This is a genomic window from Ruegeria sp. K11 (genome assembly GCF_056531905.1).
Map to the genome: position 1 here is coordinate 57,672 of NZ_JBQFMP010000012.1, position 57,671 is coordinate 115,342.

Sequence of the window (57,671 nt, forward strand, 5' to 3'; positions counted from 1 at the left end):
CGCAAGCACTTGAGCGCGCGGATACCTGGCGTGCATCTTGATGCAGAACTCTCCTTTTAAATGGTTGAACTTCGCAGCAAACCAATAGTTCCGAGAGATACGACGCCCCAATAAATCGGATAATCTCCCACCTACAGACCCGTCGCTTCGAACTCTCGTTGCGATCACTCAATTCGAGCAAAATCGAACTTTCAGTCCCCGGATCAACGAGTTATTGGCAATTTCCACAGGTCTTTGACCACATACTGAATGGCTTCCGGATGCCTTTGCAACGTCTTTGCGGGTTTCAAAGCGCGTACAGGGAGCGAATTGGACCTATCGAGCTTTGAGGCCGCTCCTGTCGCTCTCTTTGGCAGCCATTCTTTCGCAGGCAAGGGTCTTTTCCAACCGAAAGGTGAATGCCCGCGTCGTGGATTTTAGAACCCATTGATGTGTTCGAATATGGCAACCCTCAGAGCCTCGCACGCGCTACCTCCGACACGACAAGAGGCTGGTCGGGGGCCTGTGTTACCGACGGATCATATGGCTTGCGGGCAAAAACTTCGTGGACCATGGGCGCGAAGAAAGACAAGGGCAACGTGTCATAATCGGGGTCGAAACTGGCCTGGTCCCACCGTTCGCAAAACTCGGCGCAATCGTCGAAATATTTATGACCACGATGACGCTCGCGTTTGTTCTGGTCGAAACCCTCCAGGTGATGACCGTAATAGAGCATCTGGAAGTCGCCATGTGTTTCCACACACCAGCGGCATTGCTCTCGAACGAACGGTTTCAGGATGGTGGCTGCATATTCATCGTGGTTATAGGGCGCGAAGATGTCACCAATGTCGTGCAACAGTGCGGACACAACCCAGTCGATATCTGCGCCGTCGCGCCACGCTCGGGTCGCGGATTGCACCGAATGGCCAAGCCGCGTGATCTGGTAGCCCGAAAGGCTTTCATCGAGATGTTCCAACGCATGCAAAAGCCGATCCGCAGTGCCTTTCGTATACTCAATTTCATGCGTGTTCAGGAATTCATATTCTTCCTTAGTGCCGTCTTTCATCTGAGTGAAATTCACACGCTCCATCTCGGGCCTTCCCTTTTTCACTGAGTCATCTTCACGTTAGCAACACAGGTGTCCTGACGCCAATAGGGCGATCGGATCAGTGCCGGTCAAGAACCCGGTATTGCAACTTCGTACACATTTGAGTGGCATAGTTTGCCTTTAAAGGAGTTGCGCGCGACCAAAACGGGTCTGCGTATATCATCGCAACTCAGCCTCGGTATTGCCTCCATCGACTGTCACCACATGACCCGTCGTCCGTTCCATGCGTGCCAGATTGACAAAACCGTCAGCGACATGGCGCGCCTCGACCTCGCGACCCAGAAGGTTGCCGCCCATATAGGTATCCGTGCTGACCCCACGCGCAGCGGCACGTTCCTTGATAAAGTCGTCAGTCAACAGGCCGGACCGGATACGGTCGGCGTTCATGCCATTAACTCGGATGCCTGAGCCCGCAAGCTCTAGCGTCAATTGCCGCATCAGGAACATGGTCGCCGCCTTGGGCGTCCCGTAGGCCCCAAAATTCTTGCCCGGGTTCACCGCCTGTTTCGAGATATTGAACAGAATCTGCCCGCCACGCCCCTGCGCTTGCATCAATCGAGCGGCAGCAGAGGCAAAACTCTTGTGAGCGAAAAAATTTAACTCGAACGCCTGCCGAAAGGCAGCGTCGTCCAAATCCAGCAACGCACCGCTGGTGGCCGCGCCCGCGTTCGAGATCAGTATGTCCAGCCCGCCAAACGCAAGGATAGCCGCGTTCATCGCCCGATCAGCCGCACCCTCAGAGGTGATGTCATCGGCATGTGTTGCATGCCACCGGCCCAAACTGTCCTGCGCCTTGTTCAGCGCGTCTTGATTCATGTCTACCAGCAGCACGTTTGCACCCCCGGCTGCAAACGCTTGTGCCGTGGCCAGGCCGATGGCGCCTGCGCCGCCGGTGACCATGACAACCTTGCCCTGAAACGACGGCGGTGAACCTTTTCCAAGTTTTGCCTGTTCCAGCGACCAGTATTCGCAGTCGAACATGTCCTTTTCGCTGATCGGGTAAAAGCCGCCCGCGTCCTCACCAACCGCGCGCACGCGGATGTTCTGTTCGGCCAGATCGGCGGCGGCGGCGGCCGCTTTGGCGTTGCCGCCCATGCCAACAATTCCAATCCCTTCGATCCAGGCGTGTTTCGGGTCGGGCCTCAGCAACGTTTTAGGCTCTTTGGCATGCGGGGCCTGACGTTGGAAATACGCTCGGTAATCATCAGCGAAAGCTTCAACCTTGGCCTTGATGGACGCGCGGCTGACCAGATCCGAGCGACGCAGCACAAGCGGACGGCCCTTGGTGCGGATAACGTGATCGGGCGACGCCATCCCGCGTGTTGCCAACGCATCCAAATCCGACCGCGCCATGAAGGCATGGGTGTGATCACCATTGCGAAGATCAAAAACAGGCATCGCGCCGTCACGATCCGCGTTCACCTCGGCAATCACGCCACGCAGGACAGGCAATACCCCAAGCCCTTCTGCAGCACGGCGACCTCCGATCGGAGTGGGTTGGGTCAGGCCCAGATAAGCGGCAACCTCGTTCGTGTGGCTGACAATCTTGTCGTAGCTTTCCCGGGCTGTGTCACCAAACGCGAAATGACCGTGCTGCAGCAGCAACAGGCCTTCGACATCCGGATTTGCATCGTAGACATCCGCCGCCGCCTTAGCCAGATCGAACCCGGGCATGATGTAAGGCACAATCCCAAGACGTTCACCGAAGATTTCGCGGCAGACCTCGGCGGCGTTGGGCAAATCAGCCAGGATCAGAAAGGGTGTGGCATGGGTATGATCCACGTATTTGTGCGGCAGGAACGCATGTAGCAGCGTTTCAACCGACGGGTTCGGCGATGCCGAACTCAGCAGGTTCGAGCGCTGGTAATCGACCATATCCTCGTCGGACAACGTGTCGAGGACCCGTGCCTTCAACAAGGGATCGAGCCAAACACCCGGCAGCCCCGGTGCCTCAATCGTATCCAGATCCCATCCCGAGCCCTTGACATGCAAGACCCGTTGCATTTGCCCAAAGAGATCAGAGCGTTCCAGTTTGACCGAGGTATTGCCGCCGCCATGCATCAACAGATCGGGGTTTTGGCCAATGAGGCGCGACGTATAAACCCGCTCGGCCAATTCCTGATCGGCCGGGTCGTCACCCGCCGCCGCACGCCATTCTGCGGCCTTCGCTGCGTCATACCGGTTTTCGATCATGCCAAAATATCCTTGTTCTGCCCGACGTCGGTCGGGATACATGCAAAACGACAAAAGAGCGCCCGTTTGCTTGGATTTCAGCACGTTTACACATGCAGCAAAGCCCTCGGGTTTGAAACGATTGTTAGTGCATGTTTTCACATTGATCCATCAGCAAGATCATCTGGGGTGCGTCGGGGCAGAGAGAGATTGCATTGATCCATCTCCGCCCCGCGCAAGACGAGCTATTCAGCCGCGATTGCTTGCAGGTCAGCTGTTTCGTCGCCGAACCGCTCCCAATTCAGGTTGCCCCGATAGCGCCAGGCCAGTTTGCCCTGATCGTTCATGGCAATCAGATGAAGCCAGCCGTTGTCGAACAGATCACGTACATCCGGATGTCGTCTCAATATGTCAGACATGGCCTGCCGCGGGGCTTCGATGATCACCGACAGACGCAAGGGATCGTGCTGGAAGGAGATGCCGTCATGCACGGACTGCCATGGCAAGCCGGGACGCGGCGCACCGTTGTTGCCTTCCAGAACACCGATGCCACCAACAACATTGTGCAACAGTTTGTTGCCCCCGCCGAACAACGAAGGCGCAACGGTCGAGCCATAATATTGAAGGCTGATCCAACTCGCGACGACCACGGGGGCAGTCATGATCAGTTCCAGAGTGCCAAACCCATCATCCTGCCGCCAGTCATAGCTGTGCAGAAACGCCTGCCCAGAAAGGTCGGATCCGTCCGTACGGTTGCGTGGTGCGGCGACGAACGCGCGGCATCCGGCCAAGCCCCATTCGGGACGGGTTTCGGCCCAATCCCTTGCACGCCGATAGACTGTTGACTCTTGGGCCGCGCGCGGCAAGCGCTTTACACGTTCCGATCGGGCGAGCTTTCCGGCAGCGGCCAACCACACTTTCAACTGCGCAAGCCCCTCCTCACGGATGTGCCCGGACACATCCTGATCGAAAACCGTCACCTCGTCCGTTGTTGTGTGATGCAAAGCCGGAACGAAAACTGTGTCCGAGGGGATGTCGATTCCTTCAATGCGCAACTCCCGCCGGATTTCATCGTCGTTCAACAGACCAGCCAAAAGCCGGGCGTTTACGTCACCCGCGTAGCCGCCACAAGCACCACATTGCAGCGCGCTTTCATGGGGGTTGTTGGTCACATCGGCCCCATGACCAGCCAGCAATACGATCCGCGCGAAGTTGTCCGTAAGAGACATGGCCGTCAGCACCGACTTAGCCGTTTCAGTATGCGTTTTCAGATCAACCGAACCCGTCAGGCTTGGTGCGGGGTCAGCCGATGCCTTGCCTTTCACACCCAGTGCATCCCGCATCAGTTTCGCGGCGTACAAAGGACCAGTCGCCTCGACAAAGGCAAAGGAAGACACAGCCGCCAACTTGAATCTGCCCCAGGCGCGCTTGGCCCGGGCCCCGTAGCGCCGGCTTAGGTCCACCTCCTCGGGTTCATTGACCCGAGATGTCACACCTGTTTGCAAGAGAACCGGTCCTCGCCGCTCCACAACATCCGAACCTGCCGCATTATGTGCGCTCGCCAAGCCAAAGAACCCTGCAAAGCCAAGGGTCTGTATGCCCACATCCTGAGCTTCCAATGCGCGCCGAAACACTTCGGACCGCACGTCGATGCAAAACGCGGCCTGAATATCGGCTTGGCCCTGCGGAACGCGAGACTTCCCCTTATGCAGTTTGCCCCCCAATATCCGCTGTTGCGAGCGTTCCGCCGCACTTTGTAACACCGCATCAATGACATGCTGCATAGACGCTGTAACCGGGGATTGATGTTCGACAATCACCTCAGCCCAGCGATCCACGATTTGATTTTCGTAGGCCTCGAACAACGCCTCATCAAACACCATGCGAATGGCCAAAAGTTCGGTCACCGTGCTGTCTTGTAGGCTGTCTAGTTCCGCCTGCCACAGAAGATAGCGCCCATACTGCGCCCAGCCTCCCAATGTCACCAACCAGCGGTGGAAAGCCGTTGTCGCAGCACCAGGATCAATGCCCAGGCGTTCCGAGGCCCGCCCCAATGCGCGCCAATGGGACCTGTTGGTTTCGCTCACAAAGGCACAGAAACCATTCAGGCCATGTATCTCGGGCGTCAGGTCGCGCGATGCAAACTCGCGCCACGACCGGAATGCGCCGCCTGTGCCAGCTTGCTGCCACAGCGCCTGCCCCTGATCGAAATGGCTGGCGGCCCACGTGCCAATACGGTCTTCGATCAGACCGAGCCAGTCTATGCCTGAAACGTCCGCCGCAAGTTCCGCTACTGTAGGCAAAGCATCAGGCCAAGGTGTTTCACCCTCCAATGCAGCCAAAACATCTGACAATTCAGGTCGGCCAAACGGCCCCTCCACCGCTGACAAAGCACCCATAAGATCGGATTGCGAGATTTCACCGGATTCAATTCTGGGCTTCCAATATGCACACGGCGGTGTGATCCGAACGCCTCCGGTTCGGGCCAAGCGCGCGGCGGTGACTGCCAATGGCTCGCCGGTCTGACCCAGAAACGGGTTCACAGCAACATTGGCGGATAGCGGGAAAAGCGGAGGAATGGCCTTTGCGGCGGAGTTGGCCTCGGCAACAAGTTCCAGCAGCGGCGCGGGGTAGGATTCGAGTTTTGCATACATGGGATATGGTCCTTTCAGACAGTCGACCGCCTGGACCAACCGTCCAGAAACCTGTCGAAAATGGCGTTGGCATACAGGCCGTTTGTCAGGTGAACCCGAAGACCGACCGCCGCCGGGTGAGACGCCCACAGCGGGAACGTCGCCTGCGCGAGGGCAACACACCCAAAACTGACAAGCGCCAGAACGATAAGCGCCCATTCAAGCGGGCCCGGCGCCGGTGTGGGTGGCAACGCCCCGACCGTGAGCGTCTGGGCCACGACCTGAAGGGCGAAATAGCTGACTGACGTCGCTAGCGCATAAACCACTGTGCGTCGCATCAAAGCGCGTGGAGCGGCGTCGGCAAATCCCTGCGCCAGTAAATAAGCAACACCAAAGATCAGGATCACTCCTAAAGCAATCGCCTGTACCGATTTCCCATCAAAGCCGACAAGGGTTCCGACAAGGCCGTAGATTCCGATCGAAACAGCAAACGCCAGCAAAACGTTGCGAGCGCTTGGCACCGCGATTGGGCCGGGCCGCCGGATCGCCGCAACGTTGCGCACAGCTTCACCCGCACTCAGAAACGCGTGCGCCTTGTAAAGCGAGTGTGCCACGATATGCAGAAGGGCCAGCGGGAACAGGGCCAACCCGCATTGCATGACCATAAAGCCCATCTGCGCAATTGTGGACCACGCCAGAGACGTTTTCACGGCCGGCTGAGTTAACATCACCAGACCTCCGAAGAGCGCCGTGAACCCTCCAAGCATAACAAGAAACGCCAGAACGCCCGGCGCAAGCAGCATCACATCCGCAAACCGGATCAACAGAAACCCGCCCGCATTGATGACGCCCGCATGCAGCAGGGCAGATACGGGCGTTGGGGCCTCCATCACTTCGGTCAGCCACCCATGCAGCGGGAATTGCGCCGATGCCAGCACAGCCGAAACTGCGATCAGAAACGCCGCAATCATGGTCGGCCAGTTTGCGGTGGCCGAGGCAAAGACAGTTTCGATATCCGTCGTTCCGTAGACTGCAATCAGCAGAACCAGCGCGCCCGCAAGAGCACCCTCGCTCAGCCGCGCGACAACGGCTTTCTTTCGTGCAGCGCGGAGGGCAGTGGCACGTTCGGGATAATACAGAAGCAACCGGTTCAGGGATATGCTGGCAAACGTCCAGGCTACAAAAAGCTGAATGAGGTTGCCCGAGATGGTGAGCAGCAAAACAGCGGCCAAAGTTGCCGACATCCATCCGGTGAACATGCCCTGACCAGCTTCGCCATCCATATAGGTTCGGGAAAAGCGTAGCACGATCCAACCGATAAAGCTGACAAGGGTCAGCATCACCGCGCTCACGGCATCCAGCCGTACCGAAAAGCCAATGCCGAAAAACCCGATCAGGGAAGATGTACCCGGTCCGTGGACGATCAGAACGATGGTCGACACTACGGCAACCACAAGAGCGGAAAGCGCCGCCGCTTCCGTCCACATCAGCACTTTGCCGGGGCGGATCCCGGGATATCGCGCGGCCAGACACGCCGCCAAAACAAGCATCAGTGGACCAAGAAGAGGTAGGAACAAGTAAATCACGGTTGATATCCTTCAGTTTCACGGCATCTGCGTAACCGGGCAGATATGGCGAAAATCGAAGTAATAAAAATTCATTGTTCTTACTCTTTCCTTCTATTAATTAGAACGATATGCCGTTGAACTATCACCACCTCAGATATTTCTGGGCCGTTGCGCATGATGGAAACCTGACGCGCACGGCGCAGCGTCTGAACCTGTCGCAATCCGCGCTGTCGGTTCAGATCAAGCAACTGGAAGAGCGCTTGGGCCATGCTCTGTTTGACCGACGCGGGCGGCAACTTCATCTGACCGAAGCCGGGCGCATTGCACTGGATCATGCCGACGCGATTTTCTCGACCGGTCAGGAGCTTGTTGCAACGCTGTCCGGCACTGTGCAAAACCGAAAGGCACTTCGCGTGGGCGCGCTGGCGACACTGTCCCGCAACTTTCAGATCGGATTTCTGAGGCCGATATTGTCTCGTCGGGACGTCGAAGTGATCCTGCGATCCGGCAGTCCGACCGAACTGCTCGAGGGGCTTGAGGCACTGAACCTCGACGTGGTTTTAATGAACCGTCCCCCTCCTGACGATAGCCTGACACCCTACGAGACGCATCGCATTGCGGAACAGGACGTCAGCATTGTGGGAACGCCCGCCCGTTTGCAGCAAGACCAGCCCTTGCAAGACCTTCTTGCCGGGCAACCTTTCATTCTGCCGACGACGGACAGCAGCGTGCGCACGGCATTCGACGCGCTGGCCAGCCGGTTTTCAATCAGCCCCCAGGTCGCGGCCGAAGTGGACGATATGGCCATGATGCGGCTTCTGGCACGCGAAGACATCGGGCTTGCGCTGGTGGCTCCGATCGTTGTCACCGACGAGTTGACTTCCGGTCGCCTCAAGGAAGCCAATGCGCATCCTCGCATCAAGGAAACCTTCTATGCAATCACTCTGCGACGCCGGTTCCCCAACCCGCTTGTCCAAGAGATCATTGAACACAATTCCGGGTCTGCTTTCCTGTCCTGAGCTTAATGTCCCGTTGTTCTGGTCCGAAGCGCCGCCGTCGCGCGCCATTTTGCGCAATTCACTGTTGGTATTCCGCACCAAAGCAACTCATATTCAGGTGAAGAAACCTAAACCGTAGCCACACAGCAGAACCACCTCAATGTCGAGACGCCATTACAACCTGCCGCCGCTGACAACCCTCTCTGCTTTTGAAGCCGCCGCGCGGCATCTGAGCTTCAAGAATGCTGCGTCCGAGTTATCGGTTACACCGGGGGCCGTCAGTCACCAGATAAAAGCGCTTGAGGGCGATCTGGGCACGCCGCTTTTTCAGCGCAAGCACCGGGGCGTTGATCTGACCGACGAAGGGAAAGCACTGTATGACTCACTGTGGTCATCGTTTGATCGCATCTCAAAAACTCTGACCACCATCCGCGAACGCGCGTCGGCAGCGAAGGTCACAGTCGGGTCCACTACAGCAGTAGCCGCTCTGTGGCTTTCTCCGACGATCATCCGGTTCTGGCGTGAAAGACCCGATCTGAGCGTCAATCAGGTTTCTCAGGATCGACCCTTTCACGACAGGCGGGATATTGATTTCTTCATTCGCTATGGGCGGGATCGGGATTCTTCGCTGAATCACACGCCCTTGTATCGGGATCATCTGATCCCGGTAGCCAGCCCTGAACTGGCTAAAAAACTGATCGGCACCGAGCTGCAAGATTTGGCGAGACAAAGACTTATCCATATGGACAGTGAAGATCACACTTGGACAAACTGGGCAAACTGGTTCCACCAACTTGGGTATGCGGGCGACCTGCCCGTCGAAAGCAGGGTCAACAGCTATTCCGTCGCACTGCAGTTGGCACGGCAGGGTGTGGGCATAGTACTTGGCTGGCAAAGGCTTATCCGGCCCATGCTGGCGTCGGGGAAACTGGTGGCGATCGGGTCACATCATTTGATCGCACCTAATCAGTTTTATCTGGTTGGGCGACCAGACAATGAATTGTCCGACAGCGCCCGGGCTTTGAAACAGTGGATTATCGCAGAAGTCACCAACAAGTCGGTTTAGTTCAGATCATCTGTTGATGAAGTTTTCTGATATTGAACCGGCCTGGTCCGGGTCGCTACCCTGCTTATGCATAGAAACCCATCCTTCAAGTCCATTTCAGGAGCACCTGATGAACCAGCAAACCCTGCTTTCGTCCGTCCTGTCTGACGTGAACGTGGCCAACGGCCTGCCGAACGCACATTACATCGATCCAGACATCTTTGCCGAGGAAAAACGTTCGGTAATTTACGCAAACTGGTCGGGGATCGGGTTCGGCAAGGATGTTCCTGAGGTCGGCGATGCCAAGCCCGTCGATTTTCTGGGACAGCCGTTACTGATTGTCCGCGACCACGACGGATCCATCCGGGTTTTTCAGAATACGTGCCGTCATCGCGGGATGATCCTGGTGGACAAACCTCAAAAAATCCGGGGCGCGATCCGGTGCCCGTATCACAGCTGGTGCTACGCCCTGAACGGAGACCTGCGCGCAACACCGCATGTCGGCGGCCCGGGGCAGAACACCCACGCAGATGTCGACATGAGCACACTGGGGCTGCTGCAAATCCGTTCATATGTTTGGCGCGATGTGATCTTTGTGAATGTCGATGGCACCGCACCTGAGTTCGAGGACGCCCACAGCGAATTGCTGGAACGCTGGGCAGAGCACGAAAAGCCCGTTTTTCATGGCGGCGAAGGGTCTTCGCTTCGGCTTGAAGTTAAATGCAACTGGAAACTGGCAGTGGAAAACTATTGCGAAAGCTACCACCTGCCCTGGGTTCATCCGGGCCTGAACAGCTATTCCCGATTGGAAGATCACTACAATATCGAAAACCGCGGCCATTACTCCGGTCAAGGCACATTGGTATATCGCCAGTTGACCGATCAGGGCGGCAACCGACTTCCCGACTTTGATGGTCTCAGCAACAAATGGGACGAAGGGGCCGAGTATATTGCCATCTACCCGAACGTGTTGCTGGGGGTACAACGCGACCACTCCTTTGCCATCGTGCTAGAAGCCGTCGATCACGAAAACACAATTGAACATATCGAGCTGTATTACGCCAAAAGCGAGCGCGAGACCCCCGAGCTTGACGGTTTGCGCGCATTAAATGCGCAACAGTGGAAGATCGTGTTCGAAGAAGACGTCTTTGTTGTCGAAGGCATGCAAAAAGGCCGCCATGGTGAGCTATTTGATGGCGGTCGCTTTTCGCCGGTGATGGATGGGCCGACACATAACTTCCACCATTGGGTTGCCAGCCAGGTCGAAAAGGGCCGGTCTGGCTGAGCGAGCATGATTTAGATGGAACGCCAAGAGTTGGACCGCGCGCTGCTGGATGCGCATGCCAGAAAAGATCATCCGGCTCTGGTGCGTCTCTACACAATCGCCGCCAATGGCCGAGAACAGGCTGAGGACATTGACGCTGCGTGTTTCTACCTGACCCAGGCGTTTGTCTATGCGTTGGAATCCGGCGCACCCGAGGCGGATGAACTGAATCAACGGCTGGCGGATCGCGGGCGCGCACAGAGGTTGAGTTTCTGATCCGATGCGCGCCCGGAACAATCCGGGCAGATGATATCCGGCGCGGTCAAAACAACGAGTTTTGTGACGCGTTCTGAACATTTTTGATCCCCGGCGTGCCTAAAGTGAAAGGGGTCGAGGGTCTGATAGAAGACCGAAAATCGGGGACAAAAGATGCGCACAGAAGCACAGGTGGTAGTGATCGGCGGCGGGGTGATCGGGTGTTCGATCCTGTATCACCTTGCCAAACTAGGATGGTCGGATGTCGTCCTGCTGGAGCGGGACGAGCTGACAAGCGGTTCGACCTGGCACGCGGCGGCGAATATCCACGGTTTGCACGACAGCACCAATATCAGCCGCATCCAGCACTATACGATGACCCTGTATAACGCGCTGGAAAAGGAAACAGGCCAAAGCTGCGGCGTGTTCCAGCCCGGGTCGCTGTATCTTGCGCAAACCGAAGAGCGCGAGCATCAGCTTAGGCTACAGGCGGCCAAGGCCAAGCTCTATGGCATGAACTTCTATGAGATCAGCATTGAAGAGGCGAAAAAGCTGAACCCGCTGGTCAATTATGAGGGCATCCGCTGCGTGATGTTCGAACCCGATGGCGGCAATGTGGACCCTTCGGGGGTGACCAACGCCTATGCGGTGGGCGCGCGCCAGCGCGGGGCCGAGATCCACCGCTTTACCCCCGTCACCGCGACCGAGCAACAGGAGGACGGCAGCTGGATCGTGCGCACGCCGAAGGGCGATATCAAAACCCCCTGGGTGGTGAATGCTGCCGGGTTGTGGGGTCGTGAGGTCGCGAAACTGGCCGGGATCGAACTGCCGCTGCAACCGACCGAGCACCAGTATTTCGTCACTGAGGCCATGTCGGATGTTCAGGCGCACGGCACGCGTTTGCCCTCGGTCTCGGACCGCGACGGTGAGTACTACCTGCGCCAGGAAGGCAACGGCCTGCTGGTCGGCGCCTATGAGAAAGATATGAAGTTCTGGGCTGAAGAAGGCACGCCGCTGGACTTCGCCCATGACCTGTTCCCAGATGATCTGGAACGGATCGAAGAGAACATGATGAACGCCATCGAACGTCTGCCCGCCGTGGGTAAGGCGGGGATCAAGCGCGTCATCAACGGCCCGATGATCTGGTCGCCCGACGCCAACGTTCTGATGGGTCCGGTTCCCGAGGTGGATGGTTACTTCTGCTGCAACGGCATCATCCCCGGCTTCTCACAATCGGGCGGCATGGGCCTGATGGCGGCGCAGTGGATCATCGAAGGCGAAACCGAATATGACATGTTCGCCTGGGACTTGGCGCGCTTCGACACCTGGGCCACGAGAGAGTTCACCAAAGCCAAGGTGCAGGATCAATACGCCCACCGCTTTGCGATCCACTTCCCGAACGAGGAACGCAGCGCAGGCCGCCCGGCCCGTGTGCGCCCGATCTATGAGACACAGAAAGCCATGGGCGCGGTGTTCGGCCTGAACACCGGCTGGGAACACCCGCTGTGGTTCGCGGATGAGCCCGACACGGTGGATACCAACGGCTTTACCCGCCAGAACTGGTGGGGGCCTGTGGGCGAGGAATGCAAGATGCTGCGCGACCGGGCGGGCATCATCGATATCTCGAATTTTGCCAAATACATCTGCAAAGGCCCCGGCGCTGCGGATTGGCTGAACGCGGTCTTCGCCAACACCATGCTCAAGGCGGTGGGCCGGTCCTGCCTGACGCCGCTGATCTCGAAACGGGGCGGTATTGCCGGGGACTTCACCGTCACCCGCGTGGCCGAGGATGAGTTCTGGATCATCGGTTCCGGCATGGCCGAGCGCTATCACAAGCGCTTCTTCAAGCAGGTCCCGCTGCCCGACAGCACCACCTTTGAGAGCCATACCGAGGCGATGTGCGGCTTCAACGTCGCCGGCCCCAAATCGCGCGAGATCCTGCAGCGCCTGACCAACACGTCGCTGACGACCGAGGATTTCCCGTTCATGCGGTCAGCCAGGATCGAATTGGCGGGGGTCGAAGTGCTGGCCCTGCGCGTCTCGTTCACCGGCGATCTGGGATGGGAGCTGCACTGCAAGACCGAAGATCAGGCGCGTCTGTATGAGGCGTTGCTGGAAGCTGGCAAAGCCTTCGACGCAGGCCCTGTGGGCAGCCGCGCACTGATGTCGCTGCGGGTGGAAAAGGGCTATGGCTCGTGGAGCCGCGAATTCAGCCCCGAATATTGGCCGCAGGAGGTCGGGCTGGACCGTCTGTGCAAGTTCGAGAAAGATTTCCTGAACAAAGAGGCCGCGCTGAAGGTGCTGGACAACCCCGCGCGCGAACAGCTGGTCCTGCTGCATCTGGACGAGGGCGACGTCACCGCCTCGAACGCCGACGCCACCGGCGGCGAGCCGATCTTCAAAGACGGCGAAGGCATCGGCCGCGTCACCTCGGGCACCTATGGCTACACCGTCGGCATGTCACTGGCGCTGGGATACGTCAAAAACGCCCAGCCCGGCGACAGGGTCGAGGTCATGGTCCTCGGCCAGCCCCACAAAGCCACCATCCTGCACGAACCACCCTTTGACCCAGAAGGCACCAGACTACGGCGATGACGCATACAGCACTCTGACCTACCAAACTTGGTCGGGCCTGCAACTGGCACGTCGATTTCAAACTCGCAGAGAACCGGTCCGGCGTCCACCGCTGTTCACTCGTCGCCTTTGTAATATCCAATCACATCGTTTTCTGTGGTCGCCCCAAGGCCATTCAACAAACGGTTGGAGTAGTTGAAATATGCACAGACCTGGTTGACCTCCAGAATCTCACCGTCGTCGCAGCCTGCCAGTTTCAGTGCTTCGAAATCCGATTTCACCATTTTGCCCACATCCGTCGTCAGTTTGGCAGCGTAGCGCAACAAAGCCAGTTCTTTACCTGCAAATTCATCCTCGGGGCGATGCGCTTTCAGGGCGACAAATATCCTGTCACTGCGGGGTTGGTCTTTAAGCAGATTACGCACGTTCATAAAATGGTGCGTCAGCGAATACGTGCAGTCGTTCAGGATTGATGTATAGCTCGCCACCACCTCCAGAAACCAGAACGGTAACCGGTTGTCGTCCGAATGCAGGACCGAGCGGTACAGAACCACATGCCCGTTCATCGTTTCGGGACGCAGCGAATGCACTCGCATCACTGTATCCACCGTTCCATGCGGTGTTCTGGCGTTATCCAGAAGTTCTTTCAGACGGCCATCCGCCTGCTCGTCAGAGATCATTTCGATCCAGGCGCTCATGCCCAATCCTCCTGTCAGATGTCGAGCCAGCATATGAACAAAGCCGCGGAAAGTGTCAGCAGAAATTTCTGCGTCAGGTCGTTTTTAGACAGTAACGGAAATGTGAAACTGGTGTAATCTTCGTCTGATTCTGCTATTTAGGGGGCCAGTGTTATGCGCAACTCGGATCTGCGTGCCGGCGCGGAGAATCTGCTGATCCGATGTGGCGGGCTGACAGCAGGTGACCGGTTGCTGGTGCTATGCGAAGCGCCGGAAAACACCTATTACGACGCCGAAATCGTGCAGGCGGTACTGGACTGCGCACAGGCACTGGGGATTCGAGCCACTTTGCAGACCATCCCCTTTGACCCGATGGGGCCACACCTGTCCGGACAGACCATTGCCGCGATGAAAGCTGCCGACCGAACGTTGTTTCTGTCGCGGACGGGGGATCAGATTCGGTTCGATGCGGATTTGGCGGATGTGCATCCGATCATGTCTTATGCGCTGGACAAGGATGCGTTAGCGTCGGGCTTTGGACGGGCGAATTACTTCGGCTTTGTTGCGCTGAAGAACGCGGTAAATGCGTTGCTGGCCAAGGCCTCGCATATTCTCGTAACCTGCCCCTTAGGCACTGACTTTAGTGGTCCCGGCGCAGCGTTTCCCCAAAGTGGCGCCTCTGATGTCTTTGTCGCCCGCTTCCCCATGTCAGTCTTCGCCCCTGTTCCAGCGCAAGGATTTTCAGGCACCGTGATGCAAGATGGGTTTCTGGTCGGAACCGGCTCGAAATTCTACGAACCCTATGGCTGCGATCTGCGTGAACCGCTTGCCGTACAGTTTGAAAACAGCCGCCTTCTGGGTTTTTCCGGCCACCCGATGGACGTGCATTGCGCACAGATGCATTACGAGAAAGTCGGACAAATGTTCGATCTCGACCCGCTGACCATGCATTCCTGGCACGCGGGCATTCATCCAGGCTGTGCCTACACCGCACCCGCTTTCCAGAATTTCGAGAGATGGAGCGGCTCCGCCTTCGGCAATCCGCGTCTGCTGCATTTCCACACCTGTGGGCACTACGCTCCGGGTGAGATTTCACTGAATGTGCTGGACCCGACCATTCGCGTCGATGGCGTTGCCGTTTGGGAAAACGGCGTCCTGCATCCTGATCGCATTCCCGGTGGTGCGCAGATTCTTGAGGATTATCCTTGCGTCAAAGCCCTGTTCGATGCCCCGGAACAGGCCGTAGGTCAGGGCATCAACGGCAGGCTCAGCGCGTCCTGATCATCCCGTTTCTTCAGCAATTCTGCGCGAAACCCGCGAGCGGAAACGCATCGCGCCTGCGTCCAGCGCAAGGTTGATATAGCCACTCTTGCGCCTCGCCATCCCGGTCTGGACGTGCTCCAAGACCTCTTTATCCTCGTTGAACGCCATCACTGCACCTTCGAACATGCGCTGGGACATCGCCGTATCGTCCGCGTGCATGTTTCGATGCTGGAACCAGAAATAGCGCGAGGTTTCGGCATCAACCGGCGTGATGAAGTTGTATGAGATATTGATGAAGGCGTTGGGCGAGACGGGCCGATCCGCGCCGCCCTCCCCCGCCGGTGTATAGACCGACATATTGATTGCGGTCGACGGCAGTCGGCACTCGTAATGCTGCTTGCGATCGCAAGCGGGGCCAAAGGGCAAGATTGGCGCATAATAAGGCGGTGCGGGCTCGTCCGCGATCCAGCGGGAAACGATGACACCATCCCCGGTTTCCTCAAGATCCAGCGGGCGATTGTCCGTTCCGGCCCCGGCGAACGAAGTCAGATGCACCCAGGCCACATGGCTGGGGTCCAGCAGATTATCGATGATGTAGAGGTAGTGACACGCCATCTCCATCGCGCCCTTCTGGGTCTTGCCCCAGTCCGGGTTGTCGAAATTGGGAATGTCGATGATGTCTTCTATGCTGGCCTGTTCCGGATCGCCCATCCACAGCCACAGGAACCCCCAACGATCCTCGGCGGGATAGGCGTGGACGGCGGCGCGGCGCGGCGGGTTGTCCAACTGTGTCGGCGCGCTGACGCATTCGCCGCCACAGCCGAAGGTCAGACCGTGATAGCCGCAGACCACATGATCACCTTCGATGGTTCCGCGTGACAGAGGCAGTTTTCGGTGCGGGCAGGCATCCTCCAGCGCGATGGCTGCGCCCTTGGTGTCGCGATAGATCACGATCTCTTCGTCCAGCATCCGCACAGCGCTCAGTTCGCGGCCAAAATCCTCGGACCGGCCCGCGACGTACCAGCTGTTTCGGATGAACCCTTCGGCTCCGGCCAGATCAGGACGCATGAAGTTTACTCCGAAAACACATCATAGGCCTTCAAGGCCTTGGCGCTATAGGCATAAGACGGCCCGCCGCCCATATAGGTCGCCATGGCCAAAGCCTCGCACATCTCCTCGCGTGTGGCGCCCAGCCGGACCAGAGACTTGACGTGAAACCCGATGCAGCTGTCGCAGCGAGTGGCGATGGCAATGCCGAGCGCCATGAATTCCTTGGTCTTTTCGCTCAGCGCGCCCTCGGTCTTGGCGGCCTTGCCCATGATGCCAAAGCCACGCACGGTTTCGGGCACCTCTTTTGAGAAGCTGCCAATATTGGCCTCTGTCTCGGCCATGAAGTCTTTCCAGTCCATGCTTGCTCCTTATCCGCGCTCGTCCGCGCCCATGCGACGTTCCAGCCAGCGCACGCCTGCGCTGATGATCAGGACCAGTATCAGGTATTCGAAGATCAAAAGCGTGTAGATTTCCAATGGGCGGTATTCGGTCACCACCAGCTCGTTTGCGCGGCGGGTCAGTTCCTGCATGCCGATGACGCTGGCAAAGGCGCTCATCTTGACGATGTAGATGAACTGGTTCGCCAAGGGGGGCAGAATGCGCCGGATCGCCTGCGGCAGGATCACATAGCGCATTGTCTGGAAATAGTTCAGCCCGATGGTCTGCGCTGCCTCGCGCTGACCGCGGGCGATGGATTGAATGCCTGCGCGGTAGATCTCGGCGGTAAACGCACTGTCGGAGATGGCCAGCGTGATGATCGCACCCCAGAACGGATCAATGGGCACGTTCATCCCCATCGACTGGAACACGATGGGCAGGCCGTAAAACACCCAGAACAGCATCGGCAGCAGGGGAATGGCGCGAATGAATTCGACATAGACCCGATTGACCAGCCGCCAGCCGCGTTTATCGGACAGACCCGGCAGCGCCACCAGCAGGCCGATGACAATCGACATCACCGCCGCGATCAGGGAAATCTGGATGGTCGCGCCCATGCCTGAGATCAGGAACTTGACGTTCGTCCAGCCCGAGGCAGTGGTCGGATTGATCACATACCAGCCCCAGGTCGACGAAGACGAACACCCGGCCAGCAAAAGAAGTGGCGATATCAGAAGAAGTTTTTTCATCGGCCCCACCTAGTGCTGCAGAATCTGAGACAGGAATTTACGGCATCGCTCGGATTGCGGGTTGGTGAAGAAATGCTCGGGGTGGCCTTCTTCGACGATCTCGCCTGCATCCATAAAGATCATCTTGTCGGCCACCTTGCGGGCAAATCCCATCTCGTGGGTGACGACAACCATGGTCATCCCGTCCTGCGCCAGCTCGACCATCACATCCAGAACCTCGGAAATCATCTCGGGGTCCAGCGCCGAGGTCGGTTCATCAAACAGCAACACCCGAGGCTCCATGCACAGCGACCGGGCGATGGCGACGCGCTGCTGCTGACCGCCCGACAGCTGGATGGGCCGCTTGTCGGCCTGATCAGGGATATGCACGCGTTCCAGATAGTGCCGCGCCTTCTCCTCGGCGTCTTTCCGGCTGAGGCCACGCGCCTTGATTGGGCCCAACGTCAGGTTTTCAAGAACCGTCAGATGCGGGAACAGGTTGAACTGCTGAAACACCATCCCGACCTCGGAACTGATCGCCGCCACGGATTTGGGATCACTCGTCAGCTCGACCCCATCCACCCGGATCGTGCCCTTCTGATGTTTCTCAAGCTGGTTGATACAACGTACCACGGTCGATTTCCCGGACCCCGAAGGCCCGCATATTACGACCTTTTCGCCGCTGTTCACCGTCAGATTGATGTCTTTGAGTACGTGAAACGTGTCGAACCACTTGTTCACACCGACAAGCTCGATCGCGGCGTCTTGCATCTGCTGGCCTGCCTTTGTTTTCTGGTCAATTATTTGCTTGAGGTTATCTTTGTCTTTACGCTTAGATCAAGAAACAATGTAGCGGCAATCGCCTAACGCCACCAACGGGAGAAATACATGAAACGGTTTTTCAAAACTGCCGCCGCCGCGGCACTTGGATTAGTGCTTGGGACCGCCGCGCAAGCGCAGTCAGCCCTGAACGAGGTTCTGGATTCCGGGGTGCTGAAAGTGGGCACAACCGGTGACTGGAACCCGATGTCGCTGCGCGATCCGGCGACCAACAGCTATAAGGGCTATGATATCGACATCATGAACGCGCTGGCCGCTGATCTGGGGGTCGAGGTCGAATATGTGCCCACCGACTGGAAAACGCTGGTCAATGGTGTGGTGGCGGGCAAATACCATTTGACTGGGTCAGCCTCGATCTCGCCGCCGCGCATGAAAGTTGCGGGTTTCTCGGACAGCTACATCGCGGTCGAGCTGTTTCCCTATACAACCAAGGACAAGTCCGACAAGTTCGACGGCTATGATTCGATCAACCAGCCGGGCGTGACGGTTGCAACCACGCTGGGCACCACGTTTGAAAAGCGCGTGCGCGAATGGTTCCCGAATGCCGAAATCAAAGTGGTCGAGGCTCCGGCCCGCGGGTTTCAGGAAGTGATCGCCGGCCGCGCGGACGTGTTTATCACCTCGAACATCGAGGGATCGACACTGGAAGAGAAATTCCCCATTGAGCGCGTGAAAAATGCAGGCCCCCGCTCGCCCTCGCCCATCGCAATGCTGTTGCCCCAAAACGATCAGGTCTGGATCAACTACGTGAACAATTGGATCGAGGTGAAAAAGGCGCAAGGGTTCTTCGAAGAGAACCGCGCAAAATGGGGCCTCTGATCTGACCTGACGCCCGGTGCACTGCCGGGCGTCACCTGATCCGCAACATGAGCCTGGATCATAGACAGGGTATGCGGCTGGCGCCCGTATCAGCGAAGGGGCCGCCGATATGCTACCGGTTGGTTCAACGGAACAGCACGCCCTGTGGTTCGGAACGGTGCCCATACGATCTGCGCCCCCATGCGGGCGACCGCCACGGATCACCGGGCAAACATCGCGGCGTTTCCAGATAGGCATGCGGAATCTCATCCCGCATCGTCATCGATCGGGGCGTGGCCCGTCCGCTAACGGTGGAGGCGGAAGGGATTGCTGCCGAGTTCCTGTCTTTTTAGCGAGCGTGGCCTTCTACACAGAATTGTGTCATTGACCCGCCCGCTGCTAACACACACTTAACACTTGCGTGAATTTTCAGTGCATTAACAAAGAAGTCTTTGCCCTTCGGGTTCTCTCATATCAATACTGCGTCATCTGTTATTTTTTCGGAGCATTCATGCGATTTAGCGTAGGCGTCGCTGTCTCGATTCTGGTTGCCCTTTCCATCGGTGTATCGACGTTCCTTGTCCATTCGCTGTGGTGGACGACAGCGCGCGACAACAGCCGTATGCTTGCGGCCGAGATCAACACACAGATCGCCAATACCGTCCGCATCGAGGTCGGAGCCACGCTCAGGTCAGCCGAGGCCGCGTGGGCAGCGGTGCGAACCATCTTTGTTCAGAACGTGATCGCGACTCGTCAGGCCGACAAGCGCGAGTTTGTCTTTCTGTCGCAATTGCAGGCGCAACCCAATATCTCGTGGATTTTCTTTGGCTGGCCCGACGGCAATTTCTTCGGGTCGCACCGTCTGGGCGATGGTGGTCTTGAGATGATCGAGATCGACAAGAACATTCGCGACGGCATGTTGCGCACTGATCGCTATATTTTCATTCCCGGCGACATTCAGTTCGAAGAACGGAATTTCACAGAAACGACCTACGACCCGCGCGATCATGCTTGGTTTGGGAATTTCATGGGTCTGAACTCTCAGGGATGGATCGAAGCCCGGGATTTGCCGGACAGCGACAAGACCGTCTATGCTTTCGCTGGTCCGGTAGATGTCAATCGGACGCGTCAGGGCGTTTTGGCCGTTGCAATCGAAACGGATCGCTTGTCCCGGTTCCTGGCCACCCTGCATCCCGGAGAATTTGGTGCCGCCTATATTCTGGACGCGGACGGCAAGGTGATTGCCGTGCCAGACGCCGAGGCGGACGAGATCACCCCGGCGCGTATGGGCGAAGGTGAGCTGTATGAAGTTGCCATGATCTCGGGCGAACAATTGTTGGGCGACCCGGACAACAACGCGCCCGGAAGCCAGACAACCCGGGTCGTGATCGATGGTGTCCCCTATGCGGTTGCTCTGACGCCCTTGGGGTTCTATGGCTGGCGCGTTGCCACGGTCATTCCCGAAGCCGCGTTTTTGTCAGGGATCGACAGAACCCTGATCAACCTGCTTTACATTCTGATCGGCGTGGTTGTTTTTGCCACCGGACTGGCAATCTGGCTGGTCCGCAAAGTGGTTGCCAACCCGTTGGCGCGCATCGCCGAGGACCTCAGTAAGATCGAGCGCTTTGATGTCGAGCGCATCTCGCGCAGGCCCTCTCGGTTATCCGAACTTGCAAACCTGTCCGCCGCCACCGCCAGCATGGCCGCCGGCCTGTCGGCTTTCCGAAAATACGTACCCACCGATCTGGTTCGGATGCTGGTTGCAGAAGGTATCAAGACGCAGCCGGGTGGTGATATGAAACAGATTTCAGTGCTGTTTTGCGATGTCACCGGGTTTACCGGACTGTCTGAAAAGCTGGGCCCCAGCATCGTCAAGCTTATGGAGCCGTTCTTCAGCGCGGCCTCGGCAGCGATTGCACAGCATAACGGTACCATCGACAAATTCATGGGGGATGCTGTGATGGCATTCTGGGGCGCCCCACGGCAAGATACCGACCACGCCATCAATGCCTGCCGCGCGGCGCTTGATCTGGTCGAAGCCGTAGAACAGGCGGGGATCAAGGACGATGCCGGAAACCCGTTACATGTCAGGATCGGTTTGAACAGCGGCGAGGCTCTCGTCGGCAACATCGGATCCGAACAACGTCTGAACTATACCGCCATCGGGGATGTCGTGAATGTTGCCAGCCGCCTTGAGGGGGCAAACAAGGATTATGGCACGCTTATCCTGATCGGCCCGGAGACCCGTTGGGAAGCCGGCGATGCCATTGTCGCCCGCGAGCTGGATACCCTGACGGTCTTTGGCCGCACCAAAGAACTTGTGGTATATGAGCTGATCGCCATGGCGGATCAGTTTGATGGCTCGCACGCTTGGATAAAAATGTATGAAGACGGGCTTGCCGCTTACCGGGCAGGCCGGTTTGAGCAGGCCCTCTCGGCATTTGACGCCGCAGATCAGGCCCGTGGCGGAGATCCGGCCTCGACGGCGATGAAAGCCCGCGCTGCGGCATTGCTGGCAAGCCCACCACCGCAGGACTGGCGCGCGGTAACCAGCACCGACAAAAAGTGACAGACAAGCTGCAGACCCCGCAGCTATCCTGACCTGCAGTCTCCTCTCGACCGCTGTGAACGCTGTTTACACGACCTCAGTGTCGAGCATACGATCTGATAGGAATTCCCTTTTCTTATTAACCAAAGGCTTGAAGCCATGTCAGACACATTGGACCTGCACAAGTTTGAGAACCTAAGCCCGTTCCAGATCAAGGATGAACTCATCAAGCTGGCTCAGGTCGAAGCGCGCCAGATGGCGTGGCCTTACCTCAATGCGGGGCGCGGAAACCCCAACTGGATCGCCACCAAGGCGCGCGAGGCATTTTTCCTTCTGGGCCAGTTTGCGATGACCGAAGCACAACGGCACCGCAATGAACCTCATGTCGGTTTGGCCGGTATGCCGATGGGTCCCGGTTGCTACGACCGGCTCAAGGCGTATTGCGCCAGATCTGATGACAAAGAAGGCCCGCCGGGTGCGGATACGCTGGCCGCAGCTGTGGATTTTGCAATCGACAAGTTTGGCTTTACCCCCGACGCGTTTGTATTGGAGCTGACCGACGGCATCGTCGGGGATCACTATCCGATGCCCGACCGGTGCATGAAACACAATGAAGCCATTGTTCATGAATACGTCATGTGGGCAATGTGCGCCGGGCATCGGCCTGACGCCAAGTTTGACATTTACGCGGTCGAGGGCGGCACTGCCGCGATGTGCTATATCTTCAAGGCTCTCAAGAACCAGCGGCTGCTGAACGCAGGCGATACCATCGCCCTGGGCACACCTATTTTCACCCCCTATCTGGAAATGCCCGTGCTTGAGGATTACGGGCTGAACGTCGTGGATGTATCCTCGGCAGAAGAGGAACATTTTCAGCTAACCGATGACGACCTTGAACAGTTGGCCGATCCAAAGGTCAAAGCCCTGTTTCTGGTCAATCCAGGCAACCCCTCTTCGGTTGCAATCAGCCCAGAGGTCATGGCCAAGCTGGTCGACTTCGTGAAAACACGCCGACCCGATCTGATCATTCTTACCGACGACGTCTACGGCACGTTTATTCCCAATTTTCAATCCGTTATGGGGCATCTGCCCGAGAACACGATCGGAGTGTATTCGTATTCCAAATATTTTGGCTGCACAGGCTGGCGTTTGGGCGCAATTCTGGTGGCCGAGAACAACATCTTTGACAAAATGATCAGCGAGGCCCCGGACGACATCAAAGCCACCGTGAATGCGCGCTATGAAACGCTGACCCCAGACCCCTCGACCTTTAAATTCATCGACCGGATTGTTGCCGACAGCCGCGATGTTGCCCTGAACCACACAGCTGGTTTGTCCCTGCCCCAACAGGTGATGATGACGCTTTTCTCACTGGTGGAGCTGATGGACGAAGACAAAGGGTATCAGGCGTTTTGCTGGGGCATCCTTAAACACCGCTTTGACGAGCTGGTTGAAGGGCTGGGCGTCGATGTGCCCGACAATCCGCTGTTCGACCGCTACTATGGTATCATCGATTTCGAGTTCTGGATGCGCAAATACGTGGGCGAAGAAGTAGTCGCCTGGATCAAGGAAAATGTGCACCCGCTGGATATCTCGTTCAAGCTGGCGCAGGACCACGGCATTGTTTTGTTAAACGGGTCAGGCTTTGATGCGCCCAACTGGTCGGCACGGGTGTCCTTTGCCAATCTGGACGACAGCGCATACCGGCAGATCGGGAAGGCCGTGCGGGCCGTGGCGGTCGGGTATGTGCAGGCATATCGCGCGTCCAAAGGATTGCCACTGCACGGGTAAATGGGCGATCGCGCAAAAGCCGGGATGCTTGCGTTTACCGTACATCCCGGGTGGTTACATCAGTTGGCGACCCGGCAGGTTATTCGATCTGGCCGGCATCAGGGCACAAAGGCCACCACCAGTGGCCCCCAAAGCGTCAGGAAGATATTCGCGACCGCATATGTCATGGTGAATGCAGGCGTCGGGGTGGCGTTGCCCGCCTTTTCAAGCAGTGTCGCAAATCCCGGGTTACCGGACCGGGACCCTGTGACAACCGCACAGGCTTCCACCGGGTTCTTGATACGCAGGACAAAATAATTGATGGGAAACTGCACGATCATCGGCATCAGCGTGACGAGAATTCCCAAAAGCAACAGGGTAATTCCATATTCCTGAATAGCCTGCAGCGCAGGTTGGCCAGCATTCAGACCGACAACTCCCACAAACACGGCCAGACCAAAGCTTTGCAAAAAGTTGGCTGCGCCCCGGTTGATCCCGCCAATCTTGGGGCGACGGATTCTCAGGTATCCGATGATCAAACCTGTCACCAGACACCCCAACCCCGAGCCAAGCGACACTTTGGTGCCCGCAATGACAAAGCTGATCTCGCCAATCAGATAGCCGACCGCAACCCCGATCCCCAGCGCGATGAAATTGGTAACCGATGCGGAAGGTGGCACATATCCTGCCAGTTTCGCGACACGGTTCAGATCGTCCTTGTGGCCAACAATGCTGATTTCGTCGCCTGCATGTATCTCGGTATTGTGCAGCACCGGCACATCGTGCCCCATGCGTGTGATTTTGGTGATGTGTACGCCACGCCTTTGATCCGCAGTCAGGCTCTTGTGCAGTTCGGCCAGTGTTTTTCCGGCGAGTTTGCGGTTGGTGATCACCACATTGCGCCGTTCTTCAACAATTGTCAGTTCGGGCGGGTATTCGCCAATTTCACCGCTTGCAGTGCGGGCGAACTGGGTCAGAGTGGCGACCAGGCCAGATACAACCACCACATCACTGGTACTTACAACCGTATCCGGCAAAGGCTCAACCGGCGCACCGTCATGTAGCAGCCGCTCGACAATCAAATCGCCATCATACCGGCCTTCGATGTCTTTCACCGACAATCCGGCAATCTCTGAACCGTCACCCACCTGATACGCCCGCGCCTCGAACCGGTTCATGGGAAGGAATTCGCCTTCCTCAAGTTTCGGCCCACCACCGCTTAGTTTCTGGGCCAGCTTGATCGCCTCCTGACGCAGATCACAGCGCAGGATAATGGGGATAATGCTAACCGCCAGAATGGGCCCGATCGAGCCAAAGATATAGGTCACCGAATAACCCACAGCGATATTGGTCTTGAGCTTTTCGGCCTCTTCTTGGGCAAGCCCCAAAAGATCGATTGCGTTCCCGGCGGTGCCGATAATTGCCGATTGCGTCAAGCCCCCGGCAGCCAGACCAGCCGCCAGTCCTTTGTCCAGACCCGCCAGCCGGGCCACGACTATGACGAAGAACAAACCCCATAACGTCATCAGAAACGCGGCCAGAAGCTTGGTCAGGGCCGTCCGGTTCAGCGCCGCAAAGAATTGCGGACCGCCATTGTAACCAACCATAAAAATAAACAACGAAAAGAAAACGTTCTGGACATCCGTACTTAAATTGATCCCACCGATCTGTCCCACGCACACTGCGACCAGAAGGGTTCCGGCGATGCCTCCAAGCTCGAACTTTCCGACCCTGAATTTGCCCACGCCGTATCCCAGGCCAAGACATAGAAACAGCGCCATGATTGGAAAGGTGCGGAGCTGTTCAGTTATCACTTCCATCGCAAATTCCCCTGAATGCGAAACGGCAGGTACAGGACCAACCCTTGCATCTCAACTGTCTGAAATACCCTGAATTTCAAAATCGCCATTGTCGTGCACGATCAGGTAAGCACCGAGTTTGAGCTCTGTCAAACTGTGATGCATTGCTATGTTTGAATGATATCGGCCGCGCCGTTCGGATACCCATCGCATCGACCAGACCGCAATGCTAATCTCATGATCAAGCCTCGAGCAAGCGATGCACCTTTATTGTTGACACCAGCGCGTTCAGGGACGTGTCCAACGATTGGTCGGATGTATCCAGCATCAGACCTGCCCGCGCGTACAAGACCTCGCGACTGGCCAGAATGGACGTCAATTGCTCCATTGCATCCGCATTTCCCGCCATCGGGCGTTCATCGCCTTGCGCACGGACCCGGTCCATGTGTTCCTGCGGCGAGGCCTTGAGCCAGATGGTGTGGAAATTCGACAGCAGCTTGTTGAAAGTCTCAGGCTCGGACACAATGCCACCCGCCACCGCAAGGATCATCCGATCATAGTTTTCGATGACGCGGTCCAAAGAACCGGCCTCAAGCTTGCGGTATCCTTCCTGTCCGTAAAGCGCCAATATCTCGTCTATTGGCATTCCTCCATGCAGCGCGATTTCCTTGTTCAACTCGAGGAACGGAACATCCAGTTGTTCTGCCGCCAGTTTCCCCAATGTCGATTTTCCAGCGCCGCGCAGCCCGATCAGGCAGATCCGTTCGGCCCGGCCGGGCTGATCTGTATCGGCGGACAGCGTTCGCAGAACTTGCTCACGCGTTTCATTATCCGCCACCGAAAACAATTCGGCTACGCGCAGACTGGTGGAGTTCCAGGGATCTTCCGCCCCGACAAACCACTCGATTTTGTGGTCCAGCGCATGAGCGACACGCTGCAGCAAACCGATCGAGATATTTCCGGTTCCTGCTTCAAGCTGCGCCAGGTATCTGAGCGATACACCCGAATTCTCGGAAAGCACCCGCCTGGAAATCCCCTTGCGCTCTCGCGCGCTGCGAACACGTTCTCCAACCTGCGCCATAAGAGCCGCAATGCTGCGTTCGATCTCTGAGTCCGAGTCTATCCGGGTCGAGACGCCGCTGAAGGTTGTGATTTCCGCCATATTCTGCAGTTCCGAATGTGTATAATAATGCACATTACGTTCGCCACCGCGAAAAGGAAATCAGTTATCTCCCGATCTGCTCAACCTGTTGAAGAAACGGGGCAAGCAGGTCGCGAATGTCCTGCGGTGGATTGCGTTTGCTGAAACTGTCTGCGGTGGTGAAAACGCTGACAGTGCGGGCTAAAAAACAAAGCTGATTGTCCTGCACGCCATCGACGCGAAATTCGATGGACGTTTCGCCCAGCCGGCTGGGCCAGACATGGCAAATCAGCCTGTGCCTTGGCGTAACGGGTGCTTTGAAGTCCATCTCGAGCCGGACGAAGGGCGTTCCAACATTCCGGTCCAGTTCCAATTGGTACCATCCCTGTCCCAGATGTTTCTCCCACCAGGCGTTTATGGCGTCCAATGTGAACCATGGCAGACGACCTGTATAGGCGATGCGCGCCGGATCACAGTCGCCCCAGGTTACCCGGATATCATGGCGGAATACAGCCGCGGGCCGATCCGACATATCAGTAGGTTTCAACGTGGTAACGCCCGTCTTCGCGCATTTTGTCCCGCAAACCGGGCCAGTTATGGCCCATGTCTTCAGCGATTTCGGTCAATGCGTTTTCCACTCCGGTTTCCATGTCGCGCAGCCCGCATATGTAGACGTGGCATTTATCATCGCGCAACATATCCGCAACGGCCCCCCGTTCTTTCAGCATCCGATCCTGAACATATTCCTTGTCCTGACCGTCTTGCCTGCTGAACACCAGATGTTGCTCAAGCAAACTGGACGGAACTTTCTGAAGCGGTCCGAAATATGGCAAGCTGTCGGGCGTTCTGGCTCCAAAGAACATTGTCATACCGCCATGAACGATACCCACCTTGCGTTGGCGTCGCATAGTGAAGGCGCGCATCGGCGCAGATCCGGTACCTGTGCAAATCATCAGAATCCGTGCATCCGGATCATCGGGCAACAGGAAGGTCGCGCCAAAGGGACCGGTCACATTCACCGTGTCACCCTTTTTCAGGTCGCAAATATAGTTGGAACACACGCCCTTATCTTCGCGTTTCACCGTCAATGACACATTGTTAAACCCGGGGCGTTCCCCATCGCGGGGGCTGGAGACAGAATAAAGACGCGGCAAATGCGGCGAACCTTCGGCATTCTGTCCGGGCGGCAGAATGCCGATGGATTGACCTTCCAGAACAGGCATCGGGTGCCCCTGAAAATCCAGAATAATGTGACGAACGTCGCTGTCCGAGCCCTCAGCCGTCAAGCGATAATTGCCCTGAACAACAGCTTGCACGGGCTTACCCAGATTATACAGGTTTACCGTTGGTTTTGACGCCGTTGCCGGAGCCCTGGACTTGCCACCTGCCCCTTTGTGCGCCTCGGCCAGAAGGGCGGCCATGGCCTCATCCAGCGCTTCCATCCCTGTTTCGGCCTCGCTACCGTCCAGTTCGACTTGTTCGGGCAGCTCCTCCCACGAATACTGGTCTTCTAGGCTGTAGGGCTCGCTCACTACGCGCCATTCATCGATGGAACCGGTCGGGCATACCGGAATGCAATCCATACAAAAATTGCATAGATCAGCATTGACCACCACGTTGTTGTCATCATGTTCAATAGCCTGAAGAGGGCAGGTCATCTCGCACGTGTAGCACCGGATGCAAATCTCGGGATCGATCAGGTGCTGTTTGACAGGTTTATTCATCGCGTGCGTTGCCGGATGACGATGGAGGGGACGGTCACGCATTCGAAGATCGCGCTGCACATCCCGTCACAATCCGAACACCCAAGGCAGCAAGACAGATCAATCGAGTTCCCCCGCAGGGTCCCTGGCCCCAATCTGAACAGTGTGGATTTTTCCTCTGACATCCATATCTCCTTCGCGTTGACACAGCCAGAATGGAACATTGCCCTTCTGGCCCGATATCAGGCCATGTGAAGTTTCACATACTCAAAATGGCCCGGCTTGTTGTCGATGCCGACTTTCGGAGGCGCAATCCAACCCGCGTATTTGCCCGGTTCATAACAGGGTACCATAAGGGATTGGATATAAGCGCCATCTTCCTTGGACGGCAGCCAGTTATCGACATTGGCCGCCCAATCCGCTTCCGAGATGATGTCGCCATCCGGGTTTGCCTTGATTGCCGCAAAAACACCGATCTGGCGATGGAACGCCTCGTGCGGCAGCTTCAGCCGGAAATCAATGCCCGCTTTTTCAATGATCTTATTCCAGCGTCCAACCCCGCCCGAGGCATCCTGAACGTAATCGTCCCGAAGACGCATGTTGATTGCGGTCAGCGCCGGAACGTCCTGACTGACGATCGCGCCATCCACGATGCTTTTCACCACATACGTGTCTTGCTGCAACTGATGGTCATCATCGATCCGGCTTTCCATGTACCGCCCCTTGATGCCCGCGTTGAACGCGTTGGCAGCGTTGGTCGATACCTCCTGCCCGAACAAATCCAGCGACAGAGTGTAGTGCAGATTCAGCTTTTTCTGAATTGTAGGCAGATCAATGACGCCTAGGTCGCGCACTTTGCCGACATCATAAGGATCGGTCAGACCGGCGTCATTCATGGCTTCGCAGGTGCGCTGAACGATCCGGCTGACACCGGTTTCACCGACGAACATGTGATGCGCTTCTTCGGTCAGCATGAACCGGCACGTCCGGCTGAGCGGATCAAAGCCCGACTGCGCGAGGCTTTCCAATTGCATCTTCCCGTCGCGGTCGGTGAAATAGGTGAACATGAAGAAAGACAGCCAATCCGGGGTCTCTTCGTTGAACGCCCCCAGCATACGCGGCGCTTCTTCCGATCCTGAGGAACGGATCAGCAGGTCATCCGCTTCTTCGCGCCCATCTTTACCGAAGTATTTCTGAAGCAGATAGACCATAGCCCAAAGATGGCGGCCCTCTTCGACATTTACCTGAAACAGGTTGCGCATGTCGTATAGAGATGGTGCCGTCAGGCCCAGAAAACGTTGTTGCTCTACCGAGCCCGGCTCGGTATCGCCCTGAATGACGATCAGACGTTTGAGCATATTGCGATATTCGCCCGGCACCTCTTGCCACGCTTTTTCGCCTTTGTGTTCCCCCATCGGAATGGTGCGGTCTTCAACCTGCGGGGCCAGCAGGACGCCCCAGCGGTATTCCGGCATTTTCACATAGTCGAATTTTGCCCACCCTTTTGGGTCCACACTCACTGCGGTGCGCAGGTAGATCATGGATTCCTGAAAATCCCGCGGGATCAGCTTGTTCCACCAGTCGATATAGCCGGGATGCCATTTCTCCAACGCCTTCAAAACCTTACGATCCTGGCTAAGGCCAACATTGTTGGGGATCTGGGTGTCGTAACTCACGTTCATCACGTCGACCATGTCGTACTCCTGCTGAAAGATCGGGGGGACGCGTTACACGCGCTCCATGTTGTATTCGCCGCGCATACCAGTGCCATAGCGTTGCAGCGCACCATCGGCGCCAACTGCGTTCGGGCGGTTGAAAATCCAGTTCTGCCACGCCGTCAGGCGGCCGAATATCCGGGTTTCCATCGTCTCGGGCCCGGCAAACCGCAGATTTGCCTCCATCCCGGTCATTGCATCCGGGCTGAACGAGGCGCGCTCTTCTTCAAAGATTCGAATTTCATCTTCCCAATCGATGTCGTCGAGGATCATCGTGACAAGACCCAGTTCTTCGGCCTGCTCTGCTTCAAGAGCATTGCCCTTTTGCGCTTGCGCCCGGGTGGTCGATGCGGGGTTCCCTAAAAAGCGCGTTTGCAATCGCGTCAGATCGTTGGCCATGGGAAAGGTCCCGAAATTGGCATCGGTCAATGTGATCGTGGCAATCGGACGATTGTCGCCTTCGAACTCGTCTTCCATCATGTAGGTCCGATCCACGGCCCATAGCAACTCGGCCAGGACACCGGTAAAGCACGACCCATGTTCGACAAGCGCGGACATCGATCGAGAGGTCACATCGATCCGCTTCAGAATCCGCTTCCAATACTGCAACACTTCGTTGGCGAGCCAATGGCTGCCCCTGTTGGTCAACAACAGGGTTTCATGCGCCTGAAACGCCTCTGGGTCCCCTTGGGTGCGGAAAACGACAAGCCCCAGCTCCATCTCATTCAGTCGCAAATGCAAAATGGCATCGTCCAGTTCACGCGCCAGACGCAGCATATAGGCCTGATCGCCCTGCCCCGTAAATTCGTCCATATCACCCGGCGCAGGCATGTCTGGACCGTTGAGTGTCACAATAGCCTTGCGGGCGCTTCGGTCTACGGCCATCTCGACCAGACTGTACGTGACCGAGCCGTCTTCGGCGATCGATTTGTCCAAGGGTCCCAGTTGGATTCCTTCGACATTTTCGGCCTTGGATATTTCGGACGCGAACTCCTGCGCCCGTTCCTGAACCGTCGCATCAAATTTCGAATTCGGCACCACCTCATCCACCAGACGCCAGTCCAGCGCGCGCTTGCCCTTGACCCCTTCTTCGGTCGAACAGAACACATCCGCCAGATCGCGGCGCACCATGCGTTTGTCGGTGACTCGGGTCAGACCACCTGTGCCCGGCAACACTGCAAGCAAGGGCACCTCGGGAAGCGCCACGGAAGACGTGCTGTCATCCGTCAGCATGATATGATTGCACGCCAGTGCCAATTCATAGCCGCCGCCCGCACAAGCCCCTTTGACAGCGGCGATATATTTCTGACCGCTGTCCTTCTCGGCGGCCTCATAGGTGTTGCGCGTCTCATTCGTAAACTTGCAGAAGTTCACCTTATGGCTGTGGGCCGCACCGCCCAGCATTCGGATATTGGCCCCTGCGCAGAACACCCGTTCTTTGCCGGACTGCATGACCACCACCTTGACCTCGGGGTGTTCGAAACGCATCCGCTGGACAGCATCCGCAAGCTCAATATCAACACCCAGATCGTAGGAGTTCAGCTTCAGTTGATAGCCATCGAACAAACCGGCGTTTTCATCGACATCCATAATGAGGTTCGCAATCGGGCCATCATATTCAACCCGCCAGTGGCGATATTTCGATGGGTCAGTCTGAAAGTCGATGACCTTGGTCATAAGACGCTCCTATTGTCTGATTTGCAAAATAGTGCGGGGTTGGTGTCGAGTAAAGGAATTTGTGCATGATAATTCATCTATTTCCCTGCTTTAGTGGCAAATAAGATCGGTATCTCCCTCTGTAATGCATTTTATTGCATCTTTCGAGCAAATTCCCAGCACAGTTGACCCCCCTCTCTCATAAGCTTCCCGAAACAGCTTTTCTGATTGATCCCGCAACCGCTCTGCCGCCCTGTCCCGGCCCATTTTGTGCTTCAATTCTGCATTGGCCAGTTGAATGACCGCTTGAACCATCAACCGCTCCGGCGCGTTCGGCGGGCAGGCCATCCACACGGCTTCCAGGACCTCGTGCGCCTCCCAAAAATACCCGTCTTTCAGAAGCGCCAAACCAAAGGCCCAGGCGCGCGTCTCGTGCAGGCAATCCGGGGAAACGTCGTCGAGACCCGTTTTGAAACGCTCAAACAATCCCTCGGCATGACGAGGCGTCTGGCCCGGGACGTAGGCATAGGACGGCCGCCAATCCAGCGTCATGCCTCAATCGGCACAGCATGTTCAAGCCGCTCAAGTCGCATGGTAAACTCGGCAATTGCAGCCAGGGTTGCGTCTGGCTGATCAACCTGAGGTGCGTGACCACAATCGTCCAGAACGGTCACCTCAACCGGCGCGTAGCTTCGGGATTCCAACTCGTCTATCTGGGCCAAAGTGCCATACTGGTCCTGACGACCCTGTATCGCAAGTGAGGGGATACGCAGGTAGTCAATGACATCGGCAACGTTCCACTTGCGGAAATCCGGGTTCAACCAGGCATCGCACCAGCCCGAAAACGCAGACTCGGGGTCATTGTGGTATTTAGACAGCCGATTCCTCAAATCACCACTCACAAAAGCATTTTGAGCGGCAGCGATGGACTTCAGACCGCTGTCTTCAGCAAAGAAATGCGGCGCCATAAGGATCAGCCCGCGCACACGGGGGTCCGACACCGAACCAGCATAGATCGCGGCGATTGTCGCGCCATCGGAATGCCCCAACAGGACACATCTGTGAATTCCTGCTTTGTCCAGAACCTGCGGCAGCACATCCCGGGCCTCAACCGTCATATAATCCAGCGGGCGGGGTAAGTCGGCCGGGTCGGATTTTCCATAGCCTGCCCGCGAATAGGCCATGACGCCGAAACCTGTCGCTGCAACCAATTTGGCGGGAAAGTCGCGCCACAAGGCCGTACATCCCAAGCCTTCATGCAAAAGCACAATTGTCGGCGCGTCCTCGGGCGCAGGTCCCCAAGTACCGTATTCCAATCCAGTGCCGTCAACTTCGATCCACGCGGATCCGCCATCTACCCAGGTCATGTGGTTTCCCTCAGTTTAAAACGCTGAATTTTTCCGGTTGCGGTCTTGGGAAGATCTTCCACGACATCAACCCAACGTGGGTATTTCCACTTGCCGATCTTCTGCTTGACGAATTCTTTGAGGTCCGAGATCGCGTCTTCGTTCTGACCTTCTTTCAGAACAACAAATGCCTTTGGCTTATCAAGACCCTGATCATCCGCATGAGCAACAATCGCGGCTTCCAGAATCGCAGGATGCTCGATCAACGCCTGTTCGACTTCAAACGGGCTGACCCAGATACCGGATACTTTGAACATGTCGTCGGTGCGCCCACAGTAGATATACCGACCTTCAGCGGTGCGTTCATACTTGTCTCCGGTGCGCGTCCAGTGTCCCTCAAACGTATCGCGGGATTTGTCACGGCGGTTCCAGTAGCTTTCGGCTGCCGAGGGTCCCCTCACCAGCAGTTCTCCAACCTCTCCGTCGGCGACTTCCGCGCCCGAGTCATCTACCAGCCGGACTTCGTACCCCGGCACAGCCATTCCCGACGTCCCGTACAAAATGTCATCAGGGCGGTTTGACAGGAAGATGTGCAGCATCTCGGTCGAGCCCACGCCATCCACGATCATGGACCCCATGTGGCTTTCCCATGTCTCTCCAACTTCGCGCGGCAGGGCCTCTCCGGCCGAGGTGCAAAGACGCAGGTTAGAACGTGGCTTTACGCCTGCCGAATCCAAACTCGCATTCATGGCGGCAAAGAACGTGGGCACCGCACAGAAAATTGTTGGCTTGAGGGTATCGAGAATATCAAAAGCCACATCCGGCAGCGGGCGACCGCCCAGCAAGACCGTTGTCGCCCCGACCGACTGAGGGAAGGTCAGCCCGTTTCCAAGACCATAGGCAAAGAATAACTTTGCCACTGAAAAAACAGTATCGGATTCGCGTATGCCCATGACCTGCGCGCCAAATGTGTCAGCCGTCGCCCGAAGGCTGGAATGCACATGGCGGACGCCCTTCGGCAAACCTGTCGATCCCGATGAATAAAGCCAAAAGGCCGTCTCATCGCTTTTTGCGTCAACCGCCTGCAGCGGGTCCGCACCGTCCATATAATCGGCATAGCTGACGGCTCCGTCTGGCGCGTCTCCAATCACGATCACAGACTGCAGATACGTGTTGCCTTCGACTGCGGGAGCGACCGTTTCCCAAAGAACCTCGGAAACAACCAGTGTCGTGGCGCGGCTGTCCTGCAGGGTTGCCGCATAAACCGAGCTGGACAGCAACGTGTTCAGCGGCACCGGGATGGCTCCTGCCTTTATCGCGCCCCAGAAGATCACCGGGAATTCAACCTGATCCAGAACGATCATCGCGACGCGTTCTTCACGACGAACTCCGTGTTTGACCAGGGCGCCGGCAAAGCGAGCGCTTTGGTCCGACAGCGCTCCATAGGTCAGATCACGGCGCAAACCGTCGGCCTCTTTATAGGCCACCTTGTCGCCGCGCCCCTCGTCAAGATGTCGTTCAACGAACCACAGGGCAGCATTTTGATTATCTGGCACGAGTCTTCCCCTCCGCTGGCAGGTCAATTGCTTGCCGGTGTGCACAAATGATTACAGGATTGCCGTGGTAACGGCCCCCCTATTGAATTCCGCTTATGCGTTATAATGCATTATACATGCTAAATTTTGCAACATTGTTTTTCTGGTTGTGCAATTTTTTGCACAAATCAACAAAATCAGCCGAACGGGATCAGGAACAACGTGATCGCCGGAAACAGCACCAGAATGATGACACGAACGATGTCCGAGCCAACGAAGAACATCACGGCCTTGTAGGTCTCAAGCATCCGGGTGCTCTTATCCATTGCATTGATCACAAACAGATTCATACCGACCGGAGGCGTGATCAGACCGACCTCGACCACGATCAGCACCAGAATCCCGAACCAGATTGCCGTCCGCTCATGGGCGATGCGATCTGCCATACCCTGGGTGACACGTATGTCGATTTCTTTTTGCAGATCCCTGCTGATTTCCGATCCCGAAGCGATTAGAGCCTCAACCTGCGTCCGGATTTCCGGCGCGATATCAGCGGTTTCAGCCAGTGCGGACCGGGCGGCATCATGTTGCATCGCGATCAGATCGACCAGACCAAAGTCCAGGACAGAGATGACCGGGAAGAAGATCGGAATCGTCAGCAGGATCATGCTGAGGCTGTCCATCACACAGCCCAGGATCAGGTAGAAAACCAGAACCAGAGCCAAAATCATCCAAGGGCTGAACCCCTGACTCAAGACAAAGTTTGCCAGTTCCTGCGGTACGTTGGTCAGGGCCAGGAAACCGTTGTAAAATCCGGCCCCCAATATGATGAAGAAAATCATCGCCGTGGATTTGGCCGTGGTGGTGAAGCTGTCTTTCAGCGTTGCCAGGGTCAATCCGCCATTGGCCAGTGCGATCAGGCCCGTTCCGGCAGCTCCGACGGCCGCGCCTTCGGTCGGCGTGAACCAACCCGCATAGATACCGCCGACGACACCGCCAAACACCAGCAAAACCGGCCAGACGTCAAACAACAGCCGAAACCGCTCGCGATAGGGAATGGCTTCGCGCGTTCCCGCGCTTTCGGGATAGAGGCGCACATAGATGGACACGGCAATGACGTATCCCAAGGCGGCCAGAATGCCTGGAATGAACGCCGCAAGAAAAAGCTTGGCAATGTTCTGTTCCGTCAGGATCGCATAGATCACCAGCACAACAGATGGCGGTATCAGAATGCCCAGCGTCCCGCCCGCAGCAAGCGTGGCCGTCGAAAACCCGCCCGCATAGCCATAGCGCCGCAATTCGGGCAAGGCGACACGGCCCATCGTTGCTGCTGTCGCCAGTGACGATCCGCAGATCGCACCGAAGCCTGCACATGCGCCGATCGCGGCCATGGCCACCCCGCCGCGACGGTGCCCCAGAAACCCTTCGGCCGCCTTGAACAGGGCTGTCGACATACCCCCAAGCGTCGCGAAATGCCCCATCAGCAGAAACATAGGTACAATCGACAAGGAATAGCTAGAAAAGGTCGTATAAGTTTCGGATTTCAGCCTGCCCAGAGGGATGTTCAGATTGCCAGTCACCAGAACAATGCCGGTCAACCCGGTCACAAACATGGCCAGACCGATCGGAACCCGTACAAATATCAGAAGCAGAAGTGCAGGAAAGGACAGCAACCCGATGGCGAGATCGCTCACAGTAGTATTTCCTTTCCTGAAAGGCATTCGCGCGTGCGGACACCCGCCATGTAAACGCCGACTATGGCCGCGACGACCGCCGCACAGAAACTGGCTGCATAGCCCCACCAAACGGGGAACTGCAGGATAAAGGTGTTCTCACCAAAACGCAGCTTGGCCATCATACCGCCCCACAGCTGCACGGCGATCAGCACAAGAACGGCGGCAAAGACGATCTCGATCAACATGCGCAATACCCGGTGAATCCGCGGAGACAGTTTTGAGGTGAAGATGTCCACCACAGCGTGACCAGAATTCAGCTGGCACAATGGCAAAAAAGCAAAGATCGAAAAGGCGACGCCTGCCTCGACAATCTCGAAATCACCATTGATGGGACCGACACCCAACCCGAGTATCCACTCGGAGATGCCCGGCATAAGCTGGCCCAGCCAACCGTGCAGAAGCGTGTTCAGCGACCGGCCCAGAACAGACACGCAAATCATGAGGATCAGCAACGTCAGCACAAAACCACCCAGCAGGGCCATGCCCCGTGCCAATTGCTCGATAATCCGGTGCATACCGCCCCCTTCGCCGCTGTCGATGCGAGAAGAATACACCTGCCGCGCAATGGCAAGACACCTTGCGCGGCAGGCCGGTTCGAAGTTTAGCTGCCGTATTCAGCCATCAACGCCTTGGCGCGGTCGATCAAGGCCTGACCGTCGATGCCTTTTTCGCTCATCTCGGACAACCAGGCGTCATAGACGGGCTGCGCCGCTTCGGCCCAGACAGCGGATTGTTCGGCATCCAAAGTGACGACGTTGTTGCCCCGGTCCAGCGCGATTTCACGTGCAGGGTCATCATTGGCTTGCTGAACCTCGCCCGCAAAGGTCGAGAACTCGAGGCCAGAATGCTTGTCGACCACGGCTTTCAGATCGTCAGGCAACGCATCATACTTGTCTTTGTTCATCGCCAGAACAAAAGTCACCGTATACATCATGGGTCCGGTGAACTCGGTGTGGTTTTCGACCAGTTCCGGCACTTTAAGCGCTTTTGTCACTTCCCAGGGTATCGTCGTGCCGTCGATAACACCTTTCGACAGCGCCTCGGGGACAGCGGGAACAGGCATGCCCACCGGGGTCGCGCCCAACGTGCTGAGCAGAGAATTCACCTGCCGGGACGCGCCGCGGATTTTCATGCCGTTGAAATCCTCGGGCGTCAGCACCTCTTTGTTGGCATGGATCATACCCGGCCCGTGCACCCAGCCGCCCAGAACCTTGACGTCCGAAAACTCCCGATCTGCAATGTCTTCTTCGAGCAGTGTCCAGAACGCGGCTGACGCAGGTTTGGCATCGTTTACCAGAAACGGCAGTTCAAAAACTTCGGTCGAAGGGAAACGGCCCGGCGTATATCCGATCACGTTCCAGGTAATGTCGATGACACCGTCGATCACCTGATCCAGAAGTTCAGGCGGCTTTCCCCCCAACTGCATCGAAGGATATCGCGTGATTTCGATGCGCCCATCGGAATCCGCTTCGATCTTGTCAGCCCACACATCGATGATCTGGGCGGGAATGGTGGCTTGGGCAGGTAGGAAGCTCTGCAGGTTGAACTCGTATTCGGCCGCCACGGCGCCAGTTCCAAAACCAAGTGCGACCGCACTCAGCGCCCCCGCAAATATCTTTGAAATTTTCATGTTTTCCTCCTCTGTGTCTTTTGTCTTGATGCGATTTAATGCATGATGTGCAAAATATCGCAATATTTTTGTCGCTGTCATCGGTGATCGCGGAACCGCGCCACACGTTGCTAAACAGCATCGGCAATGCAATCTTGCTGTCAACAGGTTGGAGGGGATCAGATGCGGACACAAGTCGTTGTGATCGGTGGGGGGCCGTCCGGCCTGCTGCTGTCGCAACTTCTCCATGTCCATGGAATCGACAGTGTCGTTCTTGAGCGTAGGACCAAAGACTATGTCTTGGGTCGCATTCGTGCGGGTGTTCTGGAACAGGGATTTGTCGACCTGATGACTCAGGCCGGCGTTGCTGACCGTCTGCATACAGAAGGCTTTGAACATGATGGCACGCTGATCGCGTTCGAAGATGACAGCTTTCGCATAGATTTTCGCGAACTGACCGGCACGCCGGTTGTCGTATATGGCCAGACCGAAGTGACCCGGGATCTCTACACGGCGCGCGAAACTGCAGGCGGCACCATGCTTTTCAACACTGAAGACGTGGAAATTCACGACGCAGACACGAATGCGCCATACGTGACGGCCAGTGTAAATGGTCAGGAAAAGCGAATAGACGCTGATTTCATTGCCGGGTGCGACGGGTTTCACGGCATCAGCCGCCAGACGATTCCGCTGTCAGTTCGGCGCGAGTATGAAAAGATTTATCCCTTTGGCTGGCTGGGCATCCTGTCCGAGACCCCTCCGGTGCATGAAGAATTGATCTACGCGTCTTCCAAGCGGGGCTTCGCGCTGTGCTCCATGCGCAATGACAGCCTGAGCCGATACTATATTCAATGCTCATTGTCGGACTCTCCGGACGACTGGACCGATGCAGCCTTTTGGGCTGAACTCCGGCGCCGTATTCCGGCCGAGTTTTCCGACCAGCTGATAACAGGCCCCTCAATCGAAAAGTCAATTGCTCCGCTCCGGTCCTTTGTGACCGAGCCGATGCGGTGGGGTCGGCTGTTTCTGTGTGGGGACGCAGCGCATATTGTGCCTCCGACCGGGGCCAAGGGTCTCAATACCGCCGCGTCGGACGTGCATTATCTGCTGAGCGCGCTGCGTGACTATTACCAGAACAATTCTCACCAGGGGATCGACAACTATTCCCAAACGGCGCTGGCCCGTATTTGGAAAGCCGAGCGTTTCAGCTGGTGGTTTTCATCACTGCTGCACCGTTTCCCTGATCAGTCGGAATTCGATCTTAAAATGCAACGCGCCGAAATCGACTTTCTGCGCACAAACGCGTCGGCGCAAAGGGCAATGGCAGAGAACTATGTGGGGCTACCCTATTGACCGGCGTAGCCAAAGGAGAAGCAATGGATCGTCACACAAAAGGCATGATCGTTCGACGCCGTGTGCTGGGGGACGCGCATGTGGATCGGGCCGAGGCCGCAAAATCTGAATTCGACGCTCCGTTTCAGGACATGATCACCGAGACCGCGTGGGGGACGTTGTGGGAAGACGACACCCTGACCTTGCGAGAGCGGTCTCTGATCACTCTGGCCTTACTGGCCGCAATGCGAAACTTTGAAGAAATCCCGATGCACGTGCGGGCCTGCGCCAATACCGGTGCATCCAAAGAAGATGTCATGCAGGCATTCATGCACGCTGCCGTCTATGCCGGAGTTCCCTGCGCAAACCGCGCGATCAAGCTGGCAAAGGACACATTTGCAGAGATGGAGGGGCAAATCGAATGAACCGGCCACAGGATTTGTATCAGCGCGATCGCGAATGGCACCCTCCGGCTTTTTCGCAGAATTACAAGACCAGCGTGTCGCGCGCGCCGCAAAACCCACTGCTCTCGCTGGAAACAACCGCCAGCGAGGTGTCGGGGCCGACCTTCGGACACGCCGATATTGCGCCCTTGGACAACGATTTGCTCAGGAACTATGCCAGCACCGGAGACCCGATTGGCGAGCGCATTTTGCTACATGGCAGAGTGCTGGACGAAAACGGCAAACCAGTCCCAAACACATTGGTCGAGATTTGGCAGGCCAATGCAGGTGGGCGGTATCGGCACAAGAAAGATACCTATCTGGCCGCGATCGATCCAAACTTTGGTGGTTGTGGCCGTACTTTGACCGACGAGAATGGCAATTACCGGTTCAGGACTGTAAAACCCGGTGCCTACCCTTGGCGGAACTCGGTCAACAGTTGGCGCCCCGCGCATATCCATCTGTCAGTGTTTGGCGCCAGCTTTGCCCAGCGGCTTATTACGCAACTGTATTTCGAAGGCGACCCGTTGATCGCCAAATGCCCGATCGTAAATACGATCCCCGATCCGCGCGCGATTGACCAACTGATCGCGGCGCTGGATTTGAACGCAACCGTGCCGTTCGACAGTATCGCATATAAGTTCGACATCGTTCTGCGCGGTCACCGTTCGACCTATTTCGAAAACCGACCCGAGGGGAACTGATCATGGTTCAAAAGCTCGAATATTTGAAAGAGACGCCCTCGCAAACTGCCGGACCCTACGTTCACATCGGATTGGCACCGGGGGATGCGGGGTTTGACATCTATGACCATGAACTTGGCAGGGACATAACCGGTCCGAATGCCAATGGAGAACGGATCACGATCCGGGGCATGGTCCGGGACAGCATCGGCGCGCCGGTCAAGGACGTTTTGATAGAAGCTTGGCAAGCCAATGCGGCGGGTTTCTATCCCGGTCATGGCGAAGTCGAAACAGGCTTTCGCGGCTGGGGACGTGTCATACCAGACTTTGACACAGGCGAATGGTGCTTTGACACGATCAAGCCCGGCGCGGTCGCAGGGCAGGCAGGCGTGATGATGGCGCCGCATATCAATCTCTGGCTGGTTGCGCGGGGCATCAATGTCGGGTTGAATACCCGGCTTTACTTTCCGGATGAAGCCGCAGCAAACGCAACCGACCCGGTGCTGAACCTGATCGAACAGGAGGACCGCCGCAAAACCCTTGTCGCTGTGGAGACGCCTAACGGCTACAGGTTCGATATCCGCCTGCGCGGCGACGGGGAAACGGTGTTTTTCGATGTCTGAACAAACGCCCTGCATCATCTGTGTCGCAATCACGGGATCGGTTCCCACAAAGGCAGACAATCCAGCCGTCCCCATCACAATTTCCGAACAGATCGAAAGCACGCACGCAGCCTTTGAGGCCGGTGCTTCTATCGCCCACTGCCATGTCCGCGACGACGAGGGCAAACCGACTTCTGATCCTGCGCGTTTTGCCGCCCTCAAGGCCGGGATCGAGGCTCATTGCCCAGGTATGATTGTCCAGTTGTCCACAGGCGGCCGATCGGGCGCCGGCCGCGCTCGCGGCGGTATGTTGCCGCTGGCACCGGATATGGCGTCTTTGTCAGTGGGGTCGAACAATTTCCCAACCCGCGTTTACGAAAACCCTCCGGATCTTGTCGACTGGCTGGCCAGCGAAATGCTGACCCATGACGTCAAACCCGAGATCGAAGCATTTGACCTGTCGCACATCCTGCAAGCCGCCCGTATGCATCAGGCCGGAAAGATCAGGGATACTCCCTATGTTCAGTTCGTGATGGGCGTGAAAAACGCCATGCCGGTCGAGCGGGACGTTTTCGATTTCTATGTCAAAACCGTACACAAGCTGTTTGGCGACGTGCCCTGGTGCGCCGCAGGGATCGGGCGCGGCCAAATCTTGCTGAACGAATGGTCAATCACCGCTGGTGGTCATGTGCGGACTGGTCTGGAAGACAATGTCCGATTGGATCGCGACACGCTCGCCCCATCGAACGCGGCATTGGTCCGGCGTGCGGTCGATCTGTGTCAAAAGCACAGCCGACCGGTTGCCACAGCCGCTCAGGCCCGAGGCATTCTGGGTCTGCGCAAGGCCGCTGCGTGATGCGGCCTCATCAGCAGGCCCTGCCTTTTTCAGAGGACCTTTCAACATGACCGATCTGTTCACGCATCCCTGGTTCTCTGGTCTGTTTGGGGACGACGAGGCTGAACAGATTTGGTCCGCCGAACGCACCCTGTCTCATATGTTGTCATTCGAGGCTGCTTATTCGCGTGCGTTGGGAGTGACCGGAACCAACGCTGAGGCTGATGCAAAGGCCGCAGCCAAACTGATCGAACAGGCACATCCAACTTCTGATGCTTTGCGTGCCGGTACGCAATTGGACGGGCTGCCGATCCCGGCGTTGGTTCAGGCGCTCAGATCGAACGCCGGACCGTTGGCCAGCGCCATTCATACGGGGACCACCTCGCAAGATGTCATGGACACCGCACTGGTTCTGACCCTGCGAGACAACAGCAATCTGTTGCAGGCCCGCTTGGCAGATTTGGACAATACACTGGACGGCCTGCGCAAGGCTTTCGGCACACGCATGATCATGGGGCGCACGCGGATGCAGGCTGCTTTGCCAATCTCGGTCGACCACCGCCTTGCGGGATGGCACACGCCACTGGCGGCTCATCTGGAGCGCCTCGGGAACCTGCGTCAGAGGATTGAACGGTTGCAACTCAGCGGTCCGGTTGGGGACGGGCAGACCTTAGGATCCGCCCGTGTCGAATTGATCTCATGTTTAGCGAAAGAACTGCAGCTGGCCCCCTCGCTAGACACCTGGCAGGTGACCCGGGCCGTTCTGGTTGAATACGCGGATCTTTTGTCAATGATTACAGGGGCACTGGGCAAAATGGGGCAGGATATCTGCCTGATGGCACAGCAAGGCATCGATGAGATCACACTTGTCGGTGGCGGGTCATCTTCCGCGATGCCCCATAAGCGAAACCCGATTTTGGCAGAGCTTCTGGTCACACTTGCCCGGTTCAACGCAACGCAAGTGTCCGGCATGCATCAGGCCCTTGTTCATGAACAGGAACGGTCGGGTAGCGCATGGGCGCTGGAATGGATGATCTTGCCCAATATGGCAAAAGCCACAGCACGCGCGCTTGCAGCGGCTGAAACGTTGTGCACGCAAATCACCTCCATCGGTGACCCTTTAATCATGACTGACAAAAAGGACTGACCATGATCTTGAATGCAGGACCCGAAACCTGCCACTGGGGGTTTTTTGATGCCGCCTTGTCGCCAGCGGCAACGATCAAAAGCGGCGAAGAAATAACCGTCAATACCGTGTCCGGCACACCGCAGGTTCTGCCCGGTGACGGCTACCACGTGCCGCCCGAGCTTCAGGCGCTTCACGCAGAGGGTGCGCCAGCAATGCCCGGCCACATCCTCACCGGACCCGTCGCCGTTGATGGTGCCGCGCCCGGAGATGTTCTGCAAATTGACATATTGGATGTGCGATTGCGTCAGGACTGGGGGTACAATGTGATCCGCCCCTTGGCGGGGACATTGCCTTTGGATTTCGACCGGGCGCAAACCACTATCCTGTCCCTCGATGCGGACAGAAACGAAGCCGCCCTGCCCTGGGGTGCAACGCTACGCCTGGCGCCTTTTTTTGGCGTGATGGGGGTCGCGCCGCCACCGGGCTGGGGACGTATCTCAACCATCGAGCCGCGCGCGCACGGAGGAAATATTGACAATAAGGAACTGGTCGCAGGCACAACGCTTTACCTGCCGGTCTTTGCCGAAGGCGCACTGTTTTCGTGCGGCGACGGTCACGGGGCTCAGGGTGACGGTGAGGTTTGCGTGACCGCAATCGAAACGGCCCTGCAAGGTCGGTTCCGTCTGACCGTGCGCAAGGATATGGCCCTGACCTACCCCGAGGCGGAAACACCCACACATTGGATCACCATGGGAATGCACGCGGACCTGGACCAATGTGTCGAGATCGCCTTGCGGCGCATGATCGATCTTGTGGCTGACACGGCAAACCTGTCGCGCCATGACGCTTACATGCTGTGCTCACTGGCCGGAGACTTGCGGATCACCCAGACCGTCAACCGCGAAAAAGGTGTACATATGATGATGGCCAAGCAGCATTTGGCTTCGCCCTCGGGTTAACCCTCACAAACAGTTTACTTTGCCCGAAACACCGCGCCGCAGCCTTGAGGCGCAAGGAATGACCGGGCACAAACCCTATGCAGACACTGTTGCGACCAAAGGCAGTTCCAATGATCAAATTCTATTTCCATCCAACCCCAAATCCGATGAAAGTGGCGCTATTTCTGGAAGAGGCTGGCTTGCCTTACGAAGTGGAGCCTGTGGACACGTTGAAGGGCGAACAGCACGCGCCGGACTTTACCCGCATCAATCCCAACAGCAAGTTGCCCGCGATTGACGATAACGGAACCATTGTGTTCGATTCCAACGCGATCCTTCTGTATCTGGGCGAAAAATACGGCAAGTTTACAGGTCGGGTCGAGGACCGGGCGGACCTGTTGTCATGGCTGATGTTCATCGCCAGCGGTCTCGGGCCATATTCGGGTCAGGCGGTGCATTTCCAGCATGCTGCGCCAGAGAAGCTCGACTACGCGGTGAACCGCTATCGCCGCGAGGCGCAGCGCCATTATGGCATTCTGGATGCGCGGCTGGCGGACCGCACTTATCTGGTTGGAGATGAATACTCGATCGTGGATATCGCAGCCTGGGGCTGGATTGATCGCGTGACACCGGTTCTGGGTGAAGGCGAACTGGACGCCTATCCAAACCTCAAAAAATGGTTCGATATGGTCAACACACGACCCGCCGTCGCCAGGGCGCGTGACGTGGGCAAGGATATCACATTCAAGTCCGAACGGGACGAAGTTGCGATGCGCGCGCTCTTCCCGCAGAATTATCAGGACTGAGGTTAAGGGGGAAACAATGACAAATTTTGACGGTGACGAAGCAGCCGAGGTGCATCGCCACCTCCATTCTCATTTGCCCCCGGACCCGGCCCTGCGCGTCAAAGCACTGGAAAGCCTGTTGATTGAACGCGGCATGGTCGCGACCGAGACGCTGGACGCCTGGGTCGAAGCCTATTCCGAGCATATTGGGCCCAAGCGCGGCGCGCAGGTCGTGGCGCGCGCCTGGGTTGATCCAGAGTTTCGGGACCGCCTTCTGGACAACGCAGCCGAGGCAATCAAGGAGTTCGGCTTCGAAGGTCATGCAACCGGCAATCTGACGGCCGTCGCAAATACGCCGACGGACCATAACCTGATCGTATGTACGCTGTGCTCGTGTTACCCGTTCGCCATTCTGGGCATGTCTCCAGCATGGTACAAATCGTCCGAATATCGCGCCCGCGCGGTCCGCGAACCTCGCCTTGTTCTGGCTGAGTTCGGCGTCACCCTTGGCGCAGAGATTGCCGTCCACGTGTGGGACAGCACAGCCGAGCTGCGGTATATCGTGATCCCGGAGCGCCCGGCTGGCACCGAGGGATGGAGCGAAACCCAGCTGGCCGACATCGTCACCCGTAACGCGATGATCGGAACAGATCGCGACCTGCAGATCGGAGATGCCTGATGGACGGAGTTCATGACCTTGGTGGAATGCAGGGATTTGGCCCGGTCGAAACCGACCACGATGGTCATGTTCAGATGGAAGATTGGGAAAACCGCATGTGGGCCATTGCCCGAACAACCTGGTCGCCGGACTGGACGGTCGATTGGTGGCGTCACATTACCGAACGTCTTCCCCCTCATGTCTATCTGAACATCCCCTATTTTGAGAAATGGATGCTGACATACACAACAGGCCTGATCACCTCATCCGTGTTTTCGACCGAGGATATTCTGTCCAATCGTGAGGTGTCCGACGCGGAATCCAATGCCCCCGTACACGATCTTGCGGATGTTTTGGAACAAATTCGCAGCGGCACAAAAAGCTCGCGGGCAGAGATTACTGACGCCCCGCGGTTCCAACCCGGTCAGTCGGTTACGACGCACCGCACAATAACTGCAGACCATACCCGCCTGCCGCGCTATGCCCGTGGTCGCACGGGCACCATCGTCGCCCATCATGGCGCCTATATTCTGCCCGATCTGAATGCCCGGGGGATCGCGAAGCACGAGCATCACTATACCGTCAGCTTCACCGCTCAGGAGCTTTGGGGCGAAAGCGCCAACTCTAAAGACAGTGTGAAGCTCGATTTGTGGGAGAGCTATTTTGTTTGAACCAGAAGACCCTCTGGCCCCAATCCAGCCGCACTTCTCAGAAGGTTGGCACGCGCAGGCATTGGCTATGGCGGATACTCTGGTGACAAGCGGGCAGTTCACCGCCGGCGACTGGGCAGATGCACTGGGTCACGCCTTAAAAACCGCCAATACGCAGGGTGCCCCGGACACGGAAGAGACGTATTACCGCGCCGTCATCAACGCCCTGGAAACTCTGATCGCAACTGGTACAGATATTGACGCCGGTCAGATTGCAGCCCGAAAGGAAGACTGGATCAAGGCGTACATCTCGACCCCACATGGCCGACCGGTGAAACTCTGAACCCGGCGTTTGCGTCTTGACCCATGTTCGGCACGGCTTCTGTTTCCAGACCCTGTCGTTTGCTCTCGCCCAACCAGTTTCGCATAACAATTGATGCCCGATCGGCAACACCTTTGCCACCAGGCATTCTGAAATTTGGGGCGCCGGCCATACGACCAGCTCGTTCGATTCACCGCGCAATAATCACTCAACCGCCATCTAACGGTTACGAAACCTGTGTTCGAACAAAAAACCATTTTGCCATCCGTCCGGAAACTATCGTTTTCGTTAAACCCGAAGACTTTTGTAGCAAGCGCTCAGATCGTCGGGATAACGGCGTTCCCAATACTGACCGACACGCTCAAGTCGTTTAACGTTTCCAAGTGACTGAAAGTTCACTGGAAACAGCTTCATTTTCGAAAGGAAAGGTCCTGATGTATTCATCAGGACCTCTACATAAATTAACGCTCACCGAAACGTACCGACTATTCAACAACCTTATGCGAATACCCAATGGTCTTTGACGCGCCGAAGTCTTTGACCCAGTCAAAGGTAAAGGCGTAATCGTCCTCGGTCAGTGGTTTGTGACAGGCCATACAGGGCGCTTCGTTGACGCCATCCTTGTTGCTGCCGTCCACTTCAAACACCGAATAGCGCCAATTGTCATTCTTATAGATGTCGGGAACATCATCGCCCCAGCCGCCGCGCTTTTCCATTGCTGTATAGAACTTGCGCTCGCCCGCAATCAGCCGACCATCCGCGTCTTTGAGCAAATTGCCATCGGCATCCTTTTTGGCATCAAAGACCTCGACCAGAAAATACGCACCGGGTTCAAACGGACCGCCATCGGCGACACCTGCAAGTGCGATGTCATTTCCACTGAAATACCGCACTTGCTTGCGATCATCATAATCTTTGCGGTGATAGCGGGTAAACGTGGTCTCGTGATCTTTCGGAAACGACAAAAGCGAGCCGTCCAGACCGGTGTCATTGCTGGCCGAAGCGCCCGCCTGGCCACCGGGGAGACTGGCGAAATAAGCAGCCAGGTTTTCGATATCCGTATCAGACAGGTTCGCGGCGATGGCATTCATCAACGCATTCTTCCGGGTCTCAGACTTGAATGCCTTCAACTGAGCCTTGATGTAACCCTCTTTCTGTCCGGCGAGATTGGGGAAGTTGTCCGCCGTGCTGATGCCTGCACTGCCATGGCAAGCGGCGCATTGCCCGGCCGTCTCGCCGCCGGCCTGAAGATCACCGGCGTGCACGGCAAAACTCATTGATACACCGAACACAGAGGCCCCTAAAATTGTGCGAACCGAAGATCTCATTGAAACGTCCTTTCCCTGACTTGCCAGCACCCGACCCTGAACAAGGACGATGCGCGCGTTGGAGCAGACAGTAGACCTGCAACAGGCCTGCGCAATTGGCACGACAATCACAAGTCAGCACGTAAACTTGAACCTCTGCAATTGCCGGGCTTAATTCCGGACACGTTTTGCATTGACGATCAATGATAAAGCTGGGCCGTTGCTGATGACCCAACTGAAAAACCGTCACGGTCACGCTTGCGAAAATCAGACCGCAACCTTTGAATTGGTTCCGGCCTGTAATGTTGAATCTGCTTCAGATCTCGGCGGGGATAAACACGTGGCTGTCGCCGTCTTTCTTGATCTTGCCCGCGTTTGGAAAGCCGAAATGGTAACCGCCAATCATCATGTCCTCGGCAATCGCCTTTTCAACCAGCGCCTTCCGGGTTTTTGTTGCCTGCTCTTTGTTGGAATCAAAGCCCAGCTGCCAATCTAAATTGGTCAGGAAAAGCGCCGGGACAATAATGGCGTCGCCGATCAGAAGAACCTGTTGATCCCCCGAAGAAATGTGGAAGTTCAGATGGCCGGGAGAATGACCAAAACTCTCTTCCGCGCGCAACCCGGGCGCAAGCTCTTTCTCTCCGGAAAACCGAGTGACGTTGTCCCAATTTGGGAACGTCGCCTGAATGCGTTTGGCCAGACCCTTGCGGCGCTCTGGAAGTTTTTCAATGATTGAAGGATCGGTCCAGAAATCATACTCGGTCTCGCCCACCATAATTTCAGCATTGGGAAAAACCTGGGCGTTGGTGTCCTTTTCCATCAAGCCAAAAATGTGATCTGGGTGCATGTGGCTGATAATGACCTTATCAACCTTGTCCGGAGTAATCCCGGCAGCTGCCAGCCCACCCTTGGCTCCCAGACCCGCAGTCGGAGCCAACTGACCACCGGTGCCTGCGTCCAGTAGAATGGTTTTGCCGCCCGTTTTGACCACTGTATAGGCAAATTCAATCGGCACGTAGTCTGTCGTCAGATTGGCCTTTTTAAGTGCGGCTTTGATGTCATCTCCGGCCACACCGGGAGAGATCGTATCAAAGCCATCGTTCTGCCAGATGCCGTCATAGACCGAAATCACTTCGATATCGCCGATTTTATACGAGTAATGTCCCTTTTTCCGCAAATCCGCTGCATTTGCAGGTGTCATGAATGCAAGCTGACCAGTTAGGCCAAGTGCTGCGACACCTGCGCTTGATGCCAGAAATTGCCGTCGATTAGGTGATGTCATCGTAGGTCCTCCCGGAAAAATAGGCGTTTTTGTGACGTTACGTGACATGTCAGGTAGTTTTGTTATGGCAGAATTCTAAACGCCTCAAACAACCGTGATGAGAGGCAACAATACGACTGTTCGAAACTTAACCACCCACGAGGTGGTCTCACTGCTTTCCGGTGCCATATACGTCACTCTGCTGTATATTGCGCGACCGTTTTGTCATTCCACTCCAGCCCCAGCCCGGGGCGATTTGGCGGTGTCACAGTGCCGTTGGCGACCTCGTAAGGGTCTTTAAGGATCGGGTTCGCCCAATCGACCCATTCCAACCAATGCGCGCCGGGATCTGAACATAGCAGGTGCGCGCTCGCCTCGGGAAACAGGTGGGATGACACGGGCCAACCCACAGACTGCGCAAGGCTCGAGGCTTCAATCCATCCGGTGATGCCTCCGATTTTCATGACATCTATCATGACCAGATCAAGCGCCCCGGCACGCGTGGCCTTTGCCATATCGCCCGGCCCCCAATGGTTCTCGCCGCCCTGGATCGGAATAACCGAGGCCGCGCGCAACTCGGCCAGGCCCTCAAAATTGTCAAACGCGACGGGCTCTTCAATCCAGCCCAAATCACAATGGGCCAATGCAGCAAGGCGGTGTTTTGCTTCTGCCATGGAAAGACCCTGATTATAGTCTGTCACGATGGTCGCTGCATCACCAATAGCTGCGCGTACTTCATCAATGACAGCAAGATCTGTGGCCACGTCGGAATAGCCCAACCTGACTTTCAGCGCCGAAAACCCACCATCTGACAAGAGTGTTCGGGCTTCATCCGCAACCTTGCCGGGACCAATCAGGCCCATGCCATTTGAATTGTATGCAGGAAGGGCCCGGGACGCACCGCCCAGAATGTCATACAGCGGTCGCCCAACGCTGTGCCCAACGGCGTCCCAGGCGGCCATGTCGAGCCCGGCAATAGCCATCAGCGTCAACCCTTCCGCACCCAGAAGCTTGAACTGACTTAACAGCCGCGCGCGCAACCCTCGGGGATCAGCATCGACACCTTGGACGACCGGCGCTAGATCGCGCAGCAAGGCCGTCGTTGCCTTGAGTGCAAGCGGGGAATACGTGAACAGGTAGCTACGACCGACAACACCATCGCTGCGTTCAAGGTCTATAAGTACCAAAGGCGCCAGAGTGACCTGGCCGGTCATAACAACTACCGGGCGGCGCAAGGGCACCAGAACCGGGCGAGCGGTCACTTTTTTGATGGTGGGATAAGACACAGTCGGCAGGCCTTTCTTGCAGAGCTTTCGATCGTCAACGCGGACATGGGTCAGTGCACGAGAACCCAAACCCGTGAGTGATTGCAAGATAATTGCCAAACTATGCAATCGTACAGCCGCAGAATCCGCTCACACCTGCCTCTCACACCGGCAGCCTGCTAACTTTGGTTCCTTCATGCCGTCTTTTGAACATCCCCCGATCCTCAAAACGTGACCGCACCCCTGCGACGAGAGTGCTAGAGTTATTCTGAACTTTCAGGAGATACCAATGACCAGACTGCTTGTTGCGCTTGCGGCCCTTCTTCTCAGCGTCTCTGCCGCCCTTGCGGAAACCGTACGTTTCAAGGCCGCCGACGGCGTGGTCGTTACTGCCGAACTCCAGAAACCAGACAAATCCTACAACACTGTTCTCGTGCTCTATCACATGGCCGGAGCGAGCCGTGGCGAATACTCGGAAATCGCCAAGCGCCTGAACGCGCTGGGATATGCGACACTCGCCGTTGACCAGCGGTCAGGCGGCAAGTTCAACGGCGTGAAGAACGAAACTGCGGCCAAGGCGGGTGGTAATGTCGCCTATACCAATGCCATTCCTGACATGCAGGCGGCCGCCACTTGGGCGCGACAAAACACTGGCGCGCGGAATGTAGGCGTGCTTGGATCTTCTTATTCCGCTGGTCTGGTCCTTGTGCTCGCTGCTGAAGACAGCGGCTTCGCTGACGCCATCATGGCCTTTTCACCGGGTGAGTATTTCGGCGGCGGTTACGTTTCGAAACGATTGGGAAAGTTGAAGGCCCCCGTCTTTTTGACCTCAGCCCGAAACGAAACCGGTCAATGGAAACCTTTTGAGGCAAAAATCCCCGGACCTGTCACCGGGTTTAACCCCAAAGGACGCGGTCGCCATGGGGCTTCGGCACTTGTAAGTGGCGATGGAGCAGAATACTGGGCCGCGCTCACTGCATTTCTGGACACGCACCTGCCGCCCAGATGACAAAGAGCTGCAATCTGCGGACGCGGCTGGTTCCTTTCGCTCGCTGAGCGGCAGCCATGACCAGCTTTAAAAAGCGGCACCGTTCACATTCAGATAAACGGCCTAAAGAGAGCTGGCACCAGCAGCGAATAACCGGTTCAGTTTGGCGCCTCCGAAACACACATTCCCAACCATTTCAGATATATGGACCTTTCCGGTCAACACGCCGTGCGAATTCAGACAGTGAATTCCATCCGCGGCTGAGCTCCATATACGCCCTTCTCTGTCCGGGCAGACTCCATCGAACAGCCCGTTGGTGCATTCTGCAATCACCTCGCCGCAGGATAGGCTTTTTCCATCACTGTTCACCTTGAATTTGCGGATATGCGCAGGTCCGTTCGGATCATGCGTGACACCTGTATCCGAGACAAACAAACTGCTCTCATCAGCCGAGAAAGCCAACCCGTTTGGTTTCGTGAAGTCGGGTCGATACGATAAACATGACAGGCCCCGATCTCGCTGTCGGCGCGCACCGGTCCACAATCGTTCGACACGGGCATGCCTGATAAAGCAGGCCTCAAACTCTTTTTCGATCACTTGGATTCCGGTGCCGTCCAGAACATTAATCGGTTCCTTTTTTTGTCCTGTCACCCGGTCTGACGGTCGCCCAACCAGACTTAGCCAATTGATTTCCCGGAAACCCCGGGTCGGGCCCCCAAATGGCCTGATAAGTGTCAAAAGCCCGGCCCATACGCTGCCAGCGCCCGGCCAGACAGCCAAGCAATATCCAGTAGGCAACAAGAACCAACCACATCCATCGTGGAGCGTTCGCGGCCCACAGACCAGTCACAATTGCCAACACCATCAGGGGTAGCACCGCATACCCGAAACCGCGATGCAGTTTTTCAAACATCTGTCGCCGAGCCGTCATGTCAAAATGATCACCAGACACGCCCGAAGGATCTGTTGGCCCGCCTTTGCTGCCCCGGGACAGGCCTCCGACCAACTGCACCACACCAAGCCCCAAGACCGTAAATCCAAGCAACCGGTGAAGATTGGCGTCCGTTTGTGGGGCGAACCATGCCAATAGCAGCGCAGGCACCGACAGCAGACACACAAGACCTTGTCCAATACGGTGACAGTGCCACCAAGTCGCATTGTCCAGTTCACGAGGCCAGTCCTGACCCGGCATGATCTTGAAATACCGAGCCGCCAGGATCGCAGCAGGACAAAGAATCCCCCAGCTCAGGACCATCAAACGCGCGTGCCAGGACAGGCCAAGGCCAATGTCATGGCCTCGGCCGGGATCAATGGATGACAACAGCCAGTCTGTCATTCGCGCCTCCTGCTAACCCCTGAGATCGTCAGGCAACAACGCTTGGGGCATGTTCTTATAACTGACCGGTCGCAGCCAGCCCGCGATTCCAAGCGTTCCAACGGATGTCGCACGCACATCCGTGCTGGCCGGATATGGTCCGCCATGCATCATCGAGGAACAGACCTCAACGCCTGTCGGATAACCATTTGCCAATAGACGCCCGGCTTTTTCCTCTAGGATGGGTATCAGGTCCTGCGCCAACGCAGTATCACCATCGTTCATATGCAACGTCAACGTCAGTTGCCCCTCAAGGCATTCTGCCACCTCAAGCATCTGTTCGGTGTCATCACACAACACAATGATACCCGCCGCTCCAAACACCTCGCGCTGAAGTGCAGGGTTCCCCATCCATTCCGCCGCGCTGACCTTGAACAGCACGGGCAAGGCGGCACGTTTGCCGGTTGCGGCACTGCAGGAGGTGACCTCGGTCATCAGACCGCGGAAGTCGCGCACGCCCTGTTCATAGGCTTGGTGGATACCGTCGGTCAGCATCTTCTGTTCCGCCGAGTCATTCAGCGCGGTAGCGCAGGCGGTTTCCAACGCATCGGCCTCGGGGCCTTTGAGCATGACCGCAACGCCGGGATTGGTGCAGAACTGCCCGGCACCCATGGTCAACGAAGCGGCCCATCCCGAGCCGATTTCTGCTGCTCGGGCGCCCATCGCTGAGGGCAGGCAGAACATCGGATTGACCGAGCCCAGCTCACCATAAAACGGGATTGGGCTTGGACGCGCGTGGCACAGATCATACAGCGCCCTTCCCTCGGCCAGCGATCCGGTACAGCCCACCGCCGTTATATCGGGGTGCTGCACAAGGACCGAGCCGACCTCGCGCCCCGAACCCTGCACCATCTGGAACGTTGCAGGGGGCATACCACAAATCTCAATGGCCTTGGCGATGGCTTGGGCGACCGGTTCGGCAGTACCGGCATGGGCACTGTGACCTTTGGCAATCACTGGACAACCCGCGGCCAAAGCTGAGGCAGCATCCCCACCCGCCGTAGAGAAGGCGAGCGGGAAGTTTGACGCACCAAAACGGCCACGGGACCGATGGCCTTGTGCATCAGGCGCAGATCAGGACGGGGGAGAGGCGTCCTTTCAGGGAGCGCGCCATCTTTGCGGATATCAAGATATTCGGTCTTTTCAATCAGGTCGGCAAACATGCGCAACTGACCGGTCGTGCGGCCACGTTCACCAACCAGACGGGCCTCAGGCAGGCCGGTCTAGGCCATGCCGGTTTGCGTGATCTCATCGCCCAGCACATCCATCTGGTCCGCAATTGTGCGCAGATACGTGGCGCGCTCGGCCCGCAATTTGCCCGAATAGGAGCGGAAATCGCGCCGCGCCGCGCGACAGGCCTGATCGACTTGTGCCGCCGTTGCCTGAGCAAAACTATGTCCGTCAAGGTCATCTGATGCGCGCAGGGTGTCTGATCCGACCCATGTGCCGTCGATCAGGTTTTGTCCAAGGATCACGTTATTTTCCCCATCTCAGCACCATCGGGTCCAGCGGTTTCAGCAGATCTATCAATCGGTCGCGGATGGCCGGTTGCAGCGGATCAATCGGATGGCGGCAGAACTCGGATCGGATGACCCCCCCTTCGACCATCGCGGCCTTGCAGGATTGCCAGCCGCATTGGCGGTTTTCATGGTTGATCACCATCGCCACGCGACCATAGGCGGCGGTTGCCTCATCGATACGACCCGCATGGTGATACGTGAGGACCGGCTTGATCTGATCCACGATCATGCCCGAGGTCATCGACCCGGTCGCCCCCGCATCAAGATCAGCCAGCAAAGTGATGCCTTCCTCGCCATCAAAGGGGGCTTCAATCGCGTCGCCCCCTTCAGCAATCAACGCCCGCAGTTTGTTGGCCGCGCGAGGGCATTCGATCTTGAACAGTTTCACCATCTCGATCTCTTGCGCCATCTTCACCAGCAAGGGCACAGGCAGATCGACGCCCGACAGGGGCGCGTCCTGCACCATGATCGGGATGCCGACCTCACCCACGGCGGCGAACTGATCAAAGGTCTGCTGCGCGTTCCCTTTCAGAAGCGCCCCGTGATAAGGCGGCATCATCATCACGATATCTGCGCCCAGATCCCTGGCAAACTGCGCGCGCTCAACCGCGATTTGGGTTGCAAAATGACTGATCGTCACGATCACTGGAACGCGCCCGGCCACATGCTCAAGGCAAAGCCGGGTCAGGACCGCGCGTTCCTCGTCCGAGATCAGGAACTGTTCCGAGAAATTGGCCAGCACACAAATCCCGTCCGCGCCCTGATCGATCAGGCAATCCAGAACGCGCTTCATGCCTTCCAGATCAAGCGTTCCGTCCTCATGAAACGGTGTCGGCGCGACGGGCCAGATACCGGTATAGCTCATGGGTTACTCCATAATCTCAAAGTGTTTCAGGTGTTTGTCCGTGATCTCGATCCCCAGACCGGGCTTATTGTCGTCCAGATCAAGGAAGCCGTCCACAGCCTCGGGGTCGCCTTTGAAAATATAATAGAACAGCTCATTGCCAACCTCGACATCGAAGACGGGGAAGTATTCGCTGATCATGCAGTTCGCGTTGGCCATGGTCAGGTTATAATTGTGCATCTGCCCGGCATGCGGAATGACGGGGATCTGATGCGCCTCGGCGATCGCGTTGATCTTTTGCGCCGCTGTGATGCCGCCCACGCGGTTGGTGTCATATTGCAAAACGCTGACGGCCTTTTTCTCGATCAGGTCCTTGCAACCGATGATCGAGAATTCATGCTCACCACCCGAGATCGGAACGATGTTCATCGCGTTGAGCTCGCGATAGCCTTCAACATCGTCGGCAATCACCGGTTCTTCCAGCCAGCGGGGTTCGTACTTGACCAGTTTGGGCAGCATCCCCTTGGCGTAGTCCAGGTTCCAGCCCATGTAGTATTCGACCATCAGATCGATGTCATAGTCGATAACCTCACGCACGGCCTCAACCCGTTTGAGATTTTCGCATTCCAGCCATGCTGTCCTTTTGCCCCCAGCCAAAGCGCATCTTATACGCGGAATAGCCGTTCTTTTGCGCCTCGGCGGCCTCGGCCTTGGTGGGTTCCAGGGCATTGAATTCAAGCGATTGCTTTTTCGTATTCCTTAACTCGCAACAGCGTTGGACGCCGAGTCAGCCTGTATGAGATTTTCCGTGGTCAGTTCGGTGCCCCACAACTCTTGCACGATCTGTTCCTGACTGAACGACGACCGACTGACGTCGGTAAGATCGGCGATGTGGTTTTCGAGATATTACAGCACGATGTCTTCGGTGATCGCGCCGTTGGTGGTTGAAAATTACCCCCTGCCCCAGAACCGACGGCCCCAATAGCGCCAGCGGATCGCGAGAAACTCTCGTTGTACTTTGTGTGACGAACGGCCCTTCATCCTGCGCACCAAATCGGAGATGGCGATCTTTGGCGGCACCGACACGAACATGTGGACTTGGTCGCTCGACAACACCCCACGTAAGATGTCGATCTCGTTCTCGCGGCAGACCTGATGGATGACCTCGCGCACGCGCAGGCGCACCCTGCCGGTCAGCACCTTGTAGCGGTACTTCGTCGACCAGACGATATGATAACGGTGATAGAAAACGCAGTGCTTGCCGGTGTCATACTGCATGACCTTAGCCTCTGGAACATTTGGACTTCCGAACCAGATCGATCCATCCTAAATCCCATCCACCAGATGCCTGGACTGAACCATGCTATCTGTGGCGGCCAAGATCGCCCCCTGAATTTCTTTGTGACGGCTGGTAAGGTCAGTGATTATTCCGGGGCAAAAGCTCCGCTGAGCCGTCTGCCAAGTGTCGAATAACTGCTCGGAGTTCGCGGCTATGATGCAGATTGGTTCAGAGAAACGTTGCAAGACAAAGGGGTGCGCGCCTGCATTCCATGTCGAACGCAACGCAAAAAAGCCGTCTGATACGACAAGCGACGATAGAAACGCCGCAACCGCATTGAAATCATGTTCGCTAGACCGAAAGACTGGCGGCGTGTCGCAACACGATATGACAGATGCCCAAAGGTCTTTTTGTCCGCAATCACACGCGCAGCAATCGTCATTTACTGAGGTCGATTCAGGCTGGGTGCAGAAGAGGGCGCTCAGCACTTTCCCGAATGATCGACTTCTGATTTCTCTCTGCGGCGGAGCCCATGGCTGGTCTTGGGCCGGAAAAGCCCATTGGCCTTCGAACGAAAGGTCGCTTAAGTAAGAAACCGGAGCGGCACTAAGGCTAAACTGTCCACCAATTACCATGACGCTTAGCCATCCAAAAAGTTTGCCGCAGAACCCTCGCCGCGTCTGGAAATCCGCGCAGATGTTTGTCGGGTTTTGTACGGATCAGAAAGGTGGTCTTCACCCACAGAAGTGGTCCTCCGCCATGTTTAACAAGATGGAGGAAGACCATGGCAAACACGCGACTCTAGCCCGAAGAGATTATCACGAAACTACGACAGGTTGAGGTTCTGACGGCGCAAGGGATGCCACGTCCGGATGCGATCCGGCAGATCGGTGTGACTGAACACTAATATTTTGCGCGGCGGTCTATAATGACAAGCACCTGTTGTGAATCTCAAGCGTGCTCCAAACGCAATCATGATCCGAAAGTGGTGTGTCCGAAGCCGAGATCGAGGTCAATATACCAGACCGGACGGGCACCAGATCCCGGCCCGTCAACCAGTCCAGCTTCATTTTGCGGTCGGGATGCGGGGTGATCAGGCTGGCACGCGTCGTATGGCCCTCGGGCGTGAACTCCCACGAATAGCCTTGTTCTTTCGCCAGATCGAACAAGGTTTCACGGCGCCAGTCGAAGTCCGGCGGGATATGGTTGCCTGTATTCAAGTCTCCGCCAATCAGAACCGGTGTATCGGGCGCAAATTCGTCGACGGCCTTTAGCAACAGATCGAACTGTGCGTGCCGGTGTGCGGCATTCGCATTGCTTTCCAGATGGGTGGAAACGACGCAGACCGGACCCTTGGCAGTCGGCACCACGGCGGCAATGGCCATCCGTCCCCCGACACGAGGTTGGCCGGGGTCTGTCGCGCCGGTCTCCGGCACGAACCAATGGCCATGATCGTCCAGACGGATAAGCGCAGCGCGGTCGAACGGCACCCGGGACAGGATGGCGTTACCATGCCAGCCGAATGCGTTGAATTCATCGGTGCAATAGGCGCGCTCGGTTTCACCGC

General features: G+C 56.9%; 51 protein-coding genes and 3 pseudogenes (2 of these 54 cut by a window edge). 23 read left to right on the forward strand and 31 right to left on the reverse strand.

Going from position 1 to position 57,671, the window contains the following annotated elements; genetic code table 11:
* Window positions 1-13, forward strand: partial view of an ATP-binding protein gene (locus ACR0K4_RS17995; RefSeq protein ID WP_480521830.1) — the 3' portion only. It extends 3,188 nt beyond the left edge of the window; only the last 13 of its 3,201 coding nucleotides appear in the window; its start codon lies beyond the left edge, outside the window; its stop codon occupies window positions 11-13.
* A gap of 438 nt (window positions 14-451) precedes the next feature.
* Here ACR0K4_RS17995 and ACR0K4_RS18000 read toward each other — a convergent pair whose 3' ends face one another.
* The 4 genes from ACR0K4_RS18000 to ACR0K4_RS18015 all read right to left on the reverse strand — a co-directional run bounded on the left by ACR0K4_RS18000 (window position 452) and on the right by ACR0K4_RS18015 (window position 7,478).
* Window positions 452-1,069, reverse strand: a complete 618-nt coding sequence (locus ACR0K4_RS18000; RefSeq protein WP_480521892.1) for an HD domain-containing protein — start codon at window positions 1,067-1,069, stop codon at window positions 452-454.
* A 177-nt stretch (window positions 1,070-1,246) separates the two neighbouring features.
* Entirely contained in the window at window positions 1,247-3,280 is a 2,034-nt protein-coding gene (locus ACR0K4_RS18005; RefSeq protein ID WP_480855078.1) for a bifunctional aldolase/short-chain dehydrogenase, read from the reverse strand.
* A 224-nt stretch (window positions 3,281-3,504) separates the two neighbouring features.
* Window positions 3,505-5,913 carry a YbcC family protein gene (locus ACR0K4_RS18010; RefSeq protein WP_480855079.1) on the reverse strand — a complete coding sequence of 803 codons (2,409 nt, stop codon included), beginning with the start codon at window positions 5,911-5,913 and terminating at the stop codon, window positions 3,505-3,507.
* A gap of 14 nt (window positions 5,914-5,927) precedes the next feature.
* On the reverse strand, window positions 5,928-7,478 hold the full coding sequence (locus ACR0K4_RS18015) for a proton-conducting transporter transmembrane domain-containing protein (protein ID WP_480855080.1): 1,551 nt from the start codon (window positions 7,476-7,478) through the stop codon (window positions 5,928-5,930).
* Between the two features lie 110 nt (window positions 7,479-7,588).
* Between ACR0K4_RS18015 and ACR0K4_RS18020 the strand changes: the two genes are divergently transcribed.
* The 5 genes from ACR0K4_RS18020 to ACR0K4_RS18040 all read left to right on the forward strand — a co-directional run bounded on the left by ACR0K4_RS18020 (window position 7,589) and on the right by ACR0K4_RS18040 (window position 13,617).
* Complete coding sequence (locus ACR0K4_RS18020; protein WP_480855081.1) at window positions 7,589-8,479, forward strand: LysR family transcriptional regulator; 891 nt, start codon at window positions 7,589-7,591, stop codon at window positions 8,477-8,479.
* A gap of 139 nt (window positions 8,480-8,618) precedes the next feature.
* Complete coding sequence (locus ACR0K4_RS18025; RefSeq protein ID WP_480521835.1) at window positions 8,619-9,524, forward strand: LysR substrate-binding domain-containing protein; 906 nt, start codon at window positions 8,619-8,621, stop codon at window positions 9,522-9,524.
* A 109-nt stretch (window positions 9,525-9,633) separates the two neighbouring features.
* Window positions 9,634-10,788 (forward strand): aromatic ring-hydroxylating oxygenase subunit alpha, encoded by a 1,155-nt coding sequence (locus tag ACR0K4_RS18030; protein ID WP_480855082.1) that lies wholly within the window; start codon window positions 9,634-9,636, stop codon window positions 10,786-10,788.
* 15 nt (window positions 10,789-10,803) lie between these two features.
* Entirely contained in the window at window positions 10,804-11,043 is a 240-nt protein-coding gene (locus ACR0K4_RS18035) for a hypothetical protein (protein ID WP_480521837.1), read from the forward strand.
* Window positions 11,044-11,196: 153 nt separating this feature from the next.
* Window positions 11,197-13,617 carry a GcvT family protein gene (locus ACR0K4_RS18040; protein WP_480855083.1) on the forward strand — a complete coding sequence of 807 codons (2,421 nt, stop codon included), beginning with the start codon at window positions 11,197-11,199 and terminating at the stop codon, window positions 13,615-13,617.
* A 95-nt stretch (window positions 13,618-13,712) separates the two neighbouring features.
* Here ACR0K4_RS18040 and ACR0K4_RS18045 read toward each other — a convergent pair whose 3' ends face one another.
* Complete coding sequence (locus ACR0K4_RS18045; protein ID WP_480521839.1) at window positions 13,713-14,294, reverse strand: carboxymuconolactone decarboxylase family protein; 582 nt, start codon at window positions 14,292-14,294, stop codon at window positions 13,713-13,715.
* Between the two features lie 153 nt (window positions 14,295-14,447).
* Here ACR0K4_RS18045 and ACR0K4_RS18050 point away from each other — a divergent pair, with 153 nt between their 5' ends.
* Entirely contained in the window at window positions 14,448-15,554 is a 1,107-nt protein-coding gene (locus ACR0K4_RS18050; RefSeq protein WP_480855084.1) for a hypothetical protein, read from the forward strand.
* Here ACR0K4_RS18050 and ACR0K4_RS18055 read toward each other — a convergent pair whose 3' ends face one another.
* The 4 genes from ACR0K4_RS18055 to ACR0K4_RS18070 are packed head-to-tail and all read right to left on the reverse strand — an operon-like array spanning window position 15,555 to window position 18,463.
* Window positions 15,555-16,604 (reverse strand): aromatic ring-hydroxylating dioxygenase subunit alpha, encoded by a 1,050-nt coding sequence (locus ACR0K4_RS18055; RefSeq protein WP_480855085.1) that lies wholly within the window; start codon window positions 16,602-16,604, stop codon window positions 15,555-15,557. It abuts the gene before it with no gap.
* Between the two features lie 5 nt (window positions 16,605-16,609).
* Window positions 16,610-16,945: a carboxymuconolactone decarboxylase family protein gene (locus ACR0K4_RS18060; protein ID WP_480855086.1), complete on the reverse strand. Its 336-nt coding sequence runs from the start codon at window positions 16,943-16,945 to the stop codon at window positions 16,610-16,612.
* A 9-nt stretch (window positions 16,946-16,954) separates the two neighbouring features.
* On the reverse strand, window positions 16,955-17,713 hold the full coding sequence (locus ACR0K4_RS18065; protein WP_480855087.1) for an amino acid ABC transporter permease: 759 nt from the start codon (window positions 17,711-17,713) through the stop codon (window positions 16,955-16,957).
* 9 nt (window positions 17,714-17,722) lie between these two features.
* Entirely contained in the window at window positions 17,723-18,463 is a 741-nt protein-coding gene (locus ACR0K4_RS18070) for an amino acid ABC transporter ATP-binding protein (RefSeq protein WP_480855088.1), read from the reverse strand.
* Between the two features lie 117 nt (window positions 18,464-18,580).
* Between ACR0K4_RS18070 and ACR0K4_RS18075 the strand changes: the two genes are divergently transcribed.
* From ACR0K4_RS18075 to ACR0K4_RS18085, 3 genes are all read left to right on the forward strand, one after another.
* On the forward strand, window positions 18,581-19,351 hold the full coding sequence (locus ACR0K4_RS18075; RefSeq protein WP_480855089.1) for a transporter substrate-binding domain-containing protein: 771 nt from the start codon (window positions 18,581-18,583) through the stop codon (window positions 19,349-19,351).
* Window positions 19,352-19,841: 490 nt separating this feature from the next.
* A complete protein-coding gene (locus ACR0K4_RS18080; protein ID WP_480855090.1) occupies window positions 19,842-21,899 on the forward strand; it encodes an adenylate/guanylate cyclase domain-containing protein in 2,058 nt (685 codons plus the stop codon).
* A gap of 138 nt (window positions 21,900-22,037) precedes the next feature.
* Window positions 22,038-23,669: a bifunctional aspartate transaminase/aspartate 4-decarboxylase gene (locus ACR0K4_RS18085; RefSeq protein WP_480855091.1), complete on the forward strand. Its 1,632-nt coding sequence runs from the start codon at window positions 22,038-22,040 to the stop codon at window positions 23,667-23,669.
* Window positions 23,670-23,767: 98 nt separating this feature from the next.
* On the opposite strand, the gene aspT is transcribed toward ACR0K4_RS18085, so the two are convergent.
* The 12 genes from aspT to ACR0K4_RS18145 form a co-directional block, all read right to left on the reverse strand.
* Window positions 23,768-25,468 (reverse strand): aspartate-alanine antiporter, encoded by a 1,701-nt coding sequence (aspT, locus tag ACR0K4_RS18090; protein WP_480521848.1) that lies wholly within the window; start codon window positions 25,466-25,468, stop codon window positions 23,768-23,770.
* 220 nt (window positions 25,469-25,688) lie between these two features.
* Window positions 25,689-26,609 carry a helix-turn-helix transcriptional regulator gene (locus ACR0K4_RS18095; RefSeq protein WP_480521849.1) on the reverse strand — a complete coding sequence of 307 codons (921 nt, stop codon included), beginning with the start codon at window positions 26,607-26,609 and terminating at the stop codon, window positions 25,689-25,691.
* A 64-nt stretch (window positions 26,610-26,673) separates the two neighbouring features.
* Window positions 26,674-27,120, reverse strand: a complete 447-nt coding sequence (locus ACR0K4_RS18100) for an acyl-CoA thioesterase (protein ID WP_480855092.1) — start codon at window positions 27,118-27,120, stop codon at window positions 26,674-26,676.
* A gap of 1 nt (window position 27,121) precedes the next feature.
* Window positions 27,122-28,312 carry a benzoyl-CoA 2,3-epoxidase subunit BoxA gene (gene boxA, locus ACR0K4_RS18105; protein WP_480855093.1) on the reverse strand — a complete coding sequence of 397 codons (1,191 nt, stop codon included), beginning with the start codon at window positions 28,310-28,312 and terminating at the stop codon, window positions 27,122-27,124.
* Window positions 28,313-28,533: 221 nt separating this feature from the next.
* Entirely contained in the window at window positions 28,534-29,985 is a 1,452-nt protein-coding gene (boxB, locus tag ACR0K4_RS18110) for a benzoyl-CoA 2,3-epoxidase subunit BoxB (protein ID WP_480521852.1), read from the reverse strand.
* A gap of 33 nt (window positions 29,986-30,018) precedes the next feature.
* Complete coding sequence (boxC, locus tag ACR0K4_RS18115) at window positions 30,019-31,683, reverse strand: 2,3-epoxybenzoyl-CoA dihydrolase (RefSeq protein WP_480855094.1); 1,665 nt, start codon at window positions 31,681-31,683, stop codon at window positions 30,019-30,021.
* A gap of 90 nt (window positions 31,684-31,773) precedes the next feature.
* On the reverse strand, window positions 31,774-32,214 hold the full coding sequence (locus tag ACR0K4_RS18120; protein WP_480855095.1) for a DUF309 domain-containing protein: 441 nt from the start codon (window positions 32,212-32,214) through the stop codon (window positions 31,774-31,776).
* Window positions 32,211-33,029, reverse strand: coding sequence for an alpha/beta fold hydrolase (locus ACR0K4_RS18125; RefSeq protein WP_480855097.1), 819 nt, complete (start codon window positions 33,027-33,029; stop codon window positions 32,211-32,213). Before ACR0K4_RS18125 ends, ACR0K4_RS18120 begins: the two co-directional genes overlap by 4 nt.
* On the reverse strand, window positions 33,026-34,564 hold the full coding sequence (locus tag ACR0K4_RS18130) for a benzoate-CoA ligase family protein (RefSeq protein WP_480855098.1): 1,539 nt from the start codon (window positions 34,562-34,564) through the stop codon (window positions 33,026-33,028). The genes ACR0K4_RS18125 and ACR0K4_RS18130 overlap by 4 nt, the downstream gene beginning before the upstream one ends.
* A gap of 176 nt (window positions 34,565-34,740) precedes the next feature.
* On the reverse strand, window positions 34,741-36,237 hold the full coding sequence (locus ACR0K4_RS18135; RefSeq protein WP_480855099.1) for a TRAP transporter large permease: 1,497 nt from the start codon (window positions 36,235-36,237) through the stop codon (window positions 34,741-34,743).
* A complete protein-coding gene (locus ACR0K4_RS18140) occupies window positions 36,234-36,794 on the reverse strand; it encodes a TRAP transporter small permease (protein WP_480855100.1) in 561 nt (186 codons plus the stop codon). Before ACR0K4_RS18140 ends, ACR0K4_RS18135 begins: the two co-directional genes overlap by 4 nt.
* Before the next feature lie 86 nt (window positions 36,795-36,880).
* Entirely contained in the window at window positions 36,881-37,909 is a 1,029-nt protein-coding gene (locus ACR0K4_RS18145; RefSeq protein WP_480855101.1) for a TRAP transporter substrate-binding protein, read from the reverse strand.
* A 162-nt stretch (window positions 37,910-38,071) separates the two neighbouring features.
* Between ACR0K4_RS18145 and pobA the strand changes: the two genes are divergently transcribed.
* The 11 genes from pobA to ACR0K4_RS18200 all read left to right on the forward strand — a co-directional run bounded on the left by pobA (window position 38,072) and on the right by ACR0K4_RS18200 (window position 46,286).
* Entirely contained in the window at window positions 38,072-39,241 is a 1,170-nt protein-coding gene (gene pobA, locus ACR0K4_RS18150) for a 4-hydroxybenzoate 3-monooxygenase (protein WP_480855102.1), read from the forward strand.
* Between the two features lie 23 nt (window positions 39,242-39,264).
* Window positions 39,265-39,645 carry a 4-carboxymuconolactone decarboxylase gene (pcaC, locus tag ACR0K4_RS18155; protein ID WP_480855103.1) on the forward strand — a complete coding sequence of 127 codons (381 nt, stop codon included), beginning with the start codon at window positions 39,265-39,267 and terminating at the stop codon, window positions 39,643-39,645.
* Window positions 39,642-40,367, forward strand: a complete 726-nt coding sequence (gene pcaH, locus ACR0K4_RS18160; RefSeq protein ID WP_480855104.1) for a protocatechuate 3,4-dioxygenase subunit beta — start codon at window positions 39,642-39,644, stop codon at window positions 40,365-40,367. Before pcaC ends, pcaH begins: the two co-directional genes overlap by 4 nt.
* 2 nt (window positions 40,368-40,369) lie before the next feature.
* Complete coding sequence (pcaG, locus tag ACR0K4_RS18165) at window positions 40,370-40,969, forward strand: protocatechuate 3,4-dioxygenase subunit alpha (protein ID WP_480855105.1); 600 nt, start codon at window positions 40,370-40,372, stop codon at window positions 40,967-40,969.
* Window positions 40,962-41,804 (forward strand): 3-oxoadipate:acetyl-CoA acetyltransferase, encoded by an 843-nt coding sequence (locus tag ACR0K4_RS18170; RefSeq protein WP_480855106.1) that lies wholly within the window; start codon window positions 40,962-40,964, stop codon window positions 41,802-41,804. Before pcaG ends, ACR0K4_RS18170 begins: the two co-directional genes overlap by 8 nt.
* A 46-nt stretch (window positions 41,805-41,850) precedes the next feature.
* Complete coding sequence (locus ACR0K4_RS18175) at window positions 41,851-42,930, forward strand: 3-carboxy-cis,cis-muconate cycloisomerase (protein WP_480855107.1); 1,080 nt, start codon at window positions 41,851-41,853, stop codon at window positions 42,928-42,930.
* Between the two features lie 2 nt (window positions 42,931-42,932).
* Window positions 42,933-43,871, forward strand: coding sequence for an acetamidase/formamidase family protein (locus ACR0K4_RS18180; protein WP_480855108.1), 939 nt, complete (start codon window positions 42,933-42,935; stop codon window positions 43,869-43,871).
* A 110-nt stretch (window positions 43,872-43,981) separates the two neighbouring features.
* A complete protein-coding gene (locus ACR0K4_RS18185; protein WP_480521867.1) occupies window positions 43,982-44,656 on the forward strand; it encodes a glutathione S-transferase family protein in 675 nt (224 codons plus the stop codon).
* A 16-nt stretch (window positions 44,657-44,672) separates the two neighbouring features.
* On the forward strand, window positions 44,673-45,314 hold the full coding sequence (gene nthA / locus ACR0K4_RS18190) for a nitrile hydratase subunit alpha (protein WP_480855109.1): 642 nt from the start codon (window positions 44,673-44,675) through the stop codon (window positions 45,312-45,314).
* Complete coding sequence (gene nthB, locus ACR0K4_RS18195; RefSeq protein WP_480855111.1) at window positions 45,314-45,964, forward strand: nitrile hydratase subunit beta; 651 nt, start codon at window positions 45,314-45,316, stop codon at window positions 45,962-45,964. Before nthA ends, nthB begins: the two co-directional genes overlap by 1 nt.
* The gene (locus tag ACR0K4_RS18200) at window positions 45,957-46,286 is read left to right on the forward strand and encodes a nitrile hydratase accessory protein (protein ID WP_480855112.1); all 330 of its coding nucleotides are present in this window, start codon (window positions 45,957-45,959) and stop codon (window positions 46,284-46,286) included. The genes nthB and ACR0K4_RS18200 overlap by 8 nt, the downstream gene beginning before the upstream one ends.
* A gap of 464 nt (window positions 46,287-46,750) precedes the next feature.
* Here the strand turns inward: ACR0K4_RS18200 and ACR0K4_RS18205 are convergent, their stop codons facing one another.
* The 3 genes from ACR0K4_RS18205 to ACR0K4_RS18215 form a co-directional block, all read right to left on the reverse strand.
* The gene (locus ACR0K4_RS18205) at window positions 46,751-47,542 is read right to left on the reverse strand and encodes a cytochrome P460 family protein (protein ID WP_480855113.1); all 792 of its coding nucleotides are present in this window, start codon (window positions 47,540-47,542) and stop codon (window positions 46,751-46,753) included.
* A 346-nt stretch (window positions 47,543-47,888) separates the two neighbouring features.
* Entirely contained in the window at window positions 47,889-48,854 is a 966-nt protein-coding gene (locus tag ACR0K4_RS18210) for an MBL fold metallo-hydrolase (RefSeq protein WP_480855114.1), read from the reverse strand.
* A 173-nt stretch (window positions 48,855-49,027) separates the two neighbouring features.
* The gene (locus ACR0K4_RS18215) at window positions 49,028-50,119 is read right to left on the reverse strand and encodes an enolase C-terminal domain-like protein (RefSeq protein ID WP_480855115.1); all 1,092 of its coding nucleotides are present in this window, start codon (window positions 50,117-50,119) and stop codon (window positions 49,028-49,030) included.
* A gap of 268 nt (window positions 50,120-50,387) precedes the next feature.
* On the opposite strand from ACR0K4_RS18215, the gene ACR0K4_RS18220 reads away from it, so the two are divergent.
* On the forward strand, window positions 50,388-51,107 hold the full coding sequence (locus ACR0K4_RS18220; protein ID WP_480855116.1) for an alpha/beta hydrolase: 720 nt from the start codon (window positions 50,388-50,390) through the stop codon (window positions 51,105-51,107).
* A 102-nt stretch (window positions 51,108-51,209) separates the two neighbouring features.
* Here ACR0K4_RS18220 and ACR0K4_RS18225 read toward each other — a convergent pair whose 3' ends face one another.
* The 6 genes and pseudogenes from ACR0K4_RS18225 to tnpA all read right to left on the reverse strand — a co-directional run.
* A complete protein-coding gene (locus ACR0K4_RS18225; RefSeq protein ID WP_480855117.1) occupies window positions 51,210-51,737 on the reverse strand; it encodes an SMP-30/gluconolactonase/LRE family protein in 528 nt (175 codons plus the stop codon).
* Window positions 51,709-52,422: a cytochrome b561 domain-containing protein gene (locus ACR0K4_RS18230; RefSeq protein ID WP_480855118.1), complete on the reverse strand. Its 714-nt coding sequence runs from the start codon at window positions 52,420-52,422 to the stop codon at window positions 51,709-51,711. The genes ACR0K4_RS18225 and ACR0K4_RS18230 overlap by 29 nt, the downstream gene beginning before the upstream one ends.
* Before the next feature lie 12 nt (window positions 52,423-52,434).
* Window positions 52,435-53,936 (reverse strand): annotated as a pseudogene (locus tag ACR0K4_RS18235) (aldehyde dehydrogenase (NADP(+))).
* 1 nt (window position 53,937) lies between these two features.
* Complete coding sequence (locus tag ACR0K4_RS18240) at window positions 53,938-54,846, reverse strand: dihydrodipicolinate synthase family protein (RefSeq protein ID WP_480855119.1); 909 nt, start codon at window positions 54,844-54,846, stop codon at window positions 53,938-53,940.
* A gap of 3 nt (window positions 54,847-54,849) precedes the next feature.
* Window positions 54,850-55,482: an enolase C-terminal domain-like protein gene (locus ACR0K4_RS18245; protein ID WP_480855120.1), complete on the reverse strand. Its 633-nt coding sequence runs from the start codon at window positions 55,480-55,482 to the stop codon at window positions 54,850-54,852.
* Window positions 55,483-55,779: 297 nt separating this feature from the next.
* Window positions 55,780-56,103: pseudogene (tnpA, locus tag ACR0K4_RS18250) on the reverse strand (IS200/IS605 family transposase); the annotation flags it as partial.
* Between the two features lie 81 nt (window positions 56,104-56,184).
* Here tnpA and ACR0K4_RS18255 point away from each other — a divergent pair.
* Window positions 56,185-56,553: pseudogene (locus tag ACR0K4_RS18255) on the forward strand (transposase); the annotation flags it as partial.
* Between the two features lie 474 nt (window positions 56,554-57,027).
* On the opposite strand, the gene ACR0K4_RS18260 reads toward ACR0K4_RS18255, so the two are convergent.
* A protein-coding gene (locus ACR0K4_RS18260; protein WP_480855121.1) for an endonuclease/exonuclease/phosphatase family protein crosses the window boundary here: on the reverse strand, window positions 57,028-57,671 show its 3' portion. The gene runs 379 nt beyond the window's last position; only the last 644 of its 1,023 coding nucleotides appear in the window; its start codon lies off the right edge, out of view; the stop codon is at window positions 57,028-57,030.

Bases quoted from the DNA above. Each gene is read 5' to 3' on its own strand.
- ACR0K4_RS18000 (WP_480521892.1), bottom strand. From the start codon at position 1,069: ATGGAGCGTGTGAATTTCACTCAGATGAAAGACGGCACTAAGGAAGAA.
- ACR0K4_RS18005 (WP_480855078.1), bottom strand. From the start codon at position 3,280: ATGATCGAAAACCGGTATGACGCAGCGAAGGCCGCAGAATGGCGTGCG.
- ACR0K4_RS18010 (WP_480855079.1), bottom strand. From the start codon at position 5,913: ATGTATGCAAAACTCGAATCCTACCCCGCGCCGCTGCTGGAACTTGTT.
- ACR0K4_RS18020 (WP_480855081.1), top strand. From the start codon at position 7,589: ATGCCGTTGAACTATCACCACCTCAGATATTTCTGGGCCGTTGCGCAT.
- ACR0K4_RS18025 (WP_480521835.1), top strand. From the start codon at position 8,619: ATGTCGAGACGCCATTACAACCTGCCGCCGCTGACAACCCTCTCTGCT.
- ACR0K4_RS18030 (WP_480855082.1), top strand. From the start codon at position 9,634: ATGAACCAGCAAACCCTGCTTTCGTCCGTCCTGTCTGACGTGAACGTG.
- ACR0K4_RS18035 (WP_480521837.1), top strand. From the start codon at position 10,804: ATGGAACGCCAAGAGTTGGACCGCGCGCTGCTGGATGCGCATGCCAGA.
- ACR0K4_RS18040 (WP_480855083.1), top strand. From the start codon at position 11,197: ATGCGCACAGAAGCACAGGTGGTAGTGATCGGCGGCGGGGTGATCGGG.
- ACR0K4_RS18045 (WP_480521839.1), bottom strand. From the start codon at position 14,294: ATGAGCGCCTGGATCGAAATGATCTCTGACGAGCAGGCGGATGGCCGT.
- ACR0K4_RS18050 (WP_480855084.1), top strand. From the start codon at position 14,448: ATGCGCAACTCGGATCTGCGTGCCGGCGCGGAGAATCTGCTGATCCGA.
- ACR0K4_RS18055 (WP_480855085.1), bottom strand. From the start codon at position 16,604: ATGCGTCCTGATCTGGCCGGAGCCGAAGGGTTCATCCGAAACAGCTGG.
- ACR0K4_RS18060 (WP_480855086.1), bottom strand. From the start codon at position 16,945: ATGGACTGGAAAGACTTCATGGCCGAGACAGAGGCCAATATTGGCAGC.
- ACR0K4_RS18065 (WP_480855087.1), bottom strand. From the start codon at position 17,713: ATGAAAAAACTTCTTCTGATATCGCCACTTCTTTTGCTGGCCGGGTGT.
- ACR0K4_RS18070 (WP_480855088.1), bottom strand. From the start codon at position 18,463: ATGCAAGACGCCGCGATCGAGCTTGTCGGTGTGAACAAGTGGTTCGAC.
- ACR0K4_RS18075 (WP_480855089.1), top strand. From the start codon at position 18,581: ATGAAACGGTTTTTCAAAACTGCCGCCGCCGCGGCACTTGGATTAGTG.
- ACR0K4_RS18080 (WP_480855090.1), top strand. From the start codon at position 19,842: ATGCGATTTAGCGTAGGCGTCGCTGTCTCGATTCTGGTTGCCCTTTCC.
- ACR0K4_RS18085 (WP_480855091.1), top strand. From the start codon at position 22,038: ATGTCAGACACATTGGACCTGCACAAGTTTGAGAACCTAAGCCCGTTC.
- aspT (WP_480521848.1), bottom strand. From the start codon at position 25,468: ATGGAAGTGATAACTGAACAGCTCCGCACCTTTCCAATCATGGCGCTG.
- ACR0K4_RS18095 (WP_480521849.1), bottom strand. From the start codon at position 26,609: ATGGCGGAAATCACAACCTTCAGCGGCGTCTCGACCCGGATAGACTCG.
- ACR0K4_RS18100 (WP_480855092.1), bottom strand. From the start codon at position 27,120: ATGTCGGATCGGCCCGCGGCTGTATTCCGCCATGATATCCGGGTAACC.
- boxA (WP_480855093.1), bottom strand. From the start codon at position 28,312: ATGAATAAACCTGTCAAACAGCACCTGATCGATCCCGAGATTTGCATC.
- boxB (WP_480521852.1), bottom strand. From the start codon at position 29,985: ATGGTCGACGTGATGAACGTGAGTTACGACACCCAGATCCCCAACAAT.
- boxC (WP_480855094.1), bottom strand. From the start codon at position 31,683: ATGACCAAGGTCATCGACTTTCAGACTGACCCATCGAAATATCGCCAC.
- ACR0K4_RS18120 (WP_480855095.1), bottom strand. From the start codon at position 32,214: ATGACGCTGGATTGGCGGCCGTCCTATGCCTACGTCCCGGGCCAGACG.
- ACR0K4_RS18125 (WP_480855097.1), bottom strand. From the start codon at position 33,029: ATGACCTGGGTAGATGGCGGATCCGCGTGGATCGAAGTTGACGGCACT.
- ACR0K4_RS18140 (WP_480855100.1), bottom strand. From the start codon at position 36,794: ATGCACCGGATTATCGAGCAATTGGCACGGGGCATGGCCCTGCTGGGT.
- ACR0K4_RS18145 (WP_480855101.1), bottom strand. From the start codon at position 37,909: ATGAAAATTTCAAAGATATTTGCGGGGGCGCTGAGTGCGGTCGCACTT.
- pobA (WP_480855102.1), top strand. From the start codon at position 38,072: ATGCGGACACAAGTCGTTGTGATCGGTGGGGGGCCGTCCGGCCTGCTG.
- pcaC (WP_480855103.1), top strand. From the start codon at position 39,265: ATGGATCGTCACACAAAAGGCATGATCGTTCGACGCCGTGTGCTGGGG.
- pcaH (WP_480855104.1), top strand. From the start codon at position 39,642: ATGAACCGGCCACAGGATTTGTATCAGCGCGATCGCGAATGGCACCCT.
- pcaG (WP_480855105.1), top strand. From the start codon at position 40,370: ATGGTTCAAAAGCTCGAATATTTGAAAGAGACGCCCTCGCAAACTGCC.
- ACR0K4_RS18170 (WP_480855106.1), top strand. From the start codon at position 40,962: ATGTCTGAACAAACGCCCTGCATCATCTGTGTCGCAATCACGGGATCG.
- ACR0K4_RS18175 (WP_480855107.1), top strand. From the start codon at position 41,851: ATGACCGATCTGTTCACGCATCCCTGGTTCTCTGGTCTGTTTGGGGAC.
- ACR0K4_RS18180 (WP_480855108.1), top strand. From the start codon at position 42,933: ATGATCTTGAATGCAGGACCCGAAACCTGCCACTGGGGGTTTTTTGAT.
- ACR0K4_RS18185 (WP_480521867.1), top strand. From the start codon at position 43,982: ATGATCAAATTCTATTTCCATCCAACCCCAAATCCGATGAAAGTGGCG.
- nthA (WP_480855109.1), top strand. From the start codon at position 44,673: ATGACAAATTTTGACGGTGACGAAGCAGCCGAGGTGCATCGCCACCTC.
- nthB (WP_480855111.1), top strand. From the start codon at position 45,314: ATGGACGGAGTTCATGACCTTGGTGGAATGCAGGGATTTGGCCCGGTC.
- ACR0K4_RS18205 (WP_480855113.1), bottom strand. From the start codon at position 47,542: ATGAGTTTTGCCGTGCACGCCGGTGATCTTCAGGCCGGCGGCGAGACG.
- ACR0K4_RS18210 (WP_480855114.1), bottom strand. From the start codon at position 48,854: ATGACATCACCTAATCGACGGCAATTTCTGGCATCAAGCGCAGGTGTC.
- ACR0K4_RS18220 (WP_480855116.1), top strand. From the start codon at position 50,388: ATGACCAGACTGCTTGTTGCGCTTGCGGCCCTTCTTCTCAGCGTCTCT.
- ACR0K4_RS18230 (WP_480855118.1), bottom strand. From the start codon at position 52,422: ATGACAGACTGGCTGTTGTCATCCATTGATCCCGGCCGAGGCCATGAC.
- ACR0K4_RS18240 (WP_480855119.1), bottom strand. From the start codon at position 54,846: ATGAGCTATACCGGTATCTGGCCCGTCGCGCCGACACCGTTTCATGAG.